The organism is Arthrobacter sp. EpRS71 (assembly GCF_001512285.1).
Classification (GTDB): Bacteria; Actinomycetota; Actinomycetes; order Actinomycetales; family Micrococcaceae; genus Arthrobacter.
The window spans coordinates 285,764-343,152 of the sequence record NZ_LNUV01000004.1; the positions used below are offsets into that span (position 1 = coordinate 285,764).

Here is a 57,389-nt window from a genome sequence, read left to right on the forward strand (position 1 = left end):
CGGGGAGGTGCCACGGAGCTCCAGATAGCTGATGGGGCTCAGTAGGCAAGAAATCCGGCTCAGTAGGGAAGAATAAGAGCATGGAAGCAGTAAACACCCACATTTCTGATGTGGATTCCGTCGAAGAGGACGAAACAGCGGACGCCAGTGGTGATCCCACGCTCGGCCAGGTGTTGCTGGCTGTCGAGGAATTATGGCCGGAGTCACTGGCTGAAGACTGGGATGAGGTGGGTCTTGTTGTGGGCCGCCCCAATGTTCCCGTCACCAAAGTTCTCTTTGCCGTGGATCCCACGCTGGCCGTGATCGATGAGGCCGTGGAGTGGGGAGCGGACCTGCTGATCACCCATCACCCGCTGCTTCTCAAAGGGGTTAACTCCGTGGCAGCCACGTCAGCGAAGGGCCTTGCTGTGCACCGGCTGATTGAGGCCGGGACAGGGTTGTTGACCGTGCATACCAATGGAGATTCAGCCGTTGGCGGAGTTTCGGATGTCCTGGCCGATGCTTTCGGCTTGGAGAACGTCACACCCTTGACGCCGGCAAGCAACGGCTTGCCCGAGGAAGGTATTGGCAGGGTAGGGGACCTTCCGGATCTTGAGACGCTCGGTGATTTCGCTGCCAGGGTCTTTGAAATGCTGCCCGCCGTCGCAGGGGGAGTCCGGGTAGCTGGAGACAAAGACGGTCTCGTCCGGCGCGTTGCCGTTTGCGGTGGAGCCGGGGACAGCTTGTTCGATGCCGTCCGCGCCAGCAACGCTGATGTGTACGTCACGGCAGACATGCGTCACCACCCTGCATCTGAAGCCCGCGAAGGTGCCACCAATGGCAGGCCCTACTTGATTGACGTCTCGCACTTCGCCAGTGAATGGCTATGGCTCCCTGCTGCCGCTGACGCGTTGGGCAATGTGCTCGCGGACCAAGGCTACGACGTCGAGATCCGTGTCAGCGGAACCAACAGCGATCCCTGGGACTTCATACTCACTCCCGGCGGGGACTAGAGTCTAGACAGATACGGGCAGCCCTGACGGATAGCGGCGGTTCGGCCGGACCTGATCCCCAGGCCGGTGGCTAATAGCGGAGGTAAGCGTGGCGAAAGCAGCACCGGCAGAACAATTGAAATTGCTTGAACTGCAGGGACTGGATGCCAAGCTCAAGTCGCTTGCCGGCCGCCGGAAGGTTCTGGAAACGGATCCACGCATCACTGACCTCACGGACGCGCTGAGTGTGGCCAACGGCGAGCTAGGCGCCGCCAAGGTTGCCGTTCATGACGCAGAAGCCGAACTTCGGCGTGCGGAAGCCGATGTGGAGCAGGTAGCCACCCGTATTGAACGCGACGAGACCCGGCTCAACAGTGGCACCGGCCTGTCCAAGGATCTGGTGGCCTTGCAGAGCGACATTGCGTCCCTCAACAAGCGTCGTTCTGACCTGGAAGATGTTGAACTCGAAATTCTTGAACGCTTGGATACTTTGCGCGAGCGTCAGGCCGCCCAGCAGTCGATCGTTGATGACATTCAGGGTTCCTTTGGCAGCATCCGAGCTGAACTGGATGAGGCTATTGCCGAGATTGCGGCAGAAGAAACGGTGGTTCGGGGGCAGCGCGCTTCATTCGCTGAATCCCTGGACGCGGGAATTCTTGCCGTCTACGAGAAGACCATTGCCAAGCGCGGAGTCGGTGCGGCCCGTCTGTTCCACGGCAAGTCCGAAGGTTCCGGCATGATGCTCAGTCCCGGCGACCTCGCCGAAGTCAAAGCCGCAGCGGAGGACGACATTGTCTTTTGCCCGGATTCAGGTGTCATCCTGGTTCGTTCGGCGGAGTGGAACTGACGCAGGCCGCTTTCGCCTGCGACTGGTAAGTCAGCTCGACAGGATGATGTTGAGTGCGTGCGGCTTGCGGGCCGTACCCTCAACGAGTTCCGCCCTCCAGATCTCGAGTGCAGCCTGCAACAGCTGCCCCGGGGTTGCAGGCGCCTTCCCTCTCCGGGTCAGCAGGTGCCGCGCCAGTTCGCCGCGGGTGTGCTTGGCGAAGTGACTGACCACCGTGCGCTTGCCGTTCGTTTCGTTGAAGACGTTCACATTGACTGTCTGCGACGCCGGGGGAGCCCAGGCCGCGGCGTAGGTGCTGGAACGGCAGTCCACCAACAGCTCGCCTTCGGCGCGTGAGGCGAGGGCAGCGCTAAGCTGCGGCTTCCAATATGAGGCGAGGCGGCCGACGTCGGGCAGTGCGGTTCCCATGGACAAGCGATAGGCAGGGACGTGGTCGCCAAAGCCGATGACACCCCAGAGCGCGGACACCACCAAGATGGACTCGTTGGCCTTGCGGCGCTGCGTCGACGTCATGCTCTTGTAGCCCAAGGCGTCGTACAGGACCCCGGAATACACTTGGTGCGCGGGCGCCGCTGGCTCGGCGTGCAGCCGCGTATTGCGTTCGACGTCGTCCCTCAGGGAGGCGCCGACCCCCAGCAAAGCGAGAGCGTCCTCGTGCGCACTCACCGTCCCCAGCGCTTCGAGCACCTTGGCCCGGTAGGGGTTCAGTTCAGGAAAGCTGAGCTCATCCCAGTCGATGGAGGGGCCGTTGGCAGCGGGGGTCTTGCCTTCGGAAGGCGGCAGCAGAATCAGCACCAGTCGATATTAGCGGGATTTCACCACGGACCTGGGCACGTCCCGACGCCGGTAGACTGGACAGCGGATGGGTCGACCAGGCGGTCGCGCGTCACGAAAGTGGCTCGAGGAACGTCCGGGCTCCGCAGGGCAGGGTGGTGGGTAACGCCCACTCGGGGTGACCCGCAGGCCAGTGCCACAGAGAACAGACCGCCTGCGCGTTGTGATGTTTTGCATCACAGGGCAGCAGGTAAGGGTGAAACGGTGGTGTAAGAGACCACCAGCTCCCTGGGTGACCGGGGAGGCTAGGTAAACCCCACCCGGAGCAAGGCCAGACAGGACACGTTTGAGGGCTGCCCGCCCGAGTGTCCGGGTAGGCTGCTGGAGGGCGTCGGCAACGGCGTCCGTAGATGGATGGCCGCCACTCCCTTGCCGGTAACAGCAGGGGATGACAGAACCCGGCGTATCGGTCGACCCATCCATTTATGACCCCCTGAAAACCGGGCGTGTGAGTGATTTCACGCCCTGGGGCCGCCTGCAAGCCTTCCGTCCGCCCTAGAATGGTTACTGAACGTAGATGTTCTGCCGCCGGGACTGCGTTCGCAGCCGGCGGATTTTCTTTGCTCTCGTTCAAGGCGCTGTGGGTGGACCGAAGCCCGCTGGCGCATGTGCCGCAGGACTACTCCGGGCGGCCGCTGCCATCTGCATACGAAGACGTATGTGGTTGACCCAAGGAAGGTAGTTCTGTGAGCCAGACGTCAGATTCTTGTCTTGATAAGTGGATGGGCCGGGAGGCTCTCGCCGAGGCCATGATTCCGGTAATCGGCCGGTTGTACCGGGAAAACAATGTGGTCACGAGCATCCACGGCCGGAGCCTGATCAACAAGTCCACCATGAACATCCTCAAGGCCCACCGTTTTGCGCGCCGGATGAGCAACCACGAACTTCTGCTCGAAGAGACCGCGCCGCTGTTGAACGCGCTCTCTGAGTTGGAACTCGGCGCAGCCGCCATTGATATTGCCCGCTTGACCGAGAAGTTCCGGGCCGAAGGCAACGGCGCCTCGCTGGATGAATACCTGCGCGCCGAGCTCGCCGAGATCGTGGGTAAGCGTGGCGCTGACGACCGCACCAGCACCGACGTCGTGCTGTACGGCTTCGGCCGCATCGGCCGTCTCCTGGCCCGTATTCTGATTGAGAAGGCCGGCGGCGGACATGGGCTGCGCCTCCGCGCGATCGTGGTCCGCAAGGGTGCTGACAATGACCTCGTGAAGCGTGCCTCGCTGCTGCGCCGCGACTCCGTCCATGGTTCCTTTGAGGGCACTATCCGAGTGGACGAGGAAGCCAACACCATCACCGCCAACGGTGTGCAGGTCCAGGTCATTTACTCGGACAACCCGGCCACTGTGGACTACACCGCTTATGGCATCAAGGACGCCTTGGTGGTGGACAACACCGGTCGCTGGCGTGACGCCGATGGCCTTTCCCAGCACTTGCAGAGCAAGGGCGTTGCCCGCGTCCTGTTGACGGCACCGGGCAAGGGCGACCTCAAGAACATCGTCCACGGCATCAACCACAAGGACATCTCCGACGACGACAAGATCGTCACCGCGGCATCCTGCACCACCAACGCCATTACGCCGGTGCTGAAGGCCATCAACGACAAATTCGGCATCATTCACGGCCACGTGGAAACGGTTCACTCGTTCACCAACGACCAAAACCTGATCGATAACTTCCACAAGGGTGACCGCCGCGGCCGTTCGGCAGCACTGAACATGGTCATCACGGAGACCGGTGCCGCCAAGGCTGTAGCCAAGGCACTGCCCGAGTTGCAGGGCAAGCTCACGGGCAACGCCATCCGCGTACCCACCCCGGACGTCTCCATGGCCATCCTGAACCTCAACCTTGAGAACGGCACCACTCGGGACGAAGTCAACGACTTCCTCCGCGAAATGTCCTTGCACTCGGACCTCCGCAAGCAGATTGATTACATTGACTCTCCGGATGTTGTCTCCACCGACTTCGTTGGCTCGCGCCGCGCGGGCATTGTTGATGGCCTCGCAACCATCTCCAACGACAAGAACCTCGTTCTTTATGTTTGGTACGACAACGAGTTCGGCTACTCCTGCCAGGTAGTTCGTGTGATGGAGGAAATGGCCGGTGTGAACCCGCCGTCATTCCCCGCGCGTGACGTGATTGCTCCCATCGCTGTGCTCGAAGGGGCAGGAGCCTAGGCGCTCCGAAGTATTCGCGGGTTTCCCGGCTGAGTCACTGGTATCAGCCGGGAAACCTGATCAAAATGGGTTCATGGAAAACGAATCAACGTTGGAACATGAGACCACGCTGGAGCACGCCCTGGACGTAGCGAAGGCCAACCATAAACAAGCTCAGAAACTTCTGGATCAAGCCATCGCAGCCAACGCGGCCGGTGACGTCACGGATCAGCGCGTGGAGCAGTTGCGAAGCCTACTCGTAGTGGCAACCGAGGACCTGCAGCGTGTGATGCGGGAGCAATAGGCCAGCGGAGTCCACCGCTGCCACTCTCCATCCCCACCGTGTGACTTGTCCTCCACACTGTGACTTTGTCCTCATCACTGTGGATATCGGCTCTGACTGTCGGGGCCTTGTCCTACGCTCGTAGGACATTGCTTTCCCTCTGGATGGAGTCTCTTGAGTACCACTTGGTCTGCCTACAAACGCGCCCGCAGAAGGTCACGTCAAGCGTGGGCCATTCTTGGATTGGCCGCTGCAACGGTAGTCGCGGGGCTTTCCTGGTACTTCACTACCGGACAGTTCAATGCCGCAGAACCGTGGGCGGCCGGCCCCAGCGAAGCCCCCGTCTTCAATCCTGACTGGATGAAACCTCTGCGGGGCGCGGCACCGGTTGCCCCTGAGAAGGCAAGCGCCGTTTTGGAGCGGCTCCCGGTCAAGGGACGGGCAGCGAAGTCGGACTACGACAGGGCTGCGTTCGGCCAGGCCTGGGCAGACGCCGACCGCAATGGGTGCGATACCCGAAATGACATTCTGCGCAGGGACCTTTCCGCGGTCGCCTTCACGGAAGGTTCATCCTGCAAGGTCTCCGGCGGTAACTTTCACGAACCCTACACAGGGGCGCAGATAACTTTCCAAAGAGGCCAGGACACCAGTTCTGCCGTTCAGATCGATCACGTGGTGGCCCTCGCCGACGCCTGGCAGAAGGGCGCCCAGCAGCTCACTGTCCAACAGCGGCAAATGTTCGCGAACGACCCCCTGAACCTGATCGCGGCGGACGGCCCCGCCAATGTCAAGAAAGGCGCGGGAGACGCGGCTACCTGGCTGCCGGCCAATAAGAACTTCCGCTGTCACTATGTTGCCCGGCAGGTCTCTGTCAAAGCGGCCTATCAGCTTTGGGTCACGCAGGCCGAAAAGGACGCCATGAAGAGGGTTTTATCGTCCTGTCCTGAACAGCAAACCATTTACAGCGCCAGGTGACCGTGTCCAAGCTGCCAGGTGCCGCCGTCGTCGATCCGCTCCAGGACCACGCGCTGGAGTGAGGTCTCACGTGGGAGCTTATCCAGGTCCTGGAGTCCCCGCTGCCTGAAGGTGAAGTAGACGGCGTCGGTAGGAGCATCAGTGCATCGATCCAGCGTGAAACGTCGGGCGAAAGACGCGATGTTGCTTTCAGGCAGCCGCTGTACCAGATACGGGTCCAGCATCCATGAATCGCAGGTGGCTGTGCGCGCAGGCTTGTCAGGAAAATACTGTGGGAAGAAGGATCCGGCCTCCGCGAAGCTGGCATCCACCAGGTCAGGGGAGAGGCCACCGTCCTCGGGGATATGGACGCCAAGTACCCAGTCCGAGTCCTGCCCTTCGGCAGGCACCAGGTGGAACTGCAGACGGCCCAGCCGGAACAGATTTCCGGCCATATGCAACGTTAGCCAGGCCCAGGTGTCCAGGCCAAACTGACCGTGGACCCGTCTGTTAATCCGGAGCTGTAAACCCAGATCTGCCAAGGAAGCCGCGGACACCGCTGAGTCGATTCCACGATCCAGATGGTATGCGTGAACCGACGGGGCAAACCGGAGGAGTGCCTCGATCCAGACACTCTCCACGCCGCTTGCATCCAGGCCGGCGCCGTCAGCCGGAATGCCGTCTGCTCGAATACTGTCTATCGGAAAGGTACCGAGCCTCTCCCGCATGGCCGACATCGCGCGCAAGACGGGTTCTCCCGGAGGCGTCTCCAAGAGATGCGCACACTCAGCAGCGTCTTCGCCGGTAATGTCCAGGAGCGTGAAAAGCTCCGCATGAGGGTTGGTGGCCACGGTTCAGTGCCCGAAAGGATCGGGATCGACACCGGGCATCCAGGTCAGGCCGGGAACGCCCCAACCGTTCCTCTTGGCCTGCTTGAGCGCCTTTTTCGAGTAGCGGTCCACCAAGCGGTTTACGTACAGCTTGCCGTCCAGGTGGTCGAACTCATGTTGCAGAATTCTGGCGAACCATCCTGTTGCCTCAAAGTCCAGCGGATTGCCGTCACCGTCGAAGCCCTGCACCCGCGTCCATTCGGCGCGCTGCAGTGGATAATATTCGCCTGGGAAGGAGAGGCATCCTTCAACGTGTTCGTCGGGGTCAGGAAGCGCCCCGGAAACCTTGGAAAGCGTCAGTACTGGGTTGACCACCACTCCCTGCTCCGGAACGTCGTCATCGTTGGCGTACTTGTAAACGAAAAGCCTCTTGCCCACGCCGATCTGCGGGGCGGCGAGCCCAACCCCGTTGGCGGCGTCATTGGTCTCGAACATGTCCGCGATCAGGCTGCGGAGCTCGTCGTCGAAATGTTCCACCTCGCTTGCCCGGCGGTGCAACACAGGTTCGCCCCAAATGGTGACTGGCAGGACGGTCATTTCAATAATCCTTCGTCTAGCGCTGTAGTCCCGTGCGCCCGGCCCGGGTTAAAAGCAAAGGCCGCACCGGATAACCGGTGCGGCCTTTGTGGAAACCGGCTCTGGAGCCAATCTCGGTGGGGTGAGCTACGGGGGTTGAACCCGCGACCTCCTGGACCACAACCAGGCGCTCTGCCAACTGAGCTAAGCCCACCATGTGCCTTTTTGGACTGAACCGTTTGACCGGCTTTCCTTCGAGGCAACGACAAATAGCTTACCTGCTGTTTTGGGGTGCAAAGTCCACTTTTGCCGGTTTTGGCGAAAAAACCTCAAAAAATGGTGCAGATCACACCCTTTCGCTGGATCCCAGGGTCTCGGCGGTGGCCATGATGTCCTTGGAAATGCGCTGGGCCGTGGCGGTGTCCGGTCCCGGCGCCGGAACAAAAACTGCTTGGCGGTAGTACCGGAGCTCGTCAATGGAGTCCTTGATGTCGCCCAAGGCGCGGTGACCGCCATGCTTGGCCGGGGACTGGAAGTAGGCCCGCGGGAACCAGCGGCGAGAGAGCTCTTTGATGGTGCTGACATCGATGACGCGGTAGTGAAGGTGTTCCACGATGTTGGGCATGTCCCTGGACAGGAACATCCTGTCCGTTCCCACGGAGTTTCCGCCCAAGGGAGCCTTGCGGGGATCCGGGACCCATTTTTCGATGTACTCGAGGACCTGCGCCTCGGCCTCGGCCATGGTTATTCCGTGCGGGAGCTCGTCCAGAAGTTTGGAGCGGGTGTGCATGTCCCGCACAAAGTCGTTCATTTGCTCCAGCGCGGCGTCGTCGGGCTTGATGACGACATCCACGCCGTCGCCCAGAATGTTGAGCTCGGAATCCGTCACTAACGCGGCAACCTCGATCAAGGCGTCGTTTATGAGGTCCAAGCCGGTCATCTCGCAGTCAATCCAGACGATGCGTTCATTAGTAATAGGCACGCGCCCAGCCTATCCCTCAGTGGCTTCCAAGTGCTCCGATGGTAGGATTTTTGAGCGCGGCAGTGTCGTTTATTCCTGTTGCCGAAAGCCCCCATGACGCAGAATTTTGACCCGAACCCAGCGGGTGAACGATTGGATGACGACCACATGACGGTGCCAGTACCCGCCGCCCAGTTGGCAGGGGCAGCAACGCCGTCAGCCGGCGTTGTAACCGGCGAGGTAGATAACGCACGTTCGCCATTGATCGCCGGCTTCATCGGTTCGATGTTCATGGTGTTCGGCTCGTTGGGCGTTGGCTGGCTCGCGCCGGTCTCTGAACTCCGTCGTCTGCCGCTTTTCATCTGGATGCGCACCGAAGGCGTGGGTGTTGGGCTGTCCATTGTGTTGCTGGCCATCGGTGGCATGCTGCTCGTCCGTGCCTGGCTTCGACTGGGGCAACGCGTCCGTGTGTGGGGATTGGAAGCCCGAAAGGCGACGTTGCAGGCCGTGGCGGCCTGGGGTTTGCCCATGATGTTCACTGTTCCCCTCTTCAGCCGGGACGTGTACGCCTATATCGGTCAAGGCCGGTTGATGGTGGAGGGCATCAATCCTTATGAGAACGGGATTTCGGCCCTGCCCAACTACTTCCAGCTTGGCGCTGACAAGATGTGGACCGAGGCACCGGTTCCCTACGGCCAGTTGTTCCTGTGGATTGAGCAGTTTGTGGTCTGGGTGACCAACGTGCAGCCCGAAGCAAGCATCATGCTGTTCAGGCTTGTTGCTGCAGCGGGTGTGATCCTCTGCATTATCTACGTACCTAAGTTGGCGGAGCTCCACGGTGTGAATCCGCACAGGGCGCTGTGGCTGACAGCAGCAAACCCGCTCTTTCTCACCAACTTTATTGCCAGTGTCCATAACGACGCCCTCATGATCGGGCTGGCACTGGCAGGGCTGTACTACTGCGCAACCCGCCGTGTCATCTGGGGGCTGGTCCTGGTGACGCTCTCCATCTCGATTAAGCCAATAACGGTGGTGTTCCTTCCCTTCATTGGGCTCTTGTGGGCAGGCAAGCATGCCTCGTGGCCGCGCAAATTCCTCTACTGGGTCCTCACAGCGGCTCTGAGCTTCGGGCTTCTCTACGCCTTGAGCTTGGTCAACGGTTTCGGATTCGGTTGGATCAACGGCCTGTCAGCTCCCGGCAGCGTGTGGATCTGGTACGCGCCAGTTGGTCTCATTGGAATGGTTGTGGCCCTGATTTTCAATGCCTTTGGCTTGGACGGCTGGGCTTTGGCGAAGTGGGTTTACGACGCCGGCAAGGTGCTGATGGTTGCAGCCGTGGCCTGGCTGATTTTCCGGGGCGACTACGATCGCCTGATGCGCCGCCTTACCCTGGCCTTTGCTGTTATTGTCCTTCTCGCCCCCATGATCCAGTCCTGGTATGTGGTGTGGTTGATACCGCTTTTTGCTGTGACCGGAATCCGCAACGACTGGCAGGTCAAAGCGCTCTATTTCATCGTTTCGTTCTTCATGGTCTACGCGATCTCGGACCAGTTGGACGTCTTTCCCTATCTTCAAAGCGAAGATTTGGGGCTGGCCCTCATTCTGGCCCGTTACGGCGCAGCCCTCATTGCGCTCTTATTCGCCGTTTACCTGATCTTCGTGGACCCGAAGACAAAGGGCTTGTTCCGTGTGCGGGATGAAGCCGGGTTGCGTCCTATTATTTAGGGCGTTTTGTCCGGGCCCTCATGGTTTTCCGTTGAGCTGGACGGCAACAGCCGCAGTGCCTCGCGGGTGGATAGTGGACTCAGGGCGCCTGCGTTGCTGGAAGCGAATGCCCTGACCCACGCAGGATCCGTTTTGCTGTACTCGCGTAGTGCCCATCCGATCGCCTTACGAATGAAGAACTCGTTGTCGGAGAGATTCGGGGAGATAACTTCTGCCAGGAGGCCGGCGTCAGTCTGTGACTTGGCTCCCAGTTGTGCAGTGATTGCCGCCCGACGAACCCACATGTCATCATCCTTGGACCATTGAAGAAGGACCGGAGTCATGGTGGATCTGTGGGCGAGCAGGAGTCCACAGATCCGGTGCGTGACTCCGTCCACGAGGTCCCACCAAGCGCCCGTCCGGATAATCTCCTCGTAAATGGGCAGCATGCGAAGGTCTTCCTTGACCATTCGCAAGCCCGTCAGGTCGATGGCGGCATACCGCTCTTCACGGGCCTCAGCATGGCGCCACAACTCAAGCACGGCGCTTCGCAGATCATCCGGTGACTTCACGGGGAACTGCTTCGCCGCCGCCTTCACAATTTTGCGTACCTCTGGAACGCGGACACCCAAAGAAGGCATATCGGATTTCATGTACGCCTGGGCTCCGAGTCCCCGCGTGGCGTCGGCGGCTGAATGGAGACTGGACCGGATCGAGCGCACGAGGACATTGTTGGTCATGCCCCAACTCTAGGGTGGGTTTGGGCTGCCAGGACTCCAACGGTGGCCAAGGGCTTGGGGGCCTCGCTCCCGCTGAAGGGCCGCCGTAGAGTGGGGAGATGTCAATGCTGAAATCACCGGACCAGATTGCGATGATGCGTGAAGCCGGGCGCGTTGTGGCCAATGCACTGTCCGCCGTGCGGGAACACGCCGCGGTGGGCATTTCGCTGAAGGAGCTTGACGACATCGCGGCCGCCGTGATCTCCGACGCCGGAGCCAAGCCCGCCTTCCTCGATTACCACCCGCGGTGGGCGGCAGTGCCGTTCCCGGGCGTGATATGCACCAGCGTCAACGACGCCGTGGTTCACGGGATCCCGAATGGTTATGTACTTGAGGACGGCGATCTGCTGAGTGTTGATTGCGGCGCCTTCCTGGAGGGCTGGTGTGGTGATGCGGCTGTCAGCTTTGTTGTGGGCACCGCAGACCAGGAGGACCAGGACTTGGTGGAAGCCACAGAGGCGGCACTCGCGCGCGGTATCGAGGCAGCCCGCGTTGGCAACAAGATGGGTGACCTGGCCTACGCAATCGGCGGTGAAGCGAAACGTGCGGGCTATGGGCTGTTGGCTGATCATGGTGGGCATGGCATCGGCCGGACAATGCATGCCGAACCTCCCGTTCCGAACCTGGGCCGGCCTGGCCGCGGCGTGAAGCTTGAAGACGGGCTGGTCATTGCCATTGAACCCATGTTGATATTGGGTGGCAAGGACGACTACTACCACGACGAGGACGAATGGACTCTTCGTTCAGCAAACGGCCGCCGAGCCGCCCACAGCGAACACACCATAGCTATTACGGCCGAGGGGCCGGTCATTCTGACACTGCCGTAGGCGGCGTTTCCGTTGTGCTGAACCGCAATACTGATCTCCGGGTGCCGGACCTGATGCGAATGCTGACCTCAACAATGCCTTACAGTCACCCGGTGATGAGCTGTTCCAATCTTTGGCGGTAAGGGCGAACCACCGGCACCAGCTCAGGGATGGTTCGCCCTTGGTTCCGAACAATTCCTCAACGGCCGCCCAGGTAGCAGGTGCCGTTTCGATCCTCGAAGGAGCATGGTCGTGTGGCATGGACCCTGAATAGGCCCGCCGCGCAGGGCTGGTCCCGCCGGCCTTCGAGTCTTGGTGCACCGATCAAGCGCCGGCACCCACCAATTCTCCTGTTGTGGTGTTGACTACGAGAGGGCCGGTGCCGTCGGGGTCGTCTACGGTGATTGCGATGGACTCTTCTTCGGGGTGCACGCTCTCCTGGTCGTCGGAGTCCCACTCGTCGTTCCGGTCAGGGGTCCCAGGCGCTTCCACAACAGGCGTCGAGTCGGCAGGGGCTGAGGTGCCATTCATTCGGGTGAAGTTGGCAGAGCCCCACATGAGGTCATGACCTACTGATTCGGCGTCGATTTCGGCAACATGGTAGACGCGGCCCTCATGTTCCCATTGCCGCAGCCGTAGCCTCCCCACCACGAGCACCCGCTGTCCCTTTTTGATGCTGCATCCAACATGCCCGGCGAGGAAGCGGAACGACTGAACGGTGTACCAGTTGGTGTTTCCGTCCACCCAGGTGCTTGTAGCGCGATCAAAGCGGCGCTCCGTGGTTCCAAGGCGGAATGATGCGGTGGCAGTGCCCCGCGTAGTGGTGGAACTCTTGACCTCCGAGGCCACGAAGCCCCGGACGCTGATCATGTCATTCATTGGTGGTCCTTCTCGGTGTAGGGGGTGCCTTTCCGGCACTTTCAGCTTCATCCAGGAAGAACCGGGAGGGGAGGTCCGTAGCCCTCTATGTGAATAACCTTGGTAATACAGCCGTTGTGGAGGAATAGAACGCGGTTGCGTGGTGGTGGCAAGTTGCTGGGCGATCACACTGTAAACTCTTTGTGGCGCCAGCGGCCCACATCGGTCATGGTGCCAGTGCGCCCCAGTAGCTCAGGGGATAGAGCAGCGGCCTTCTAATCCGCCGGTCGGGGGTTCGATTCCCTCCTGGGGCACAAAATACCCCCTTGGACCCAGGTCCAAGGGGGCGTTCATTTTTAAGGCAGAATGACTAGGTGATGAGCAGGAGAAGCGAACAGGCAAACGGCAGGTCGGCAGATGCATTGGTAGTCCGCGTGGCCGGCAGTTTGCTGATCATTGCTGCGGCATTGACCATGACAGCTTGCACGGCAGCGCCGTCTTCGGTCCAGCCAACGGCTTCCCCCTCCCGGCCCGCCAGTACGCAAGCAACAGCCGCGACTGACCCCGCTGTCGCTGCCACCATTTCGGCCGTGGAGTCGACGCTGAAAACCCTGGTCGCCGGTAACCCCAAGCCGGACCGGGAGACATTGAGGGCTGCCTTGGTCTCCGCAGGGATTCCCCATGGCAATGTTGAGGTGTCCGTGAGCCGAACACCTACCGGGCTCGACGTTGACGCCATGGAATCCGCGGCGCGGACGGGCGATAGTTGCATCATGGGGCAAATCCGCGATGGCGCAGTGGTGGTCACTGTGCTGCCCGTGTTGGCCACCGGAAAGTGCTTCGTGGGAGACGCCCGCTAGTTCCACCGCAAGGGTCGAATGTGAGTTATGTACGCCTACCCATTAGATTTAAGGGCATGGCGGAATTCATTTACACGATGACCAAGGCTCGCAAGGCCGTTGGCGACAAACTTATTCTGGACGATGTCAGCATGTCGTTCTTCCCTGGCGCGAAGATTGGTGTCGTGGGCCCGAACGGTGCTGGTAAGTCCACCATCCTGAAGATCATGGCCGGACTGGACACCCCGTCAAACGGCGAGGCCCGCCTGAGCCCCGGCTACACCGTGGGTATCCTCTTGCAGGAACCGCCGCTGAACGAGGAAAAGACCGTTCTGGGCAACGTCCAGGAGGGTGTTGGCGAGATCTATGGCAAGATCCAGCGCTTCAACGAGATCTCCGAAGAAATGGCCAACCCGGACGCCGACTACGAGACACTCCTGGACGAGATGGGCAAGCTTCAGGAAGCCATTGACGCAGCTGATGCTTGGGATATCGACTCCCAGCTTGAGCAGGCCATGGATGCACTGCGCTGCCCGCCGGCTGATTCGGATGTCACCGTTCTTTCAGGTGGTGAGCGTCGCCGCGTAGCGCTGTGCAAGCTTCTCCTGCAGAAGCCTGACCTCCTGCTCCTTGACGAGCCCACCAACCACTTGGACGCCGAGAGCGTGCTTTGGCTCGAGCAGCACCTTGCTCAGTACCCCGGTGCTGTCCTTGCCGTGACCCACGATCGCTACTTCCTCGACCACGTTGCTGAGTGGATCGCTGAAGTGGACCGCGGCCACCTCTACCCCTATGAGGGCAACTACTCCACCTACCTGGAGAAGAAGAAAGCCCGTTTGGAAGTCCAAGGCAAGAAGGACGCGAAGCTGTCCAAGCGCCTCACCGAGGAACTTGAGTGGGTGCGCTCCAACGCCAAGGGCCGCCAGACCAAGTCCAAGGCCCGTTTGGCCCGCTACGAGGAAATGGCTGCAGAAGCCGAGCGGACCCGCAAGCTGGACTTCGAAGAGATCCAGATCCCGCCGGGACCCCGCCTGGGCTCCTTGGTCATTGAGGCCAAGAACCTGAAGAAGGGCTTTGACGACCGTGTCCTGATCGAAGATCTTTCCTTCTCGCTGCCTCGCAACGGCATTGTGGGCGTCATCGGACCCAACGGTGTGGGTAAGTCCACGCTGTTCAAGACGATCGTTGGCATGGAGCCCCTGGATGATGGTGAGCTCAAGATCGGCGAGTCCGTGAAGATCTCCTACGTGGACCAGTCCCGTGGCGGCATCGATCCCAACAAGTCCCTTTGGGAAGTGGTTTCCGAAGGCCATGACTTCATTCAGGTCGGCCAGGTCGAAATGCCTTCGCGGGCCTACGTTTCCGCCTTCGGTTTCAAAGGCCCGGACCAGCAGAAGAAGGCAGGCGTGCTCTCCGGTGGTGAGCGCAACCGCCTCAACCTGGCGTTGACGCTCAAGCAGGGTGGCAACCTCCTCCTCCTTGACGAACCCACCAACGACCTCGACGTCGAGACCCTGAGCAGCCTTGAGAATGCCCTTCTCGAATTCCCGGGCTGCGCTGTGGTGGTTTCGCACGACCGTTGGTTCCTGGACCGGGTAGCTACCCACATCCTCGCTTACGAAGGTGACGACGAGAACCCCTCCAAGTGGTACTGGTTCGAGGGTAACTTCGATTCGTACGAGGAAAACAAGGTGGAGCGACTCGGCCCCGATGCTGCAAAGCCCCACCGCGTGACCCACCGTCGCCTGACCCGCGACTAGTACTAAGCCGTACAGACCAAGAGGCCGGTCCCACCAGGGATCGGCCTCTTGGCTTTAACAAAAGCTACGGCAACGCAAAACGCTACGGAATCCGCACCATGCCTTCCTGAGCCACGGTGGCGACGTGAACGCCGTCGCGATTGAAGATACGTCCCGTGGCAAGTCCGCGGGCGCCTTGGGCGCTGGGGGACTCCTGGACGTAGAGCATCCACTCATCCACCCGCACGGGGCGGTGCCACCACATGGCGTGGTCGAGGCTGGCGACGCTCATTCCCGGTGTCATCCATGCGAGGCCGTGCGCACGGAGGATGGACTCCAACAAGGTGTAATCGCTCGCATACGCAAGCGCTGCCCGGTGGAGGTTGGGGTCATCCGGGAGGGGGCCCATGGTCTTCATCCAGACAGCGTTGGTAGCTACGTGATCGGCGGGCGGGGACACGTACAGGGCGGGGTCGATGTGTCGGACGTCGAAGGGCCGCTCGGAGGACATATGGCGCGCCAGGGGATGGTCGAATTGGGACAGCAACTCAGCGGTGCTGGGCAGGGATTCCGGATCCGGGATGCCTTCGGGCATCTGCGATTGATGGTCCACACCGCTGTCTTCCACCTGGAAGGAAGCGATCATGGAAAGGATCGGCACCCCGTCCTGGTAGGCGTGTACGCGGCGGGCGGAGAAGGACCGGCCGTCCCGAAGCCTCTCCACACCGAAGGTGATGGGCTTGTTGGCATCACCCGGACGCAGGAAGTACCCGTGCATGGAGTGTGCCACCCGGTCCGGCTCCACGGTCCGCATGCCTGCAACCATGGACTGCGCTAGAACCTGTCCGCCAAAAACCCGGTGCCTGGGCTGCTTCTGGGAGGGGCCCAGGAAGATGTCCTCGTTGGTTCGGGCGCCGTCAAAGTCACCGAGGTCCAGCAGGCCGATCAGCACTTCCATGGGGTCTTCTGCGGGTGTCTCCACCTCGAGGCCAGCGTTCGTCTCAGTCATGGTTCGACTTTAGACGCCGCCCCGACCCCTCTCAACCGGGGACATGCCGGTAGAGTCGATGATGTGACAGACGTCCTGACCCAGTCCTTCCGCTTCGCCGATCCCCGTGACCTCGCAGACCTGCGCACCTTTGTCACCAGGGCTAAGAGCATCGACGACGGCGCCATCCGCCTCCAGGCCTCGGGCAACGTCCTGGCCGCATACGTATGCGTCCTGAGGCCACGCATCTTGGGGGAATCGACCCCCACCATCCTGGGGTTGAGGACCATGGCCCTCGCTCAGCCTGCGCAGGCTGATGTGACCGTGACGCTTGCATCCGTTCTGGACCGGCTGGCCCGTTCAGGGGCCGAGGACGTGGAACTGCCCATCCCGCCGTCGACAGTTTCCGAGTCCTGGGCGGGCGTGGGCGCGCCCAGGAACGGGTGGGAACCCCAAGGAACTGTTGCGGACTCAGTGCTGAAGTCAGCGGCGGAGTCCGGGATTGCGGAAGTGGCCGGCGCCGTTCCGGCTCTGGCGGGCGCGCCAGTGGTGAACACCGCCAGAGCGGCAGTGTGGGGCCGGGAGCTTCCCGGTCTGGACGAGCTGCCTGCGGGCGCAGCATTCGCTGCCTTTGCCTTGGGTTTCCTGGGCGATGCCGAGCAGAGGGTGTTCCGCAACGGCCGCTGGTTCCGCCTGAGCGGACCCCGCGGCCATGTGCTGGTCAGGACCGGGGCAGGCCTGGGGCTCGGCTTCCAGGAGCTAGGCGCCCGCTGAAGGACTGTTGATCATGGTGAGGGCTGCCCGCTCCATGTAGTCCCACAAGGTGCCTTCATGCAGCGGCGAGAGCTCCAACGAGTCAACGGCCGCCCGCATGTGGAACAGCCAACGGTCTTTGGCCTCGGGCGTGACCCGGAACGGCATGTGGCGCATGCGCAGGCGTGGGTGCCCGCGTTCCTCGCCGTACGTGGTGGGTCCGCCCCAGTACTGCTCAAGGAACATGAGGAAGCGGCGTTTCGCCGGTCCAAGGTCCTCTTCGGGGTACATGGGTCGCAGCAGCGGATCGGTTGCCACGCCGTCGTAGAAGACGTCGATGAGCTTGACGAACGTCTCATGTCCGCCAACGGCTGCGTAGAAGCTGTCCGTGTAGGCGGGCTGGCTGAACGGATCGTTCTGCATCAGCTGGCGTCGGGGACCCGATTGGGGTGCCGGGGGTTGCCCGTCTGTGGTGCTACTCATTGGACTTCTCCTCGGCTTTGGTGACGCGCGGTGCGCCTGCTGTCACCGGCGCGGCTGCAGCACCGGGTTGATCACTGGCATCCGGCGTTTCCAGTGGCACGTAGTCTCCTTGGGAGCGGTTGCCTACCCTGAGGATTTCGCCGTTCCGCAGGTACCAGATGGCTCCATCTTCCGCGCGGACCCGGGTAATGCGCAGGCCCACGGACTCAACGGTACCAATCACTTCGCTGGTGACGATCACGTCACCGATTCCGTACTGGTCTTCGATGGTGATGAAGATTCCTGCGAGGAAGTCGCGGATCAATTGCTGGGCGCCGAAACCAATGGCGACACCGAGGATTCCGACGCTGGTGAGCAGCGGTGCGACGTCCACGTTCATGTACTTGAGCACGTAAATGATGACGATGACCACCACCACGACGCTCACCAAGCTGGTGAGCAACGAGCCAATGGTCTCGGCGCGCTGCGAGCGACGTTCATGATCCAGTGCGCGGATGGCAGGTTGCACCCACTTGAAGTGCGGTTTCTTGAAGAAGGAGCTTCCTGCGGATACTCGTCGGGTGATGCGAAGAATGATGAAGCGTGCCACGATCCACACAGCCAGGCCCACGCCCACTGTGATGAGGATTGACATGAGATCGATTTTCTCGGGTCCGATGGTGATGGTTTCCGCTAAGGGGATGGAGGTCAAGGTGGAATATCTCCTTGTCGTCGGCCCGTGTTCGCCGGGCGCGGAACACTCTGTCCACGTACAACCCTAGCGCCGTAGCGTGACGGTATGCGCATCCTGGTCCTGGGCGGTACTGCCTTCCTGTCAGCAGAAATCGCCCGGCAGGCCGTTGCTGCCGGACATGATGTCACCTGTTTGGCGCGGGGTACTGCAGCGAACCCGCCCGACGGCGTCACATGGGTCAAGGGCGACCGCGCCCTGGGTGCCGCAGCCTTCGCCGACCTCAAGGGACACTGGGACTCGGTGGTAGAGGTGTCCCGCGATCCGGTCCAGGCCCGTGCGGCCCTCGACGCGTTGGGTGCAGGAACAGGGCATTGGACGTTCGTCTCCAGCTGCTCGGTCTATGCAGACCACTCCGTTCCTGGTGCCGATGAGAGTGCTGCATTGCTCGAACCCCTGCCGGCGGGCCAGTCAGGCACACCGGAAACCTATGGAGAGTCCAAGTCGGCCATCGAGCACATGACGCTCGCCGCCGTGGGGGAGAAAGCACACATCGTTCGCGCCGGATTGATAGGCGGGCCAGGGGACGGTACCGACAGATACGGCTATTGGCCGGCTCGGTTTGCAGCGAACACTGACCCGGTCCTGGTCCCGGATATCCCGGACGACGCCACACAGATCATTGATGTCCGGGACCTCGCGGCATGGATCCTGCAGTCTGCCGACCAAGGGCTGACGGGGACCTACAACGCCCTGGGAGACGTGGTGCGGTTCGAGGACTATCTCACCGAGTCACAGAGGGCGGCGGGCAATCCGGAAGCGGTTGTTATCCGGCCCGCTGAGGAATGGTTGGTGGAACACGGCGTGGACTACTGGGCAGGGCCGGACTCACTGCCCCTCTGGTTGCCGAAGGGCCATGACGGCTTTCAAGCGCGGAGCAACCGCGCCGCACGTGAGCGTGGCATGGCCCTGCGTCCATGGCAGGAGACCCTGGCGTCCACCCTCCAGGATGAACGTGGGCGAGGCTTGGACAGAGACCGTAAAGCCGGCCTGAGCCGGGACACCGAACGAAAACTTGTGGCACTGTGGCGGCGCGAACAGCCCTAGGCTGCGGCCGCCGTCGTCATTGGTTCGTGGAGGACCGGGAAGTTGACGCTACGGGCGATGAAACAAACTTTGTTGGCCTCATGATGCAGCTGCGGGACCAATTCCGCGTGGGCGGGATCGGCAATGGTGACGTGCGGCTTCAGCGTGACACTTTCGAACTGCCCGCTGCCGTCCCGGTTGAGCTTCATGAGCCCTTCAGCATTGTCCTCATAGCCGGTCACCACCACACCGTGCTTGACGGCCACATGAAGGAAAGACAGCATGTGGCATTGCGAGAGGGCTGCGAGCAGCAGCTGTTCCGGGTTGTAGCGGGTCCGGTCCCCATGGAAGGTGGGATCTGCTGAACCCTTGAGTGTCGGAAGGCCACTGATCTCAACGTCATGATCCCGGGAATACGTCCGGTACCCGGCAGTGCCTTCACCGAGGTTGCCGGTCCAGCGGACGGTCAGCGCGTAATGGTGTTCGTGGAGGCCCATGCGGACAGTTTAGCCATGGAGGGCCGACTGTCCGCACGGGCCTCATAAGAGGCGGGGTTTAGACGTCCGCAGCCCTTGCCCGCAGTGCCCGGGCTACGCCGTCGCGGTTTTCCACCATCATGCGGCGCAGGGCTGCGCTTTCTGTGGGAAGTCCAGCCAGAAACGTGTCGGTGCGGTCAACCGTGGCTTGCGTTGTGAGCTGCGCCGGGTAGAGACCCACCACAATCTGCTGGGCCAGGGCATGCGTGCGTTCCTCGACGATTCCGGGCACGGCCGCGAAGTACAGTTCCGAGAAAGGCTCCAATAGGGCCGTGTCAGTGACACGCATGAAACCTGCCACTGCCGAGGCCTGCAGAGCGTTGGACAGTTCTCCCTTGACCACGATTGAGTTCCATGCTGCTGCCTTGGCTTCAGGGGTGGGAATGGCTGCTTTGGCCAGTGCCGCAGCATTGTGGCCGTTGGAGGTGTTGTCGCGTGCAAGCTCCTCATCAATGCGGGCTTGGTCCTGCCGTCCACCGGCAACCAGCGCGGTGAGCAACTCCCACCGCATGTCCTGATCAATGCTGAGGCCTTCGAGTGTCTCCGCGCCGTCCAGGAGGGCCTGAAGGCGGTCGAACTGCGCTCCGCTGCGTGCCAGCTGGGCGTAGGACTTGGCGAACTGCAGCTGGGCATCCGATCCCGCCACAGCGGCGGATGCCAGGTCCCACAGCTTGTCTGCGGCAGCGATGGTCGTTTCCACCTTGTACTCGGCTGCCACGTAGTAGCTCAGGGTGGTGGCGAGCTGACGCAGCTGGACCAGGATGACGGAGGAGTCTGTTTCAGAGGCGATGTTCGCAAGGATCAGGTCCACGTAGCCGCGGGCGGGAGTTTCGCCGTCGCGGGCTGCATCCCATGCCGAACCCCAGACCAAGGTGCGCGGCAGGCTGGCTGCGAAGTCTTTCAGGTGGGCTTTGGCGGTGGCGAGGGAGTGTTCGTCCAGGCGGACCTTGGCGTAGGCGAGGTCGTCGTCGTTGAGCAGGATCAAGTCCGGCCGGGCCTTGCCCACCAACGCGGGTACTTCGGTGCGGGGGCCATCGACGTCGAGTTCCTCGCGATGGGTCCGCTCCAGCTTGCCGTCGCCGGAGAGCGAGTAGAAGCCGACGGCGAGTCGGTGCGGGCGGAGGGTGGGCTGTTCCTCGATGGCGGTCTGGAGGATCGCGAAGCCGGTGAGGGTGCCATCGGCGTCAACGGTCAGCTCGGGGGCGAGGGTGTTCACGCCGGCCGTTTCGAGCCACAGTTTGCCCCAGGCGTCCAGGTCCCGGCCACTGGCGGCCTCGAGCTCCACCATGAGGTGGGCGAGTTCGGTGTTCTTCCAGGCATGCTTGGCGAAGTACGTGCGGACGCCGGCCATGAACTGTTCCGGACCCACCCAGGCCACCAACTGCCGCAGCACCGAGGCGCCTTTGGCGTAGGTGATGCCGTCGAAGTTCACCTCCACGTCTTCGAGGTTGTTGATTTCGGCGAAGATCGGGTGGGTGGTGGGCAGCTGGTCCTGCTTGTAGGCCCAGGACTTTTCCACCGAAGCGAATGTTGTCCAAGCCTTGTCGAATTCAGTGTTTTCCACGGCGGCCAGGTGCGACATGTATTCGGCGAAGGATTCGTTGAGCCAGAGGTCGTTCCACCAACGCATGGTCACCAGGTCCCCGAACCACATGTGCGCCAGTTCATGCAGGACCGTGATGGCGCGTCGTTCGATTTGGGCGCCGGTGACCTTTCCGCGGAAGACGTAGCCTTCCAGGATGGTCACAGCGCCGGCGTTTTCCATGGCTCCGGCGTTGAACTCGGGGACGAAGAGTTGATCGTATTTCTCGAAGGGGTACGGGAACCCGAACTGTGCCTCGAAGAACTCGAAGCCTTGGCGGGTCAATTCGAAGATGTTGTCCGCGTCCAGGTATTGCATGAGTGATTTCCGGGCAAAGACTCCCAGGGGAATGACCCGGCCGTCGGAGCTTGTGACCTCGGAGCGGACTGACTGGTACGGTCCGGCAATCAAGGCTGTGACGTAGGAGGAAAGGCGCGGTGTAGGGGCGAAGTTCCACACGGAACGCGCCGTGCCATCCTCGGCAGCAGGGGCTTCAACGGGAACCGGGGTGGGGGAGTTGGAGATGACGTCCCAGTACGACGGCGCTGTGACGGTGAACGTGAAGCTTGCCTTCAGATCGGGCTGCTCAAAGACGGCGAACATGCGCCGGGAGTCAGGAACTTCGAACTGAGTGTAGAGGTAAACCTCGCCGTCAACAGGGTCAACGAAGCGGTGGAGCCCTTCGCCGGTGTTCATGTAGGGAGCATCGGCCACCACCACGAGCTCGTTATCCGCTGCGAGGTCAGGTAGCTGAATGCGGACACCGTCCGAGACCTCCGCCGGGTCCAGTTCAACGCCATTGAGCCTCACGCTGTGGACTGCTGCAGTGATGGCATCGATGAACGTGGAGGAAGCCGGCTTCGCGGAAAACCTGACCACGGTGGTGGAGCCGAAAGTCTCCGTACCCTGGGTCAGGTCCAAAGTGACGTTGTACGACTCGACGTTGAGCAGTTCGGCGCGTTTCGAGGCTTCGTCGCGCGTGAGGTTCAGGCCTGGCAAGTGGTGCCTCCGGAGATTTTTGAAGGGCCGGCCGGTCATGGCCGGACGCTGGTGTGAAGCCATTCTTTCACTCCGCGCCGGTATGGCAAGGAGCTGGAACCACAGTGTCGCTCAACGGAGTAGCGTTGGATCATGGCATCGTTCCGGGAAACCCTCGATTTCCGCGCGCTGAGGTTTGCGGTGGTTTTTCCGCTGCTGCTCGCCGTCGGGTTTGTGGTGTGCGCCCAAATGCTGCGGAACAACCTCCCCAGCCCTGTTGCGGTGATGTGGAACGCCGACGGCGGAAGCTCGTTCGCGCCGTTCAGCGCCTATGTGGGCGGCGGTGCTGCCCTGATTGCCTTCTGTGGCTGGGCCGTTTTCCTCCAGGCAGTGTCCATCACCAGGCCTGTGGTCATGCGACGCGTCATGATGGGCCTCGGCCTGATGGTGAGCCTTTTCATCACCACAGTGGTGGCGGCAGGACTGGTGGGCCAATCAGGTGTGCCGGACGCGCGCGAGTCCCACGTTGACGGGATCGTGCTGGCCATGGGCAGCGGAGCCGCGCTGGCTTTGGGCATTGTGATGATGTTCGCTTTCAAACCAGACCCGCGCTGGACCAGGGAGGATGACGTGGCGCTCCAAGAAGAGCTGCGGCTTCTTGAAGACCCCGATCTCGCACGCGACACGCTTCGGCTTTGGGTGCACGCCCGGAGTTCCGTTTTCATCATGATCGTCGTCTCGGCGCTGTTTCCCGCCGCGCTGATAGCAGTCGCTGTCCCATGGCTCGGCGCACTGGTTGCAGTGGCTGCGTTGGTTGGCGCAGGTTTCCTCTTTGCGAGGGTACGGGCCGATAGGGGAGGGCTGCAGGTATTCGCCGGTGGCATTGTGCGGGTCCTGACCGTTCCCGCCGTCGACATCGCCGCTGCCGCTCCAGCGGTTGTGAAGGCCGCAGATTATGGCGGGTGGGGCTGGCGGCACCACGATGACGCCACCGCGATGCTCGTAGGAAGCGGCCCGGCCGTCGTCGTAAGGAAACTTAACGGGGGCCGGGTGGCGCTCAGCGCCGGCACCCAGGCTTCAGCCGACAAACTGGCAGGGGTTCTCAACCGGGCGGCGTATCGGGCCCACGGCGATGGGCAGGCCCAACAACCCGGGTAGCGGTACCCTAGGTAGCGCATCCCTCATCGCCGCGTCAGGCCACATGCCACACCCGCGCGCCAGAAAGAACGGACTTCCTGTGACTACACCCCGCGTCCACATCGCTACGGACCACGCCGGCATGGAACTGAGTGCCCACTTGGTCAACCACCTCACTGCCAAAGGCTACGAAGTGGTGGATCACGGGCCCAAGGAATACGACGCCTTGGACGACTACCCATCCTTCTGCATCAACGCCGGCGTTGCCGTGGTGGCAGACCAGGAAGCCGGCGTGCACGCACTTGGCATCGTGCTGGGCGGCTCGGGCAATGGCGAGCAAATCGCCGCCAACAAGGTCAAAGGCGTCCGGGCTGCGCTTGCTTGGAACCTCTCCACAGCCAAGCTGGCCCGGGAGCACAACGACGCCAATGTGGTGGCTGTAGGAGGCCGTCAGCACAGCGTTGAGGAAGCCACGGAGCTGATCGAAGCCTTCCTGCAGGAGCCGTTCAGCAACGACGAGCGGCACGTGCGCCGTATCGGGAAGATCGCCGTGTACGAGACCACCGGCGAGATCGTCGAGTAGTGCCGGAGGGGCATTCGGTCCACAGGCTGGCCCGCCAATTTCAGGATGTTTTTGGCGGCCGGCGCTTGGACGTCTCCAGCCCGCAAGGACGCTTTGCGTCCGGCGCACAGCTGCTGACCGGGCACACCATGGTGGACGCCATGGCCCATGGGAAGCAGTTCTTCCTCAGGTTTGATCACGAGTTGTTCCTCCACGTCCACCTGGGCCTTTATGGAGCGTGGAGCTTTGGCGGAGACAGTTCCTTCACCGGTGCGTCCAGCATCGGTGCGCCGCGCCGCATCGGCGAACGGGAAAGCGGGTCGGCTTCCGAGGATGGCGGGTACGCTGGCCCGCCCCCGCCGATCGGCGCGGTGCGCGTCCGATTGGTATCGGACCACGGTTGGGCCGATCTGCGGGGTGCCACAACCTGCTCGGCTATTACCGCTGCCGAGGCTGCGGCCGTGCTGGCGCGCCTCGGCCCGGACCCGCTGCACAACCGTCCTGGCGACCGGGACGAGTTCATTCGACGCCTGCGTCGCCGCAAGACTGCGGTAGCGCTGCTGATGATGGACCAGTCGGTGTTGGCCGGCGTGGGGAACATCTACCGGGCCGAAGTGTTGTTCCGGCAGGCAGTAGACCCGTGGACGCCGGGAAGCAGCCTTGACACGGAAACCGCCGCCCGTCTGTGGGATGACACGGTGGACACCATGTCCGACGGCGTTCGCGACGGACGGATTGTTACGACGCCCCCGACGCTTTGGTCAGGGGACGGCAGAACAGCGCCCGACGCCGATGCCCACTTTGTTTACAAGCGCGACGGCATGCCCTGCCGGGCCTGCGGGACGCTGGTGGGCATGACGGAAATAGGCGCACGCAAGCTCTATTGGTGTCCCGGCTGCCAGGTCTGACGCAGTTCCGGCAGGCAAATCCAACGCGGTTCCGGAAAACCAAAAGAGCCCCGATCCGAGGATCGGGGCTCTTTTTCTGAGAGGGGACGACGGGAATCGAACCCGCGTAATCAGTTTGGAAGACTGAGGCTTTACCATTAAGCTACGTCCCCAGAACGGATGTCCTTGTTTCGGACAACTTCCCGGTGGCTGTTCAAGCCGGGTACAACTAAACCTAATTCCGGCCGCAGTGTCAAATGTGCATTCTTGGCGCACTTGCCCGTAGACTGTCCTGTGCCTTCGGGGTGTAGCTCAGCTTGGCTAGAGCACCTGCTTTGGGAGCAGGAAGTCGCAGGTTCAAATCCTGTCACCCCGACTCTGTGTTTGTGTCTGTTCAGGGGCACAACAGAAACCCATACCCACGAAATCAGGAGTACTTAGACTGTGAAGAGCGCTGTCGAGAACCTCACCGCAACGCGGGTCAAGCTCAACGTTGAGGTTCCCTTTGAGGAACTGAAGCCGAGCATCGATGCCGCGTACAAGACCGTTGCTTCGCAGATCCAGGTTCCCGGATTCCGCAAGGGCAAAGTTCCCTCCAAGCTGATCGACCAGCGCGTTGGCCGCGGCTACGTTCTGGAGACCGCCATCAATGATGGCCTCAACGGCTGGTACCAGGCTGCTGTTCAGGAAACGGGCGTTCGCCCCCTGAGCCGTCCCGAAGTTGAAATCACCGAAGTTCCGGACCCGTCCGCAACCGATGGCGAGCTCAAGTTCCAGGTGGAGATCGATGTCCGCCCCGAGATCGAGCTGCCGGACTACGCCGGCATCAAGGTTGAGGTAGCTGCTGCCGAGTCCTCCGAAGCTGACGTCGACAAGGCCCTGGATGAACTGCGCGGCCGCTTCGGCACGCTGAAGTCCGTTGAGCGTCCTGCCAAGAACGACGACTTCCTGACCATCGACATCACCGCCACGATTGACGGCGAAGACATCGATTCCGCTTCCGGCCTTTCGTACCAGGTTGGTGCCGGCACCATGCTTGAAGGCCTCGACGAAGCCGTCACCGGCCTGTCCGCCGACGAAGAAGCAATTTTCGAGACCACACTGGTTGGTGGCGACCACGCCGGCGAAGCCGCTCAGGTGAAGGTTGTTGTCAAGGCCGTCAAGGAGCGCGAGCTCCCCGAGGCAAATGACGACTTCGCTCAGCTCGCCTCCGAGTTCGACACCCTCGCCGAACTCCGTGAGGACCTCGCCAAGCAGGCTGCCGACTCCAAGGTAGTGGAACAGGGCGTCGAAGCACGTGACAAGGTCCTGGACAAGCTCGTTGAGCTCGTTGAGGTCCCCGTTCCGGACTCCGTCGTTGAAGAGCAGATTGAAGCTCACTTCAACCCGGAGAACGCACACGGTGAAGGTGACCACGACACCGAGGAGCACCGCGCCGAGGTCAAGGCCAACACCGAGCGCGCCTTCCAGAACGAGGTCATCCTCGACGCCATTGCTGACAAGGAAGAAGTGGACGTCAGCCAGAACGAGCTGATCGACTACATCGTCACCACAGCAAGCCAGTACGGCATGGACCCCAACCAGTTCGCCCAGATCATTGATCAGAGCGGCCAGGTTCCCATGATGGTTTCCGAGGTTCGCCGTCGCAAGGCTCTGGCAGTTGTGCTGGGCCAGGCCGAGGTAGTGGACTCCGAAGGCAACAAGGTTGACCTCACCGACTTCGTTCGCCCTGCAGGCGAAGCAGCCGCACCGGTCGAAGCAACAGAAGAAGCAGAGGTTGACGCCAGCGACGACCCCGCAGCAGTGAAGTTCTAGTCGACGACTCCAACCGGCCCCGGATCACATGATCCGGGGCCGGTTTGCTTTAAGGCTGAACACAGGTGCTGTACGCGGACGTGCGCCGTCAGCGAACAGTGCGATTTCGGCGAACAAATCGCCCGTGAAAACGGTTAGTGTCCAAGTAGTGAAGTTCAGTGAGGTCACTGGCACCAGCGAGAGGTAAGTACTTATGTCACAGCAATCAGAGGCTCCCCGGATGGCAACTGTCGATCCCGCAGCCCAGGACAACTACATCTACAACCGCCTGCTGAAAGAGCGCATTATCTGGCTCGGCTCTGAAGTCCGTGACGAGAACGCCAACGCCATTTGCTCTCAGCTCCTCCTCCTCTCGGCTGAAGACCCGGAGAAGGACATCTACCTGTACATCAACTCCCCGGGTGGTTCGGTGACGGCCGGCATGGCCATCTACGACACGATGCAGTTCATCCCGAACGACGTCGTAACCGTGGCAACGGGCTTGGCAGCGTCCATGGGCCAGTTCCTCCTGTCCTCCGGCACCAAGGGTAAGCGCTACGCCACGCCCAACGCGCGCATCCTGATGCACCAGCCGTCGGGCGGCATCGGTGGTACGGCCTCGGACATCAAGATCCAGGCCGAACTGATCCTGCACATGAAGAAGGTCATGGCTGAACTGACTGCAGAGCAGACCGGGCAGTCCGTTGAAACAATCCTCAAGGACAACGATCGCGACAAATGGTTCACAGCGGCTGAGGCCCTCGAGTACGGCTTCTTCGACAAGATCTCGGCGCACGCCGGTTCTGTTGCCGGTGGCGGCGGAACGGCCAACCAATCGAACTCCGAAAACTAACCGGCACAAAGAACCACTGAAACCCCAGGAGTAAAGAACATGAACTACAACTTCGGATGGTCTGCCGGTAATCTCCCGTCCAGCCGTTACGTCCTGCCCCAGTTCGAGGAGCGCACGCCTTACGGTTTCAAGCGCCAGGACCCCTACACCAAACTGTTCGAGGACCGCATCATCTTCCTCGGCGTCCAGGTGGACGATGCTTCCGCTGACGACATCATGGCCCAGTTGCTGGTCCTTGAATCGACTGATCCGGACCGCGACATCACCCTGTACATCAACTCGCCGGGTGGCTCGTTCACTGCCATGACGGCCATCTACGACACCATGCAGTACATCCGTCCGGAGATCCAGACCGTATGCCTGGGACAGGCGGCCAGCGCGGCTGCGGTCCTGCTTGCTGCCGGTACACCCGGTAAGCGGCTGGCCCTGCCCAACGCCCGTGTTTTGATCCACCAGCCTGCGCTTTCCGGCGGTCAGGGCGGACAGGCTTCCGACCTCGAAATTCAGGCGGCGGAAGTCATGCGCATGCGTACCTGGCTTGAAGACACGTTGGCGCACCACTCGGGCCGTACGTCAGAGCAGGTCAACAACGACATCGAGCGAGACAAGATTCTCACCGCTGCGGATGCCCTGAGCTACGGTCTGATTGACCAGGTTTTGGATTCCCGGAAGATCAAGCCCCAGGCAATCACCCGGTAGTGCACAGATTTGAACGCCGGTGCGGTTCACGAAATATGGACCGCACCGGCGTTCTGTTTCCACCCAAGCAGCCCATTGTGACCTAGAGTGGATGTTGTCACGGTGGTGCCATCCGCGGCCCAGTCGCACACTAGAGTACGGCGCGGAGCCGCATCACCCGCATGCAACGAAGGGATTCACACATGGCTCGGATTGGCGAGAGCACGGATCTGCTGAAGTGTTCTTTCTGCGGAAAGAGCCAAAAGCAGGTACGGAAGCTGATTGCCGGGCCCGGTGTCTACATCTGCGATGAGTGCATCGAGCTTTGCAACGAGATCATCGAGGAAGAACTCGCTGAAGTTTCCGATCTCGGTAGTTTCGAACTGCCCAAGCCCCGTGAGATCTTCGACTTCCTGCAGGAATACGTGATCGGCCAAGAACCGGCCAAACGTTCGCTGGCGGTAGCTGTCTATAACCACTACAAGCGCATTCAGGCCGGCCACGCACCCAAGGCCGGCAGCCTCGGCGAGGGATCGCATCACGAGGATGTGGAGATCGCCAAGTCCAATATCCTTCTGATAGGCCCTACAGGCTGCGGAAAGACCTACCTCGCCCAGACCTTGGCCCGCCGGCTTAACGTGCCGTTCGCCGTAGCCGACGCCACTGCTCTGACGGAAGCCGGATACGTTGGCGAGGACGTCGAGAACATCCTGCTCAAGCTCATCCAGGCTGCTGACTATGATGTCAAGAAGGCCGAGCAAGGCATCATCTACATCGACGAAATCGATAAAATCTCGCGTAAGAGCGAGAACCCGTCCATTACCCGCGATGTATCCGGTGAAGGCGTCCAGCAGGCCCTCCTGAAGATCCTTGAAGGCACTGTCGCCTCAGTTCCACCCCAGGGCGGCAGGAAGCACCCGCATCAGGAATTCATCCAGATCGACACCACCAACGTTCTGTTCATTGTGGCCGGTGCCTTCGCGGGGCTGGAAGACATCATCGGTTCGCGATCCGGGCGGAAAGGTATCGGTTTCGGTGCGCCGCTTAACGAGGCGCGGGACAACGTGGATACTTACGGTGAAGTCATGCCGGAGGACCTGCTCAAGTTTGGCCTCATTCCGGAATTCATTGGACGGCTCCCAGTGATCACCACAGTCTCCAGCTTGGACCGGCCGGCATTGATCCAGATTCTTTCAACGCCAAAGAACGCGTTGGTGAAGCAGTACCAGAAGATGTTCCAGCTCGATGGCGTTGAGCTGCAGTTCGAAGACGACGCCTTGGACGCCATAGCGGACCAGGCCCTCGAGCGTGGAACCGGCGCACGTGGCCTCAGGGCCATCATGGAAGATGTGTTGCTGCCAGTCATGTTCGATCTCCCCAGCAGGGACGACATCGCAACCGTGGTGATCACCGCTGACGTCGTGGCCAAGACGGCACAGCCCACCATGATCGCCCACGACGTTGTGGCCAAGCGTCGGAATAAGTCGGCTTAGCCTCCTGTTGGCCTCAACAAGGCGTGGTCTCCATGGGACCACTGTCATGTCGCTTTCACACCCTTCAGAGGAGTTACCTGTGCCTGAACAGATCGTGTCCGAAGAGAACGTGTCCGAAGAGAACGTCAACAAGGCTGATTTCTGGTTCGACCCCGTCTGCCCCTTCGCATGGATCACCTCGCGGTGGATCGGCGAAGTGGAGCAGGTTAGGGGCATTGAGACCACCTGGCACGTCATGAGCCTCTCGGTGCTCAATGAGGGCCGGGATCTCCCCGAGGACTACAGGGCCATGATGGATGACAGCTGGGGACCCGTGCGGGTGATTATCGCGGCACAGGAACTCCACGGCAGCAGCTACGTGAAGCCGCTGTATGACGCCATGGGTGAGCAGATCCACCACGAGGGCAACAAGGATCGCGCTTCCGTAATTCAGAAAGCCCTGGCCGAGACAGGCCTTCCCGCTGATCTGGCACGCTTCGCAGACTCAGACGAATACGATGCTCATTTGCGGGCCAGCCACGAGGCCGGTATTTCATTGGTCGGCCAGGACGTGGGAACCCCCGTGGTAGCGGTCAACGGAACGGCGTTCTTCGGCCCGGTGCTCACGCGTATTCCCCGGGGTGAAGAGGCAGGTAAGATCTGGGACGCCACGGTGACTTTGGCCGGCTATCCCCACTTCTTCGAGCTGAAGCGCAGCCGTACTGAGAGCCCGGAATTCAGCTAGAGGCCAGCGTCTATTTCAGGAAACGTGAGGTACGCCGGTCGGCCAGGATCTTCCCATGGGTCTGGCATGTGGCGCAGTACTGAAGTGAGGTGTCCGCGAAGGACACTTCACGGACGGTATCTCCACACACCGGGCAGGGCTGACCGGTCCTGGCGTGCACCCTGAAGTTGCTGCGCTTGGTGTCTTTGAGTTCGCTGGACGGTTTGCCGGCTGCTGCGTTGACGGCACCCACCAGGACCTCCTGCATGGCTTCGTAGAGCCGGGCGACTGTAACCGCGTCCAAGGACTTGGCCGTGGCAAAGGGGGAGATCTTGGCCGCGTGGAGAATCTCATCGCTGTAAGCGTTGCCGATTCCGGCGATCACGCTTTGGCTTCGGAGCAGTCCCTTGATCTGCTGTGAGCTTGACCCCAGAATGCCCGCCAGAGCATCAACGTCAAAATCGGGGCTGAGGGGTTCCGGTCCGAGGGTGGCTATTCCCGGAACATCGTGCGGATCCTTCACCACGTAGATGGCGAGGCTCTTCTTGGTTCCTGCTTCGGTCAGGTCCAGGCCTATGTGGGCGTCGTCGGCTGGCCGGTGGAGCAGGAGCCGCGCCGAGATGTTGCTTTTGCCCATGCGCAGTCCGGCAGAGGAGGGGTGTTCGGTGTATCTGACCCAGCCGGCCTTTGCCAGGTGAAACACAAAGAACAGGCCGTCTGCGTCGAGGCACACAAACTTGCCGATGCGCTGTGCACCAAGGATGGTCCGGCCTTCAAGGCTGGTAAAGGGAGGATCCGCCGTCTTGAGTGCAGAGAAGGAGTTGATGCGGACCTCGGTCAGCACGGCTCCATGGAGTTGGGTGTCCAAGTACATGCACAGGCCGTGCACTTCGGGGAGTTCCGGCATGGTCAATACTCTGCCACAGCTGGCTTATCAACGGCAGGGATAACTACAGGTTTGTAGTTCTTTCGAAGGCCTTGTGCATCGTCGTTAACGGGACAACAATGGTTCTTACCCACTTCGAAAGAAGAGGGACACGGAAACCAAAGATTCAGTGATTGCAACCAACGCAGCCTTCGGCAAAGTTGGAAGTAACCTACCAGTGATGAGGTAGGAAGACCTGAAATTCCAAGGATTCCGCCAGACTGTCAAGACATCACCAGACAGCCGAAAAGTCGAAGCCCCACCAACGGCAAAACGCTGATGGGGCTTCCCCTTTGCCCGAAAACGGGCGGCCCATGAACCAACGGGCTTTGGCTGTGTACTAGGACGCAGGCGTTTCCTCGGCGGGAGCCAGGACAACGTTGCTGACGGTCAGTTCACCCTCGCCGGATTGGAGCGTGATTTCCTGAGCGTTCGCGGCTGCCTTCAAGTCACCAAGACCGGCCTTCAGCTGGGCTACCAGTACCTCGGATGCCGTGATTGCAGCTGAGAGAACCTCGGTCCGCTGCTTAACTTTGGCCTCGGACTTGGCCTTGCGGATACCGCTGAGTGCTACACCCACGGTGCCGAGCATGGTGGTATCGCCATCGGTGATCTCCAAGGCTGCCGGCCACTCTGCGCGGTGAACTGATCCTGAGCGCCACCAGCCCCAGACCTCTTCAGTTGCGAAGGGCAGGAACGGAGCAAAGAGGCGCAGCAGGGAGTCAAGCGTTGTGGCCAAGGCGGCCAGGACCGATGCCTGCTCGGTGTCGCCTGCGGCACCGTAGGCGCGGTCCTTGATGAGCTCCACGTAGTCGTCCGTGAACTGCCAGAAGAAGGACTCGGTGATCTGGAGTGCACGGGCGTAGTCGTAGTTCTCGAATGCCTTGGTGGACTGGGCAACGACATCGGACAGTTGCGCGAGCAGCGCACGGTCCAACGGGTTGGTCAGCACCGAGAGGTCGCTGGACACCACAGAGTTCTCAGTAGCGCCGAGGTTCAGTACGAACTTCGATGCGTTCAGCAGCTTGATGGCCAGGCGGCGCCCGATCTTCATCTGGGCGATTTCGTAGGCCGTGTCGGCACCGAGCTTGGCCGAAGCCGCCCAATAGCGGACGGCATCCGAGCCGTACTCATTCAGCACATCAGTGGGCACCACAACGTTGCCCTTGGATTTGGACATCTTCTTGCGGTCCGGGTCAAGGATCCAACCGGAGATTGCTGCGTGCTTCCACGGGGCGCTCTTCTGCAGGGCATCGGCACGTACGGCCGAGGAGAACAGCCAGGTACGGATGATGTCGTGACCCTGTGGGCGGAGGTCGAAGGGGTAGACCTTGGCGAACAGGTCCTCGTCGCGGCTCCAGCCACCCACAATCTGCGGGGTCAGGGAGGACGTTGCCCACGTGTCCAACACGTCGGCGTCGCCGGTGAAGCCGTTGGCCTGATCGCGCTGCGACTCCTCAAAGCCGGGAGCAGCGTCCGCGGCGGGGTCCACCGGCAGCATCTTGTCTGACGGAAGAATCGGGTTGTCGTAGTCCGGGTTTCCCTGGGCATCCAAGGGATACCAGACGGGAATCGGCACACCGAAGAAGCGCTGGCGGGATACGAGCCAGTCACCGTTAAGGCCCGCGATCCAGTTTTCGTAGCGGGAACGCATGAAGGCCGGGTGGAAAGTGATCTCTTGGCCTCGGCCGATGAGGCGTTCGCGGCGTTCCTCGTCGCGGCCACCGTTGCGGATGTACCACTGACGGGACGTGACAACCTCAAGGGGCTTGTCGCCCTTTTCGAAGAAGTTCACCGGGTGGGTGATCTTCTTCGGTTCACCGTCCAGCAGCTCGGCTGCCTTGAGCAGTTCAACCACGGCTTCCTTGGCGGAGAAAGCAGTCTTGCCGGCGATCGCTGCGTAGGCTTCCTTGCCGGCCTCGGTGGTGATCCACTCGGGGGCTTCGGCAATGATGCGGCCGTCGCGGCCCATAATGGCGCGGGTAGGCAGCTGCAGTTCACGCCACCAGGTGACGTCGGTCAGGTCACCGAACGTACACACCATGGCGATGCCCGAGCCCTTGTCCGCCTTGGCGAGCGGGTGGGCCTTGACCTCGAGCTCCACATCGAACAGGGGGGACTTGACGGTCTTGCCGAACAGCGGCTGGTATCGCTCGTCGTCGGGGTTTGCCACCAGAGCCGCGCACGCCGCGAGCAGTTCCGGGCGGGTGGTTTCGATGAAGATCTTTTCGCCGTCTTCGGTGAAGAACGGGTAGCGGTAGTAGGCGCCTGCAACTTCGCGGTCCTCAAGCTCGGCCTGCGCCACCGCGGTGCGGAACGTCACATCCCACAGTGTGGGGGCTTCGGCCATGTAGGCGTCACCGGCGGACAGGTTGGCCAGGAAGGCGCGCTGGGACACGGCACGGGAGGTGTCGTCAATGGTGCGGTATGTCAGATCCCAGTCCACCGAAAGGCCGAGGGTCTGGAACAGGTTCTCGAAGACTTTCTCGTCCTCAACGGCGAGTTCCTCGCACAGTTCGATGAAGTTCTGGCGCGATACGACGTCGAAATCGCGTTGGTTCTTGGCCGGCTGTGCCGGGGGCGTGTAGTCAGCTTTGTAAGGAATGGCGGGATCGCAACGGACGCCGTAGTAGTTCTGGACGCGGCGCTCGGTAGGCAAACCGTTGTCGTCCCAACCCATGGGGTAGAAGACGTTCTTGCCGGTCATACGCATGTAGCGCGCCTGGACGTCCGTCTGGGTGAAGGAGAACATGTGGCCCACGTGGAGCGAGCCGGATGCCGTGGGCGGGGGAGTGTCGATCGAGTAGACCTGCTCCCGGGTGGTGTCCGGGTTGAACTTGTAGGTTCCTTCTTCAAGCCAGCGCTGCGTCAAGGCAGCCTCAAGGCCTTCAAGGGCCGGCTTGTCGGGAACATTAATGGGGGCGGTGGCGGGCGTGTCTGTACCCTGCGTTGATTCAGCCATGGACCAATTGTTTCATGGCCTGGCGTTACAGCCTGCCGCGGTAGGGACAGGCACCCCGGATATGGTGGTGGCATGACTTTGGCAGCGCACAGCACCCCTTCAGGACAGAATTCAGGACAGAACAAGACGGCCGTTGTGACCGGGGCCAGCACAGGCATCGGCGAGGCCACCGTCAGGGCTTTGGTCTCCGCCGGATGGAAAGTTTTCGCCGTAGCGCGCCGGGCTGACAGGCTGGGGGCCCTGGGCGCCGAAACCGGCGCAGTGCCGTTCCCCGCGGACATCACCAACGACGACGACGTTGCCGCCTTGCTCGCGGCCGTCACCAAAGCCGGAGGTGCTGACACCCTCATCAACATCGCTGGCGGTGCTCGGGGCGCAGACACCATCGGGAATGCCGACACGGAGGACTGGGACTGGATGTACCAGGTGAACGTTCTGGGCACCATGAAGATCACCCGTGCCTTCCTGCCCATGCTCCGGGAGAACGGTGAAGGCACCGTCCTGAACCTCACGTCGACGGCCGGACTGTCTGCCTACGAGGGAGGTGCCGGCTACAACGCAGCAAAGTTTGCCCAGCACGCCATGACCAATGCCTTGCGCCTGGAAGAGGTGGGGAACAACGTCCGGGTGATCGAGGTGGCTCCGGGCTTGGTTTATACCGAGGAATTCGCCCTGAACCGCTTGGGTGACAAGGAAGCAGCCGCCAAGGTCTACGCCGGTGTTGAGAAGCCCCTGACCGCCGGGGATGTGGCAGACGTGGTCAAGTACGCCGTGTCACTGCCGCATCACGTCAACCTCGACCAGATTGTTGTCCGCCCGGTTGCGCAGGCCGCCAATCACAAGCTGGTCCGCAAAGAAGGCTAAAGCTGTTGCCACGCCGCTAAACCGTTGCTGGCCAGCCACGGTTTAGCGGCGTGCCGACGCGTTAACCGGCGGGAACGAGCAGCCGGGCCATGATGGCCGCATGATCGCTGCCGGGAATCCGGTGGACCGAGTAGTCGCTGTTGCCGATCAGTGGGGATGTCACCATGTGGTCAATCACGATCCCGGGCAGCGGCAGACCCTCCATGGGCCATGTGGGGGAGAACCGTCCACTGGAGGCCGTCCCCACATCCACGAGCTTCCTGCCTTCCTGACCTGCCGGGGCCGCATCCAGCACTTCCCTGAACTCGGAGTGATCGTACGTGGCGTTGTAATCACCCATCAGCAACTGACTCCCAGGGCGGGATGCTTGGCGGGCCACTTTCTCCAAGTCGCTGCGCCACTGACCGATCCGCTCATCCACGGGCGGGAGGGCATGGACATTGGTGAGGTTCAAGGTGGCCGTTGAACCGGCCCCCGCATCCGTGATGAGTACCCGCGTCACATCCATCCGGAAAGGGGTGTCAGGCAGAAGTCCCACGGCCTCCAGCGGGAACACCGAATACACGGCGCCACCGGACGCGTCGTCGCTGGGCTCGCTGAGCCGGTTGGGCAGCAACTGACCCAAGCCCGCAGACTCCAGGCGATCCTCAAGTCCCTGGGTATGTTCCTGAATGGCCAAGAGCTGTATTCCGTTGGCCCGGACCAACGTCACCACCGCTGCGGCGTCCGCTTCCCCGTATTCAGAGTTCAGGCTCATCACTTTCACGGGGACGGATGCAGTCCCTGCGGGCAGCTCCTGCTCCTTTCCGGCGTCCAGCGGAAAAAGCCAAAACAATTGAAGAGCCAGCAGGGCAGCGGCCGTGATGATGACCCACAGGCGGCGTCCCGCGACGGCGAGGACCAACGCGACGAGTGCGGGAAGCACCAGCCAAGGTGTGAAGGACAACAGTTGCACCACGATCAGGGGCCATTCCACAGGGATCCCCCGGAACATTGATACCCCCGCCACAGGCAGCGCAATCAGCAAAGCCACCACAGACCATGCCACGGAAGGAGTGCGTCGGGCCGGGCCGGTGCTCGAAAGGGTGGCGGAGGGTTGCGTCATGGCCTCGAGTCTATGCACCGCCGCACGCACCGCACTCCATCTACGGGATGAACCTCGGGTAGAGCAGGCGTCCCACTGCCGCTAGACTTGTAGGACCAGCTTTGACCCGGCCATCACCGGTGAGCTTCCGGAAGAACAGCACCAACCATCAGCAAGGTGGCAGGGGCCCAGTAGAACCGGACGGGTAAGCCCGTCACAGCAGTAATGAGAGGCCGGGATCCCGTATCCCGGTAAGTGAGGTGGTACCGCGGTACCTGCGCAGCCGACAGGCAGCACAGAAGCCGTCCTCGCATCCTGACAGTCAACCAGCTATCACAGGATATGAGATGACCCACTACCCCAAGGCCTCAGCGTCTTCTTCCGGCACGCACGGCGTGTCCGCTTCCGTGAAGTTCCCGGAAATCGAAGAGCGCATCCTCAAATACTGGGATGAAGACGGCACCTTCCAAGCCAGCATCGACCAACGTGATGCGGGCAAGGACGGCAGCAACGAGTTCGTCTTTTACGATGGCCCTCCCTTCGCCAACGGCCTCCCGCACTACGGCCACCTGTTGACCGGCTACGCCAAGGACCTCGTGGGCCGCTACCAGACCCAACGTGGCAAGCGGGTGGAGCGACGCTTCGGCTGGGACACTCATGGACTGCCGGCGGAACTCGAAGCCATGAAGCAGCTGGGGATGACCGACAAAACCCAGATCGAAGCCATGGGCATCGACAAATTCAATGACGCCTGCCGCGCCTCCGTGATGAAGTACGCCAACGAGTGGAAGGCCTACGTCACCCGCCAGGCCCGCTGGGTTGACTTCGAGAACGACTACAAGACCCTCAACGTCGAGTACATGGAATCGGTGCTCTGGGCCTTCAAGCAGCTGCATGAGAAGGGCCTGACCTACAACGGCTACCGTGTCCTTCCGTATTGCTGGAAGGACGAGACGCCGCTGTCCAACCACGAACTCCGCATGGACGACGACGTCTACAAGAACCGCCAGGACCAGACAGTCACGGTCACGTTCCCCATCAAGGCGGGAGACTCCGAACTCTCCACATCGCTGGAAGGCGTGCAGGCGCTCGCCTGGACCACCACGCCGTGGACGTTGCCCACCAACCTGGCGCTCGCCGTCGGGCCTGAGATCTCCTATGCCGTCCTGCCCGCAGGACCCAGCGGCGTTAAGGCTGCGTCCGCTGAGGCGCCGGTAACGGGCAGCTTCCTGCTCGCGGCTGACCTGGTGGGGTCCTACGCCAAGGATTTGGGGTACGACGACGCCGCTGCCGCAGCTGCCGCTGTGGTGTCCACCCACACGGGTGCCGAGCTGGCCGGCTTGGAGTACGAACCGCTGTGGACTGACTTTGCCGATGCCGAGAAATACGGCACTGAAAATGCCTGGCGAGTCCTGGTGGCCGATTACGTCACCACCACTGACGGCACCGGAATCGTTCACCAGGCCCCGGCCTACGGTGAGGATGACCAGAAGGTCTGTGAAGAAGCGGGCATCCCCGTGGTCCTCTCCGTGGATGAGGGCGCCAAGTTCCTGCCCTTGTTTGCGAATGGTGAACTGGCCTCGATCGTGGGCCTTCAGGTCTTCGACGCCAACAAGCCCATCACCCAGGTGCTCCGCGCCGATGGCCGGTTGGTCCGCCAGGCCAGCTACGAGCACAGCTACCCGCACTGCTGGCGCTGCCGGAACCCGCTGATCTACCGTGCGGTGTCCTCCTGGTACGTGGAGGTCACCAAGTTCAAGGACCGCATGTCTGAGCTCAACCAGGAGATCAACTGGATCCCGGGCAACGTCAAGGACGGCCAGTTCGGCAAGTGGCTGGACAACGCCCGCGACTGGTCCATCAGCCGTAACCGCTACTGGGGTTCGCCCATCCCGGTGTGGCAGTCGGACGACCCCGAGTACCCGCGCACGGATGTTTACGGGTCGCTGGCCGAGATGGAAGCCGACTTTGGCCGCCTGCCCGTCAACAACGAAGGACAGGTGGACCTGCACCGCCCGTTCATCGATGAGCTGACGCGTCCCAACCCGGACGACCCCACAGGCAAGTCCACCATGCGCCGTGTGGAAGATGTGTTGGATGTCTGGTTCGACTCCGGTTCCATGCCCTACGGACAGGTCCACTACCCGTTCCAGAACGAAGAGTGGTTCGACACCCATAACCCCGCGGACTTCATCGTGGAGTACATCGGCCAGACCCGTGGCTGGTTCTACATGCTCCACATCCTGTCCACTGCGCTGTTTGACCGGCCGGCGTTCCGCAACGTGATCAGCCACGGCATCGTGCTGGGCTCCGATGGGCAGAAGATGTCCAAGAGCCTGCGTAACTACCCGGACGTGTCCGAGGTCCTGGACCGCGACGGTTCCGATGCCATGCGCTGGTTCCTCATGTCCAGCCCCATCCTCCGCGGCGGCAATCTGGTGGTCACGGAGCAAGGCATCCGCGACGGCGTCCGTCAGGTCATCCTGCCGCTGTGGAATGTGTACAGCTTCTTCACGCTCTACACCAACGCCGCTAACGCAGTGGACGGGACAGCTTCCGGCTACGAGGCAAAGCTGCGCTATGACGGCTACGCGGACACCCTGGACCAGTACCTCCTGGCCAACACCGGGGACTTGGTCCGCGACGTCACTACCAGCTTGGACAGCTACGACATCTCCGGCGCCTGCGATGAGCTGCGCAGCTACTTGGACATGCTGACCAACTGGTACGTCCGCCGCAGCCGCCAGCGCTTCTTCGACGAAAACGTTGACGCCTTCGATGCCCTGTACACAGCCCTCGAAGCGGTGTGCCGTGTCTCTGCTTCCTTGCTGCCTTTGGTCACGGAAGAGATCTGGCGCGGACTGACGGGTGGCCGTTCCGTGCACCTGGCGGACTGGCCGGACGCTTCGTTGTTCCCGTCGAACCCTGAACTGGTTGAGGCGATGGACCGGGTCCAGCAGATCTGCTCCACTGGTTCCAGCCTGCGCAAGGCCGCGAACCTGCGCGTTCGCCTGCCGCTGCAGGAACTTACTGTGGTGGCACCCGGTGCAGATGCGCTGGAAGGCTTTGCCGCCGTCGTCGCTGATGAGCTGAACCTTCGCTCGGTCCGTTTGCTCGACGCTGCTACTGCTTCGCCGGAGGAGTTCGGCATCGAGCAGAAGCTTGTGGTGAACGCCCGTGCCGCTGGACCGCGCCTTGGGAAGAACGTGCAGCAGGCCATCAAGGGCTCAAAGTCCGGCGACTGGTCCGTCAGTGATGCTGGGGTGGTGGTGGCCGGTGGCCTGGAACTGGAGCCACAGGAATACACGCTGGAGACGGTGGTGGCAGAAGCGGCCGACGGCGGTGCTGCCGCCAAGAAGGCGGTCGCCGTGCTCCCTGGAGGCGGATTCGTGGTCCTGAACACTGAGGTCACTCCGGAACTGGCTGCCGAGGGATTGGCCCGCGATATGGTCCGCGCCATCCAGCAAGCACGCAAGGACGCTGGCCTGAACGTCAGCGACCGCATCCGTACCACGGTGGAGGCTGCGCAGGACGTCGTCGACGCCCTGGAAGCCAACGCCGAGCTCGTGAAGACCGAAACACTGACGTTGGAACTTGAGGCCACAGTGGCTGCCGTCGACGAACCGAAGGTCACTGTCACGAAGGCAGGGGCCTGAACCATGACTGACGAATTCTCAGTGGAAAGTGTCTACGCGGAACTCCTGGGCCGCGCTCCGGAAAACAAGATGGAACCGCGCCTTGCTCCGCTGTTCCGCGCCATGGACGTCCTGGGGGAGCCCAACAAGGCATACCCGATCATCCACATCACGGGCACCAATGGAAAGACGTCCACGGCCCGCATGGTCGAAGCCGGGCTGCGGGCCCACGGGCTCAGTACGGGCCGGTACACCAGCCCGCACCTGTCCAAGGTCACCGAGCGCATCAGCATTGACGGTGAGCCGGTTCCTGACGCCACCTTTGTGCGTATCTGGGACGAAATCCGCCCCTACCTGGAAATCGTGGACAGCGAGCTGGTTGCCGACAACCAGCCACGCTTGACCTACTTTGAGTGCCTGACCATCCTGGGCTTCGCGGTGTTCGCGGACCAGCCCGTTGATGTTGCTGTGATGGAAGTTGGCTTGGGTGGCATCACGGACGCCACGAACGTCGGCGACGGACAGGTCTCTGTCATCACGCCGATTTCGCTGGACCACACGGATCTTCTGGGCGACACCACCGAGGACATCGCTTATGAGAAGGCCGGCATCATCAAGCCGGGCGGCTTCCTGGTAAGTGCTGCCCAGCCGTTGGATGCTGCGCAGGTCCTGTTGGAGAAGGCCCGCGAAGTAGACGTACCCTTCCGCTTTGAGGGCGTTGAATTCGGTGTGGAGTCCCGCAGCGTCGCCGTTGGCGGACAGGTTCTGACCATCCAGGGTTTGGCTGGGCGCTACGAAGACCTGCTGCTGCCACTGCATGGCGCCCACCAGGCCGAAAACGCAGCGGTTGCGGTGGCGGCTTTGGAGGCATTCTTCGGCGGGGGAGAGAAGGAACTCGACGCTGAGGTGCTGAAGGAGGCCTTCGGCACCGTGACCTCGCCCGGCCGGTTGGAAGTCGTGCGCACTGCCCCCACCGTGGTGGTGGATGCTGCCCACAACCCGGACGGCATCCGCGTATCCGCCGAAGCGATCCAGGAAGCTTTCAGCTTCAGCAAGCTCGTGGTGGTGGTGGGTGTCCTGCGGGAGAAGGACGCCGAGGAAATCCTGAAAACCCTCAAGGAGTCGCTGGGCGGCCTCGCCGGGGAATTCTGTTTCACCCAATCCAACTCCGCCCGTGCCGTTCCCGCAGCGGAACTGGCTGAACTCGCCGTCGACCTCGGCTTTGGCGAGGACAACGTTCACATCGCGGAAAAGCTTGATGATGCCCTTGAATGGGCCGTGGAGCGCGCGGAATCCAACGACGACCTCGCAGGAGGCGTGCTGGTGACCGGCTCCATCACGGTGGTGGCCGAGGCCCGTATCCTGCTCGGAAAGGCGAGTGCCTAGTATGGCGAAAATGACCAAGGCGCAGCGCGAATGGCGGCCCGGCATGCCCAAGAAGCGCCGGTCCACGAAGGTGATGTTCGCATCCACCGTGCTCTTGCTCGAAGCGTTCGTCGCCTTCTTCGGCACGCTGGCCGTCTTCGGCCTGAGGCGCGGGGAAGTTGATCCCGGCATCATCCTGGGGGTGGGTATCGCTCTGACGGTGGTGCTGGTTCTGGCCTGTGCCGTGCTGTCCAAGCCATGGGGCATCGCCCTTGGATGGGGGCTGCAGCTGGTGCTGATCCTCACAGGCTTCGCCGAGCCCACCATGTTCATCGTCGGGATTCTGTTTGCCATTTGCTGGTGGTACGGGATCAGGGCGGGCATGAGGATTGACCGTGAGGTGGCACAGCGGGACCGCGAGCAGGCCGAATGGAACGCGGCCCACGGTGACGAAGCTGGCACTCAAACCCCGTAAACTGGCTGGGAAAACCACCGAACGTAAGTCACTGAACACATCACATTGGAGCATCTGTGAGCATTGAACGGACCCTTGTCCTGGTCAAGCCTGACGGCGTCGCCCGCAACCTGGGCGGAACCATCCTCGCCCGGATCGAAGCCAAGGGCTACACCCTGGCGGAGCTGAAGAAGGTCAACGCGACCCGCGAGCTGCTGGAGCAGCACTACGAGGAACACGTGGGCAAGCCGTTTTACGAGCCGTTGGTTGAGTTCATGCTCAGCGGACCGGTCATTGCTGCGGTCTTTGAAGGCCACCGCGTGATCGAAGGCTTCCGTTCGCTGGCCGGAACCACGGATCCGACGACGGCGGCTCCGGGCACCATCCGCGGCGACTTTGGCCGTGACTGGGGTTTGGCAGTTCAGCAGAACCTTGTTCACGGCTCTGACTCGGTTGATTCCGCGGAACGTGAAATCAAGATCTGGTTCGAGGGCTAAACAGCCCTACCGAGATAACAGTTAAGGCCAATGTTCTTCATGAACATTGGCCTTAACTTTTATACCGTGAGCCCTGGATCTACGCTGACGACGCTACGAACAGGTGGATGAAGGAGAAGAAGATCGTGGCGATCACGGCCACATACAGCAGGGCGACGATGATCCAGCCATACCCTGACAACACTTTGACCACTGCGGGTGGCGCCTTGATGACCCCGGTGGTGACGTTCCGGATAGTCACCCAGACGAACAGCGGGATCATGGCAGCCCACACCACCATGCAGAACGGGCACAGCACGTGGATGACGTAAAGGGCTTGCGACCATAGCCACACTACAAAGGCAAAGCCAAGGGTTACGCCGGCTTGGAGACCCAGCCAGTAACCCCGTGAAAACTTCGCTCCGGCCAGAATGCCCATGGCCGTAGTGATGATCACGGCGAAGGCGACGATGCCAATGAACATGTTGGGGAACCCGAACACCGAGCTCTGAGGTGTCTGCATCACGGCACCGCAGGAGACAAAGGGATTCACATCGCACACGGTCACATGGTTGGGGTCCTTGAGTACCTCAAGTTTTTCCAGTACCAGGGCGCCGGACGCCAGCCAGCCGATGACTCCGGTGATCAGCAGCAGTAAGGCAAAAGGCCTGTCACGGGCCGTCGCGGGGAGAGAATCCTGATGGACGGACAAGTCCTCCACTGGGGGTGCGGCTTGATGGGCCAGGTTTTCCCTGGCGGTGCTTGGCATCGCGGATGTGATCCTTTTCGACGAATATCCCGGCAAGCCGGGAAGGGCTCTTGGGAGGATTGTAACTCCGAATACTGGGCGTCGGCCCCAGCTTGAGGGCGGAGCTCCACGACACAGCGGCCTTCGCCGCGAATGTGCAGGGGTGTGAGAGAATGAACATGGCCGGACGTCGATCCACATTCGACATCCGGTCCGGTGACTTTGTTCCCAAGACCGCCAGTATGAGCTGGGCATGCCCGGATCGTGTGATCCTCGGTAGGCCCGCCATGTCAATGGACGGCACCTGGTTGTGGCAGCAGAACAACGGGTTTCAGAATAAAGCCATCGGCCTTCCAGGGCTGCCGCACCCCAATGCTGGTGCGAACCGGAAGGAATACTGCCGACTTCTGTCAACGCCTGCGGGTTTTGACAATATTTGCTCCACTGGGCGCCGGATGTGGCGGTGTCGCTGGGGCAGGAGTGTTGCCACATATGGATAATGACCAGGTTGTAGCCGTTAATGACGAGGCAGCTCCCGCGGAAACTGCGGAAGCGCCCAAGAAAACCACCAGGACCCGGCGCAAGGCTGCGCCCAAGGTGGTTGCTGACGTTGAGGCACCAGCTGCCGAGGCGTCCACCCCGGAAGTATCCGCCGAGGCCCCCAAGGCGCCGGTGCGCCGCACCCGCTCCCGCAAGAAGGCAGAACCAGCAGAGCCTTTGCCCGGGTTGGGGGACGACGCAACTGCCGAGCCCGAGCCCGCCGCGGAGGCGCCCGAAGCGTCTGCTGAGCCTGCTCCCGAAAAGCCGGTCCGCCGTCGTCGTACCACCAAGCCCAAAGCTGACGCAGTCGAAGCGCCCGCAGTTGCGGCAACTGAGGAAAGCACGACGCCGGAAAAGGCCGCCGAGCCGGAGGCCCCGGCCGCTGAGGCAGCCGGCGCTGAGGTAGCTGCCGAAGAGCCCGCGTCCGAGGAACCCGCGTCCGAAGAGACACCTGCCGAAGACGCCGCCCCTGCAGCCTCCACCTCCCTGTTCATGGAGCCGGTGTCCATCACCTCCATGATTTTCCAGGCACCTGACCTCACCACGGTTCCCCGCGTGGCCGCGGTGGAAGAGAAAGCCGAAGAGCCCGAAGAAGAAGCCGAAGCCAGTGCTGAGGGCGAGCTCGAAGACGCCGGGAGTCGTCGTCGCCGCAGGAGCCGTGGCCGCCGAGGTCGCCGCGGAACCGAACGCGACGAGAATGACGAGAATGAGGCTGAAGACGGCGCCGGGTCGGAGGACGAGGAAGCGCCGGCAGCTGAGGCTCTTGAAGAAGGCGTGACGTCGCGTCGTCGTCGCCGCCGTCGTCGTGGAGATCAGGATCTTGAACTGACCGGAGGCTCGGATGACGATCCCCCCAACACGGTCACCCGCGTTCGCGCACCCCGCCCCATCACCGAGGCAGCTCCGTCCAACCGCGTGACGGGCGTCAAGGGTTCCACCAGGTTGGAGGCCAAGAAGCAGCGGCGCCGCGAGTCCCGGGAAACCGGACGCCGCCGCCAGGTCATCACCGAGGCCGAGTTCCTTGCCCGGCGCGAGTCGGTGGACCGCCAAATGATCGTCCGCCAGCGCGACGATAGAATCCAGATCGGTGTTTTGGAAGACGGTGTGCTCGCTGAGCACTTCGTGTCCAAGACCCAGCAGGACTCCCTGATCGGCAATGTGTACTTGGGCAAGGTCCAGAACGTGCTGCCGTCCATGGAAGCTGCTTTCGTGGACATCGGACGTGGCCGCAACGCCGTCCTGTACGCCGGTGAAGTCAACTGGGACGCGGTCAACCTTGAAGGCCAGCCGCGCCGGATCGAGAACGCCCTGAAGTCCGGAGACTCTGTCCTTGTTCAGGTCACCAAGGACCCCGTGGGTCACAAGGGTGCCCGCCTCACCAGCCAGATCTCCCTGCCGGGCCGCTACTTGGTCTACGTTCCCGGTGGTTCCATGACCGGAATCTCCCGCAAGCTGCCCGACGTCGAACGCAACCGCCTCAAGCGCATCCTGAAGGACCGCTTGCCGGAAAACGCCGGTGTCATTGTCCGCACAGCTGCTGAGGGTGCGTCCGAGGAAGAACTGACGCACGACATCAACCGTCTGCGCGCACAATGGGAAGGCATTGAAGGGCAGGCCTCGTCCACTAAGGTCCTGGCTCCCGAACTCCTGTACGGAGAGCCCGATCTCACCATCAAGGTGGTTCGCGATGTCTTCAACGAGGACTTCTCCAAGCTGATCGTCTCCGGCGACGACGCCTGGGACACCATCGAGGCTTATGTCACCTACGTTGCACCGGACCTCGTGGGCCGCCTTGAAAAATGGACCAAGGACCAGGACATCTTTGCTGCGTGGCGCATCGACGAGCAGATCCACAAGGCCCTGGAACGGAAGGTCTTCCTGCCGTCCGGTGGTTCGTTGGTCATCGACCGCACTGAGGCCATGACCGTGGTGGACGTCAACACCGGCAAGTTCACCGGCAGTGGTGGAAACCTTGAAGAAACGGTCACCAAAAACAACCTCGAAGCGGCCGAAGAAGTGGTTCGCCAGCTCCGCCTGCGCGACATCGGCGGCATCATCGTCATCGACTTCATTGACATGGTCTTGGAATCCAACCGTGACCTCGTCCTGCGACGCATGGTTGAATGCCTTGGCCGCGACCGCACCAAGCACCAGGTGGCCGAAGTGACGTCCCTGGGCTTGGTCCAGATGACACGAAAGCGCATGGGCACCGGCCTTCTTGAGGTCTTCGGCGAGCAGTGCGAGCACTGTGCCGGACGCGGCGTGGTCACGCACGACGAACCCGTTGAGCACCGCCGCGCCAATGTGGTGGCTGCAGAACAGCACCGCCCACACACCGAGGTGCAGCAGCCCACTGCACGGACCGAACGCAAGCGCCGCCGCGGTAAGGGTGGGGGACAGGCCGTTGCCGAGACCCCCGCGCAGGTCCATCCGACGACGTCAGCCCCGGTTGCCCCTGCAACCCCGGCTGAACCTCAGGATCCTGCCCGTCAAGCCAAGGCCGAGGCCACCAGGGCTGCCCTGGCCACCATCGCAGCCGCAGCACACGCCGCACACCTGCACGACGACGAAGTTCACCGTGCGGAAGAGCAGGCGCGCGTTGCCGGCCAGCACCAGGCAGACAGTCCCGTATCCGGAACTGCAGTCACCGACGAAGCGGCAGCGACTGCCCGCGAAGCGGCTGTCCAAGAGGCACGGTCCACTCCAGTCCTGCGCTTCGGCGGGGAAGAAGTTGCCTTGCCCTTCGTGGAACACCACGAGGAACCGCAGGCTGCTAAACCGGCCATGAGTCTCGATCTCCTGGCGGAAGCGTTCTCGCACCTTGGCGCTGCTCCGGCTCCTGAGGAAGAAGCCGTGGCGTCTGCGCAGACCAGTGCTCCGGCACGGGCTGCAGAAGAGGACCCCGAGGCTGCTGCAGCTTCGCGGGGTCGTCGTGGCCGTCGGAACCGGAGTGCCAGCAGGGCCCAGGGCGCGGCCAACGAAACCAGCGTCGAGCACCATGAGGTGACGGCGTCGGCCGCCCGCGGCACGGCCCATGAGGCCAAGGCGCCCGTTGAGCCAGTCAAGAAGGTTTCGGCGGACGAGCCCATCATCCTTGGCGTCGGCGTCCCGGCGTCGGAGCTCTAATAAGGGACAAGCCGCTCTCATCCCCGTCAACAGCGGTTGAAAGGGCCCTGTACTCATTGCCTGTGGCGGATGAGGACAGGGCCCTTTTGTGTCCCTTCACTTCACGGCACGGGCCAGTCCAGGGTCATATCCGGGCTCTGACGTGGTCCGGTTCCCGCGCTCCTTGCTTCCCGGTTAGGCTTGGGGACTGACACGGGGTGCCGGGCGTTGGGCCAGGCTGAGATCCAGACCCGTTGAACCTGTCCGGTTAGCACCGGCGAAGGGATGTCCTCATGACTGCATCACCATACTCATCTGTGTACCCCCTGAACGCATCCGCTGGTCAGGCCACAGCACGGCCCATCCCACGGGTTTTGAGCATTGCCGGCTCAGATCCGTCAGGCGGTGCCGGAATTCAGGCGGACCTCAAGAGCATTGCAGCGCTGGGCGGGTACGGCATGGCTGCCATCACTGCTCTCACCGCGCAAAACACTGTGGGAGTCAGCGCCGTCCACGTCCCTCCAGCGCACTTCCTGCGTCAGCAACTGGAGGCCATCAGCGGTGACATCACCGTTGATGCCGTCAAGATCGGAATGCTTGGCGATGCTGCAGTCATTGAGCAGGTCAGGGCCTGGCTCGAAGAGGTGCGCCCCGCCGTCGTGGTCCTTGATCCGGTGATGGTGGCCACGAGTGGTGACCGCCTGCTCCGGGAGTCTGCAGAGAATGCCCTGCGTTCGTTGCTTCCTCTGGCTGACCTCATTACCCCCAACATTCCGGAGCTCGCCATGTTGCTGGGGGAGCCGGAGGCCGCTGACTGGGCTTCGGCGCTGGAGCAAGGCAAACGGCTCGCGGCGGAGTACGGAAACACTGTGCTGGTCAAAGGCGGCCATTTGCCGGGCCCGGAATGCCCGGATGCCTTGGTGAACACCACCGGGCTGCTGTCGCGCGACGTGGTTGAGGTGGCCGGTCCCCGCGTCGCTACGCTCAACAGCCACGGGACCGGTTGCTCCTTGTCTTCCGCCTTGGCCACGGTCCAAGCCCGCACGGGTAACTGGGAGGCTTCACTGCGGGAAGTAAAACCCTGGCTGCTGGGGGCTCTGACAACCTCAGGGGACCTTCAGGTCGGGGAGGGGAACGGACCGGTGAATCACTTCCACGGGCTCCTGCCGGCATCAGCGCCAGGCGCCTTTGCGGCGACGCTGTGGAACGCGGCCGTTCCTGAACTCGAATCCATCTACGGGCTCGCATTCATTCAACAGCTCCAATCCGGCGACCTTCCTGAACGTGATTTCAATTACTACCTCGCCCAGGATGCGATCTACCTCAACGGCTACTCCAGGGTCCTGGCACGTGCCGGCGCCCTTGCCCCCACGGAAGAAGAGCAGCTCTTCTGGGCCAAGGCATCACAGCAGTGCCTCGAGGTTGAATCGGAGTTGCACAGGAACTGGCTCAGCACCCGCGAGGCGCCCACGGGAACCGGGCCTGTCACCAAGTCCTACGTGGATCATTTGCTGGCAACGTCCGCTTCCGGCAGTTACGCCGTGGTCCTCGCCGCGATCCTGCCTTGCTACTGGTTGTACGCGGAAGTGGGTCAGCAGCTCCATGCTGCCTATGTTGATGCCGGAGCCCCCGCGGATCATTCCTACGCGGACTGGCTGAAGACCTATGCCGACGAGGACTTCGCTGCGGCAACGCGGAAAGCGATCAATCTCACTGATGCTGCGGCGATCGCGGCTTCCGGCACGGAGAGGGCGGCCATGATGGAGGCCTTCACCCAGTCCTGCCGCTACGAGACCGCGTTCTTCGATGCGCCCAGGCTGTTTGCTTGAGCTTTCCCAGGGCCTGCGTCAGCAGGTCTCCCAGGGCCCCTGGAGGTTAATTGCATGGAGACGTCCGCGCGTCGCTGGCCGAATCGCGTTAATCCTGCCTGAACCCTGTAGGCTGTATGGGCACGGTGCCGGGAGAGTCCGTTACACATGGTGACGTAAGTCACGAGGTAGCCTCCGGACCCGGCCTCATTTGCAGCTGAAGGTCAAACTAGCGTAATCTTGATCTTCGGTGCTTACGCCAACACTTGGGTTATGCCCCTTGGAATTGTTCATGGGATGACTCGCGGACTTCGATCAGAAGTCCACGGCGTTGAGGCACAGCGCGAACCAGGCCTGATTCCGGTCCAAGGTTCCGCACGCAAATTTTGTAATAAACGTCGAGAGAAGTGAGTACCCAAGTGGTGTACGCGATTGTCCGCGCAGGCGGCCGCCAAGAAAAAGTTTCCGTTGGAGACTACGTAACGCTGAACCGCGTCCCCGGTGGAGCCGGTAGCACGCTTGAGCTGCCCGCATTGCTCCTGGTTGATGGCGAGAAGGTCACCTCCGCAGCTGCGGAACTGGCCAACGTCAAGGTTACGGCTGAGATCCTCGAGGACCTCCGTGGTCCGAAGATCGTCATCCAGAAGTTCAAGAACAAGACCGGCTACCGGAAGCGTCAGGGTCACCGTCAGGAACTGACCAAGATCAAGATCACCAGCATCGCGTAACTTCCGTTACCCGCTGTTCAGGTTTTTCAGTTTCCCCAGAAATTTAGAGGCAGGCATTTCACATGGCACACAAAAAAGGCGCGAGTTCCACTCGCAACGGTCGTGACTCCAACGCTCAGTACCTGGGCGTCAAGCGTTTCGGTGGTCAGGTAGTTTCCGCTGGCGAGATCATCGTTCGCCAGCGTGGAACCCACTTCCACCCCGGCGCAGGCGTCGGTCGCGGTGGCGACGACACCCTGTTCGCACTGCAGGCCGGTGCGGTTGAGTTTGGTACTCGCCGCGGCCGTCGCGTAGTGAACATTGTTGCTGCTGCAGCTGCAGAGTAACAACAAGTTCTGAACCGGTGGAGCGGGCCAAACGGCCCGCTCCACCGTTCTTTTAACCGCATTACAATCGACTAGGGCGCTGTAGCGCACTGGTTTTTGCAACAGCGCTGGCAACAGCAACAAACGCTGTAAGACAGCAACTGAGGAGATCCACGTGGCGAGCTTTGTAGACCGGGTAGTCCTGCACGTATCCGGCGGAACCGGCGGCCACGGCTGTGTCTCTGTCAAGCGGGAAAAGTTCAAGCCGCTCGGTGGCCCTGACGGCGGCAACGGTGGCAATGGCGGCGATGTCATTCTTCGCGTGTCTGCCCAGACCACAACTTTGCTCGATTACCATCACGCTCCCCACCGCCACGCTACCAACGGCGGCCCCGGCATGGGTGACTGGCGAGGCGGCAAAAACGGTGAAACCCTGATTCTTCCTGTGCCTGATGGCACCGTGGTCAAGACCAAGGACGGCGAAGTCCTGGCTGACCTCGTTGGCGAGGGCACTGAGTACATTGCAGCCGCCGGCGGCCAGGGCGGCCTCGGCAACGCCTCCCTGTCATCGCAAAAGCGCCGGGCACCGGGATTTGCGCTGCTGGGCATCGAAGGTGAATCCAGTGACGTCGTCCTGGAACTGAAGTCCATCGCAGATATCGCCTTGGTTGGTTTCCCCTCTGCCGGTAAGTCGAGCCTGATTGCAGCCATGTCTGCTGCCCGGCCAAAGATTGCCGACTACCCCTTCACCACGCTCATTCCCAACCTTGGCGTGGTGCAGGCAGGCGAGGTCCGCTTCACCATCGCGGATGTTCCCGGCCTGATTGAAGGTGCCAGTGAAGGTAAGGGCCTGGGCCATAACTTCCTGCGGCACGTGGAGCGTTGCGCCGCGCTGGTGCACGTCCTCGATTGCGGAACCCTTGAATCGGACCGCGATCCTCTCTCCGACCTCGCCATCATTGAGGCCGAACTTGAGAAGTACGCAGTGGACATGAGCTACGCCGGCGTTGACGGCGAAGTGGTGCCCCTTAACGAGCGTCCCAAGCTGGTGGTTCTCAACAAGGTGGACCTCCCCGATGGCAAGGACATGGCCGAGTTCGTCCGCCCGGACCTCGAAGCCCGCGGATACCGCGTTTTCGAAGTATCGGCAACAAGCCACGAAGGTTTGCGCCAGCTCGGCTTTGCCATGGCTGAAATCGTCAAGGCAGCACGTGATGCCGTTCAGACTGCCCCGCCCAAGGTGGCTCCTCCGGTCCTGCGTCCGCGCGCTGTCAACGAGTCCGGCTTCAAGATCCGCCGCGAAGAGAAGAACCTCGAGCCGCTGTTCCGCGTCCTGGGCGAGAAGCCTGTGCGCTGGGTCAAGCAGACTGACTTCACCAACGAGGAAGCCATTGGTTACCTGGCCGACCGCCTTGCCAAGCTTGGTGTGGAAACTGAGCTCTTTAAGGTTGGCGCCAAGCCCGGCGACACCGTGGTCATTGGTGAGGACGACGGCGTGGTGTTCGATTGGGAGCCCACCATGATGGCCGGGGCAGAACTGCTGGCAACGCCCCGCGGTACCGACATTCGTGTTGCGGACATCGGCGACCGCCCCACACGTTCGCAGAAGCGCGATGAGCAGATCGAGCGCCGCGAAGCCAAGGCTGCTGCGAGGGCCGAGCTTGAAGCTGAGCGCAAGGCAGGTATTTGGACTGAGTCTGTCAGTGGCCGCCGCGCCCAGGCAGTGAAGGAAAGCCACCTGGATTCCGGTGATGACGACTAGGACTGTCGACGCTCCGGACACTGTTGACGGCCTGGAACGCCGGGCCCTTGCCACCGCAAAGCGGATTGTTGTCAAAGTGGGGTCTTCCTCACTGACCAGCATCAAGGGAGGCATCTCCGAAAAGTCCCTTACCGGACTGGTCAATGCCCTCGCTGAAAAGCGCAACGCAGGTACTGAAATCATTCTGGTTTCCTCCGGTGCCATCGCCGCCGGCCTTGCGCCCTTGGGCCTGGCCAAGCGGCCCAAAGACCTGGCCACGCAGCAGGCTGCAGCGAGTGTTGGGCAAGGACTGCTGATGGCGCGGTACACGCAGGCCTTCAACGCCCACGGTGTAACAGTGAGCCAGGTTCTGCTGACCGCCGATGACCTCATGCGCCGAACGCAACACACGAATGCTTTCAGGGCTCTGGACAGATTGTTGAACCTCGGCGTGGTGCCCGTAGTCAATGAGAACGACACCGTGGCCACGCATGAAATCCGCTTTGGTGACAACGATCGCCTCGCAGCCTTGGTGGCGCACTTGGTTCGCGCTGATGCGCTGGTGCTTCTCTCCGACGTCGACGCCCTGTACGACGGACCCCCTGCCCAGGGGGCCCAACGGATTCCGCTGGTCCGGGGTCCGCAGGACCTCGAGGACGTGACCATTGGCAAGGCGGGCAAAGCCGGTGTAGGAACCGGAGGCATGATGACCAAAGTGGAAGCAGCGTCCATTGCTGCCGGCTCGGGCATCCATGCACTTGTCACGTCCACGGCCAACGCCGCAGCAGCCTTGGCAGGCGAGGACGTGGGAACCTGGTTTGCCGTGAACGGCAACCGCAAACCCGTCCGCCTCCTGTGGCTGGCGCACCTGGCGACCGTGCACGGGCGGCTGATGCTCGACGACGGCGCAGTGAAAGCCGTGCGGGACAGGCATCGGTCACTTCTTCCCGCAGGCATTTCGGATATTAGTGGTGACTTTGAAGCCGGAGATCCTGTCGAGATGGTTGCCCATGACGGGACGGTGTTGGCACGTGGCTTGGTGAACTACTCTTCGGAAGAACTCCCGCGCATGTTGGGACGCACCACCCAGGAACTCGGTCAGGCCATGGGCCGTGGTTATGACCGCGAAGTTGTTCATGTTGATGATCTGGTGCTCCTGAGGGCCTCACGCTCATCTAAACTTGGAGCATGACTGAAGCGCTGACCCCCGACGCCCCTGTGATCTCCGACGTTTCCGGTACTCCCGGCCAGACGCCTGAGAACCCCGCGGCAGGCGGCGTGCCGTTGTCACCCGAAGATGTCCAGGCTGCCGTCCACGCCATCGCCGACCGCTCCCGTAAGGCCGCCCGCCGCATGGGACAAGCCAACCGAGCATGGAAGGATCGTGCGCTGCGGGCCATCGGAAGTGCCTTGTTGGAAAACCGGAAGCATGTGCTGGAAGCCAACTCCAAGGACGTGGCACTGGGCCGCGCCAACGGGACTTCAGCTGCGCTCTTGGACCGCTTGACCTTGACCCCCGCCCGAATTGACGGTTTGGTGGCTGCCCTGGAGAACCTGGCCGGGTTGCCCGACCCCGTGGGCAATGTGGTCCGGGGCCAGACACTTCCCAACGGACTTCGCTTGCGCCAGGTAAACGTCCCCATGGGTGTTGTAGCCGCAATTTATGAAGCCCGGCCCAACGTCACGGTGGACATTGCCGGCCTGGCACTGAAGAGCGGCAATGCAGTCATCCTTCGGGGAGGTTCCGCCGCAGCCAACACCAATGAGGCACTGGTTCGGATCCTTCGCGAAGCCTTGGATTCCGTAGGTCTCCCCGCAGACGCTGTACAGACAGTTGACCAGTACGGCCGCGAAGGGGCCAATGTGCTGATGCGTGCGCGTGGCCGGGTGGATGTCCTCATTCCCCGTGGCGGGCGCGATCTCATCCAGACTGTGGTGACCAATTCGGCCGTGCCGGTTATTGAAACCGGCGAAGGCAACGTCCACATCTTCATTGACGAGTCCGCGAACGAAGACATGGCCGTTGAGATCCTCCTCAACGCGAAGACGCAGCGTCCCAGCGTCTGCAACACCGTGGAAACCCTGCTGGTGCATTCACGTTCCACGGTGCTGCCCGCCGTTGCCAAAGCGCTGCGTTCCGCTGGCGTCACCCTTCACGTGGACGAGCGGATTGCTGCTGCCTTGGGCAGGGACATTGAGACCGTTCCCGCTGACGATGACGACTGGGCCACCGAGTACATGGACCTCGATCTCGCCGTAGCCATGGTGGACAGCCTGGACGAAGCCGTCAACCACATCCGTAGCTGGACCACCGGCCACACGGAAGCCATCCTCACGAACAACTTGGCCAACGCCGAGAAGTTCATAGCGGACATAGATTCAGCGGCTGTGATCGTCAATGCCTCCACCCGCTTCACTGACGGCGGCGAGCTTGGCCTCGGAGCCGAAGTGGGCATTTCCACCCAAAAGTTGCACGCCCGGGGTCCCATGGGCCTCACGGAGTTGACCACCACCAAGTGGATCGTGCAGGGCGAGGGCCAGATCCGCGCCTAGCAACGCGGTAACATAGAACAGAAGTCCGGAACGGTGGGGAGTCCCGCCGTCGAAAATCCTTTGAGAACCAACTAGGGGAGAAGATGCTGTTTCAGCAGATCACCACGTCCATTGCCGCCCAAACTGTAGGCGGCCACGAGGAACTCGCCCCACTGTGGGCCGAGCCGTGGGTCTTCGGCGTCGTGATGTTCGCCCTGATGATGGTTCTCTTGTTCGTCACCCTTTCCTACACCAACCTTGGCAACCGCCATGAGGCTGTGGAAGAGCACGCCGATCCGCACCGCCAGCACCCGAACAAGCACACCCACGGCCAAGGCCACTAACATTATCGCCGCAACACCGCGTGGGGAGGCGGGGCGCAGGCTCCGGCTGGGCGTGATGGGTGGAACGTTTGATCCCATTCATCATGGCCACCTTGTTGCTGCCAGTGAAGTGGCAGCAAAGTTCGGCCTGGACGAAGTGGTCTTCGTTCCCACAGGCCAGCCATGGCAAAAGTCGCACAAGCTTGTCAGCAGGCCTGAGCACCGCTACCTCATGACGGTCATCGCCACAGCTTCCAACCCCAGGTTTACAGTAAGCCGGGTGGATGTTGATCGTCCGGGTCCCACCTTTACTATTGACACCCTGCGCGACCTCCGTGCAGAGCGGCCTGACGCCGACCTTTTCTTCATCACAGGCGCAGACGCTTTGGCTCAGATCCTTTCGTGGAAAGACGTTGACGAGTTGTGGTCCTTGGCCCACTTCGTTGGCGTTACCCGACCCGGGCATGAATTGCACGACATGGGCAGGGATGACGTGAGCCTGTTGGAAGTTCCTGCCATGGCGATCTCCTCCACGGATTGCAGGACCCGCGTGGGCGCGGGAAATCCGGTCTGGTACCTCGTGCCTGACGGAGTGGTGCAGTACATCGCAAAGTATGGACTGTATGCGGCGCCCGGCAATGCAGCGGATCTGACACCCGCACTGTCCGGATCAGACGACCAAGCACGTACTGAATGAGTTTTGAATGAGCAGCCAGGACCAGCGACCCATCCGCAGCAGGCGTGAGCTTCGGCGTGCCCGGGAAGAGCACCCCGAGGCACAGCCCGTGGACTCTCCCGCGGCTGCGGAAGCAGAGAACCCTCCTCACAGCGAGCGTCCCAACGGCCGCAATCGCCGTGCGGCCGATACTCCGGTGGACGCAGTGGGACCGGCAGCTCAGGAACGGTCCTCCCAAATCCGCGCCCGCGATCGTGCAGCTCTGCGCACCATCAAGGAACTCGCCGATAAAGAGGAACAGCTCTCCGGCGGGGGACCACCCACACGTCGCCAGCTGCGCCTCCAGCAACTTCAGGCTGAAGTCGCTACCTCCATGAATCCCATTGTTCCTGGGCCCACCCCTGCACAGGACGCGCCTTCAGAGGAAGCCCCTGCACAGGACGCGTCCGTAAAGGACGCAGCACAGCCTGAGAATGCTCACAAGATTTCCACGTCTGCGCCCGCCAAAAAGACTTCCAAGGATCATGCGGGTAGCCTCAGCGCCCCCGCGGAGTCCGAAATGTCCGTGGAGCAGGCTCTTGCAGTTCGGCAATTGATCGCCGCCCAGGTGGAGAATCAGACGGCCAAGCTGGAACATATCGCTGAGCAGGATCCTTTGGCTGTGGATCCTGAAGTTCTTGCTCAGCAGATTGCCCTTGCGGAGCGTGCTGCGGTCCTGAACAAGCGTGCTGCCGCCAAGCAGAGGCTTGCCGAGAAGACGCAGGCAGATTCTGCAAAGGGCACGTCGGATGCCGGTAAGAACGCCCCGGTTTCCGACGCGAACGGGAAGTCGCCGGCGGCGGATGCCGGTCCTTCCACAGCCAATAACCTCGCGATGGTGACTCCGTTGGAGTTCGTCAAGATGCCGGGTATTGACCGTCCTGTCATGAAGCGTCCCAGCACGACGTTTGTCCCGCTGATCACCTCAGCCGGGCCTCAGGTGGACGCCGGTCAAGCTCAGGCGAAAAAGTCGGGGTCACGTGGCAGGGCCGGCGTTCTTGCCCGTGCAGAAGCGGTAGCGAAGTCGGCCCGGAAACGTCCTGAACCGGTGGGGGAGGCGTCCGAAGAATCGCAGCGCCCACCTGTTTCGGCCAGCGCCGCGTATGGCCTTGACCCTTTGGATGCCAACACTGCGGGCCTGGCCCGCGCGCAACGCAACAGGTTGCTGCAGTTCGGCGTCCTGGCGTTGGGCATCGTTGCCCTCGTTGTCGGCATCATGATGATCACCAGCGGCTAATTTCGCTGAACCCCGAATTGCGTTGCAAAAAATGGCTCACGCCAAACATAGGCCCAGCCAAACATAGGCCACTGGCCACAACAAGGAGTACCCCGTGTCTGCACATGAACAATCCATCACCCTCGCCCGTCACGCCGCGCGTGCCGCGGCAGAGAAGCTTGCCGAGGACATTGTCGCCCTGGACGTCAGCGAACGTTTGGCGCTCACTGACGTCTTCCTGATCGCATCGGCTCCCACCGAGCGCCAGGTCAACGCCATTGTTGACGGTATTGAAGAAGAACTGCTGAAGCAGGACCTTCGTCCTGTACGCCGTGAGGGCCGCTCGGAAGGCCGCTGGGTTCTTCTGGACTATGCGGACATCGTGATCCATGTCCAGCACTCGGAGGATCGCGTGTTCTACGCCCTGGAGCGGCTCTGGAAGGATTGCCCTGTAGTGGATCTCGAACTGGGCGATGACGCTTCTGCCAAGGCTGTTTCCGTGGAGGATTCCGAGCACTAGGAACAGCAGCCAGCAGAAGTATGTCCGATTTGGAATTTTCGGAAATGCTGTTCTAAGATATTTGAGTTGCTTCGGCGCGGATAGCTGAAAAGCTGAGCGTGAAGCAGCAAGAATATGGGGCTGTGGCGCAGCTGGTAGCGCACCTGCATGGCATGCAGGGGGTCAGGGGTTCGAGTCCCCTCAGCTCCACCAACAGGGTCCTGTCTTCTTCATGAATTGCATGGAGAGGACAGGGCCTTTTTCGTGCCGGATAATCTCTCGGGGGGATTCCGCCTAGCTGCCTGGCATGGGGCGCAAAGCAGGCAGCATGAACTCCCACATCTGTTCGATCCTTAGCAGGACGTCTTCACGGGATGTGAGGACTTCGGAAACCATCTGAACTCCGGTGAAGGAGGAAACGAGGTACCGGGCAAATGCTGCGGCATCCAGATCGGCACGAACGAAGCCATCCGTGGCTGCCTGCCGCAGTAGCTGCTCTGCAGTATGGATCCAGTCCTGGTAGGGGCCTGAGACGTCAGCGTCGAAGGCGGAGGCTTCAAAAGTGAGCCGTATACCTCCTTGGACTACCGGTTCGTCCAGGAGCTGGTGACCGAACATCCTGCACAGGCCTATGAGCTTGTCCAGGGCGGGAGCATCTGAGGCTGCGATGTCAGATCCCGCTGCCACGACGATTGCGTGCTGCTGCTCTATGACAGCCAACGCAAGCTCCCGTTTTGAGCTGAAGTGGAAGTAGAGCGCCCCCTTCGTCACGCCTGCACGTTTGGTGATGTCGGTCAGGCTGGCATTACCGTAGCCGATTTCTGCGAATACCCGGGCGGCTCCTTCGATGACGGAAAGCCGGGTGTCTTTCGCACGTTGTTGCATCGGTAGTGGGTGGCCTCTCAGGTGGGTCAGGAGACGGACGGGCGGGCCGCCGTCGAGACTCCACAACGCTATCATCGGTGGGCTGGGTGGGTGCAGCGTGTTAAACCGACTGAACGGTTTGGTTTTGATCCTGAGTAATTCTAGACTTTAGGGAGAGTCGCG

Annotated in this window: 51 protein-coding genes, 5 tRNA genes, 1 other RNA gene and 1 riboswitch; of the genes, 39 read left to right on the forward strand and 18 right to left on the reverse strand. The window is 61.7% G+C overall.

Features of this window, described 5'->3' with window-relative positions; translation table 11 throughout:
• Nucleotides 1-80 precede the first annotated feature (80 nt).
• Both AR689_RS08785 and AR689_RS08790 read left to right on the forward strand, forming a co-directional pair.
• Nucleotides 81-992, forward strand: a complete 912-nt coding sequence (locus AR689_RS08785; RefSeq protein ID WP_062069173.1) for a Nif3-like dinuclear metal center hexameric protein — start codon at nt 81-83, stop codon at nt 990-992.
• An 88-nt stretch (nt 993-1,080) separates the two neighbouring features.
• A complete protein-coding gene (locus tag AR689_RS08790; RefSeq protein WP_062069175.1) occupies nt 1,081-1,818 on the forward strand; it encodes a zinc ribbon domain-containing protein in 738 nt (245 codons plus the stop codon).
• Between the two features lie 30 nt (nt 1,819-1,848).
• Here AR689_RS08790 and AR689_RS08795 read toward each other — a convergent pair whose 3' ends face one another.
• Nucleotides 1,849-2,613, reverse strand: coding sequence for a YaaA family protein (locus AR689_RS08795; protein ID WP_062069177.1), 765 nt, complete (start codon nt 2,611-2,613; stop codon nt 1,849-1,851).
• Nucleotides 2,614-2,681: 68 nt separating this feature from the next.
• Here AR689_RS08795 and rnpB point away from each other — a divergent pair.
• From rnpB to AR689_RS08815, 4 genes are all read left to right on the forward strand, one after another.
• Nucleotides 2,682-3,074: RNase P RNA component class A (gene rnpB / locus AR689_RS08800), an RNA gene on the forward strand.
• 264 nt (nt 3,075-3,338) lie between these two features.
• Nucleotides 3,339-4,826 carry a glyceraldehyde-3-phosphate dehydrogenase gene (locus tag AR689_RS08805; protein WP_082697858.1) on the forward strand — a complete coding sequence of 496 codons (1,488 nt, stop codon included), beginning with the start codon at nt 3,339-3,341 and terminating at the stop codon, nt 4,824-4,826.
• Between the two features lie 73 nt (nt 4,827-4,899).
• A complete protein-coding gene (locus AR689_RS08810) occupies nt 4,900-5,109 on the forward strand; it encodes a hypothetical protein (RefSeq protein WP_062069182.1) in 210 nt (69 codons plus the stop codon).
• Between the two features lie 153 nt (nt 5,110-5,262).
• Nucleotides 5,263-6,063 carry an HNH endonuclease family protein gene (locus AR689_RS08815; protein WP_062069185.1) on the forward strand — a complete coding sequence of 267 codons (801 nt, stop codon included), beginning with the start codon at nt 5,263-5,265 and terminating at the stop codon, nt 6,061-6,063.
• Here the strand turns inward: AR689_RS08815 and AR689_RS08820 are convergent.
• From AR689_RS08820 to orn, 4 genes are all read right to left on the reverse strand, one after another.
• Nucleotides 6,048-6,893, reverse strand: coding sequence for an acyltransferase domain-containing protein (locus AR689_RS08820; RefSeq protein WP_062069188.1), 846 nt, complete (start codon nt 6,891-6,893; stop codon nt 6,048-6,050). The genes AR689_RS08815 and AR689_RS08820 overlap by 16 nt on opposite strands.
• 3 nt (nt 6,894-6,896) lie before the next feature.
• Complete coding sequence (gene def / locus AR689_RS08825) at nt 6,897-7,469, reverse strand: peptide deformylase (RefSeq protein WP_062069191.1); 573 nt, start codon at nt 7,467-7,469, stop codon at nt 6,897-6,899.
• Nucleotides 7,470-7,586: 117 nt separating this feature from the next.
• Nucleotides 7,587-7,662, reverse strand: a tRNA-His gene (locus AR689_RS08830).
• A 132-nt stretch (nt 7,663-7,794) separates the two neighbouring features.
• A complete protein-coding gene (gene orn / locus AR689_RS08835) occupies nt 7,795-8,430 on the reverse strand; it encodes an oligoribonuclease (RefSeq protein WP_082697859.1) in 636 nt (211 codons plus the stop codon).
• Nucleotides 8,431-8,577: 147 nt separating this feature from the next.
• Between orn and mptB the strand changes: the two genes are divergently transcribed.
• Nucleotides 8,578-10,134, forward strand: coding sequence for a polyprenol phosphomannose-dependent alpha 1,6 mannosyltransferase MptB (gene mptB / locus AR689_RS08840; RefSeq protein ID WP_062069195.1), 1,557 nt, complete (start codon nt 8,578-8,580; stop codon nt 10,132-10,134).
• On the opposite strand, the gene AR689_RS08845 is transcribed toward mptB, so the two are convergent.
• On the reverse strand, nt 10,131-10,853 hold the full coding sequence (locus AR689_RS08845; RefSeq protein WP_062069197.1) for a DNA alkylation repair protein: 723 nt from the start codon (nt 10,851-10,853) through the stop codon (nt 10,131-10,133). The two genes, mptB and AR689_RS08845, sit on opposite strands and share 4 nt — an antisense overlap.
• Nucleotides 10,854-10,951: 98 nt before the next feature.
• On the opposite strand from AR689_RS08845, the gene map reads away from it, so the two are divergent.
• Nucleotides 10,952-11,719, forward strand: coding sequence for a type I methionyl aminopeptidase (gene map / locus AR689_RS08850; protein WP_062069199.1), 768 nt, complete (start codon nt 10,952-10,954; stop codon nt 11,717-11,719).
• Nucleotides 11,720-12,022: 303 nt separating this feature from the next.
• Here the strand turns inward: map and AR689_RS08855 are convergent, their stop codons facing one another.
• Complete coding sequence (locus AR689_RS08855) at nt 12,023-12,577, reverse strand: single-stranded DNA-binding protein (RefSeq protein ID WP_062069201.1); 555 nt, start codon at nt 12,575-12,577, stop codon at nt 12,023-12,025.
• A gap of 220 nt (nt 12,578-12,797) precedes the next feature.
• Between AR689_RS08855 and AR689_RS08860 the strand changes: the two genes are divergently transcribed.
• The 3 genes from AR689_RS08860 (at nt 12,798) to ettA (ending at nt 15,155) form a co-directional block, all read left to right on the forward strand.
• Nucleotides 12,798-12,870: transfer RNA gene (locus AR689_RS08860), tRNA-Arg, on the forward strand.
• A gap of 63 nt (nt 12,871-12,933) precedes the next feature.
• A complete protein-coding gene (locus AR689_RS23520) occupies nt 12,934-13,416 on the forward strand; it encodes a DUF6993 domain-containing protein (RefSeq protein ID WP_231745476.1) in 483 nt (160 codons plus the stop codon).
• A 56-nt stretch (nt 13,417-13,472) separates the two neighbouring features.
• On the forward strand, nt 13,473-15,155 hold the full coding sequence (ettA, locus tag AR689_RS08870; protein ID WP_011775070.1) for an energy-dependent translational throttle protein EttA: 1,683 nt from the start codon (nt 13,473-13,475) through the stop codon (nt 15,153-15,155).
• Between the two features lie 82 nt (nt 15,156-15,237).
• On the opposite strand, the gene AR689_RS08875 is transcribed toward ettA, so the two are convergent.
• Nucleotides 15,238-16,143, reverse strand: coding sequence for an acyl-CoA thioesterase (locus AR689_RS08875; RefSeq protein WP_062069204.1), 906 nt, complete (start codon nt 16,141-16,143; stop codon nt 15,238-15,240).
• Between the two features lie 63 nt (nt 16,144-16,206).
• Here AR689_RS08875 and AR689_RS08880 point away from each other — a divergent pair, with 63 nt between their 5' ends.
• Nucleotides 16,207-16,896, forward strand: a complete 690-nt coding sequence (locus AR689_RS08880) for a DUF8185 domain-containing protein (protein ID WP_062069206.1) — start codon at nt 16,207-16,209, stop codon at nt 16,894-16,896.
• Here AR689_RS08880 and AR689_RS08885 read toward each other — a convergent pair.
• Together AR689_RS08885 and AR689_RS08890 are read right to left on the reverse strand one after the other, a co-directional pair.
• Nucleotides 16,882-17,358 carry a globin gene (locus AR689_RS08885; protein WP_062069209.1) on the reverse strand — a complete coding sequence of 159 codons (477 nt, stop codon included), beginning with the start codon at nt 17,356-17,358 and terminating at the stop codon, nt 16,882-16,884. The two genes, AR689_RS08880 and AR689_RS08885, sit on opposite strands and share 15 nt — an antisense overlap.
• Nucleotides 17,351-18,049, reverse strand: a complete 699-nt coding sequence (locus AR689_RS08890) for a mechanosensitive ion channel family protein (protein WP_062069212.1) — start codon at nt 18,047-18,049, stop codon at nt 17,351-17,353. Before AR689_RS08890 ends, AR689_RS08885 begins: the two co-directional genes overlap by 8 nt.
• An 87-nt stretch (nt 18,050-18,136) precedes the next feature.
• On the opposite strand from AR689_RS08890, the gene AR689_RS08895 reads away from it, so the two are divergent.
• Nucleotides 18,137-19,135 (forward strand): NAD-dependent epimerase/dehydratase family protein, encoded by a 999-nt coding sequence (locus AR689_RS08895; protein WP_062069215.1) that lies wholly within the window; start codon nt 18,137-18,139, stop codon nt 19,133-19,135.
• On the opposite strand, the gene AR689_RS08900 is transcribed toward AR689_RS08895, so the two are convergent.
• Both AR689_RS08900 and pepN read right to left on the reverse strand, forming a co-directional pair.
• On the reverse strand, nt 19,132-19,611 hold the full coding sequence (locus tag AR689_RS08900; RefSeq protein WP_062069218.1) for an OsmC family protein: 480 nt from the start codon (nt 19,609-19,611) through the stop codon (nt 19,132-19,134). The genes AR689_RS08895 and AR689_RS08900 overlap by 4 nt on opposite strands.
• A gap of 58 nt (nt 19,612-19,669) precedes the next feature.
• Entirely contained in the window at nt 19,670-22,270 is a 2,601-nt protein-coding gene (gene pepN / locus AR689_RS08905; protein ID WP_082697875.1) for an aminopeptidase N, read from the reverse strand.
• 93 nt (nt 22,271-22,363) lie between these two features.
• Between pepN and AR689_RS08910 the strand changes: the two genes are divergently transcribed.
• The 3 genes from AR689_RS08910 to AR689_RS08920 are packed head-to-tail and all read left to right on the forward strand — an operon-like array spanning nt 22,364 to nt 24,817.
• The gene (locus AR689_RS08910) at nt 22,364-23,368 is read left to right on the forward strand and encodes a hypothetical protein (RefSeq protein WP_062069221.1); all 1,005 of its coding nucleotides are present in this window, start codon (nt 22,364-22,366) and stop codon (nt 23,366-23,368) included.
• Between the two features lie 43 nt (nt 23,369-23,411).
• The gene (locus AR689_RS08915; protein ID WP_156424561.1) at nt 23,412-23,930 is read left to right on the forward strand and encodes a ribose-5-phosphate isomerase; all 519 of its coding nucleotides are present in this window, start codon (nt 23,412-23,414) and stop codon (nt 23,928-23,930) included.
• Nucleotides 23,930-24,817, forward strand: a complete 888-nt coding sequence (locus tag AR689_RS08920; RefSeq protein ID WP_062069237.1) for an Fpg/Nei family DNA glycosylase — start codon at nt 23,930-23,932, stop codon at nt 24,815-24,817. Before AR689_RS08915 ends, AR689_RS08920 begins: the two co-directional genes overlap by 1 nt.
• Nucleotides 24,818-24,898: 81 nt before the next feature.
• Here the strand turns inward: AR689_RS08920 and AR689_RS08925 are convergent.
• Nucleotides 24,899-24,969: transfer RNA gene (locus AR689_RS08925), tRNA-Gly, on the reverse strand.
• A gap of 128 nt (nt 24,970-25,097) precedes the next feature.
• Between AR689_RS08925 and AR689_RS08930 the strand changes: the two genes are divergently transcribed.
• The 6 genes from AR689_RS08930 to AR689_RS08955 all read left to right on the forward strand — a co-directional run bounded on the left by AR689_RS08930 (nt 25,098) and on the right by AR689_RS08955 (nt 30,338).
• A tRNA-Pro gene (locus AR689_RS08930) sits at nt 25,098-25,172 on the forward strand.
• A gap of 68 nt (nt 25,173-25,240) precedes the next feature.
• Nucleotides 25,241-26,611 (forward strand): trigger factor, encoded by a 1,371-nt coding sequence (gene tig, locus AR689_RS08935; RefSeq protein ID WP_062069251.1) that lies wholly within the window; start codon nt 25,241-25,243, stop codon nt 26,609-26,611.
• Between the two features lie 220 nt (nt 26,612-26,831).
• The gene (locus AR689_RS08940) at nt 26,832-27,443 is read left to right on the forward strand and encodes an ATP-dependent Clp protease proteolytic subunit (protein WP_017200592.1); all 612 of its coding nucleotides are present in this window, start codon (nt 26,832-26,834) and stop codon (nt 27,441-27,443) included.
• 39 nt (nt 27,444-27,482) lie between these two features.
• Complete coding sequence (locus AR689_RS08945; RefSeq protein WP_024816918.1) at nt 27,483-28,142, forward strand: ATP-dependent Clp protease proteolytic subunit; 660 nt, start codon at nt 27,483-27,485, stop codon at nt 28,140-28,142.
• A gap of 182 nt (nt 28,143-28,324) precedes the next feature.
• The gene (clpX, locus tag AR689_RS08950) at nt 28,325-29,614 is read left to right on the forward strand and encodes an ATP-dependent Clp protease ATP-binding subunit ClpX (protein WP_062069254.1); all 1,290 of its coding nucleotides are present in this window, start codon (nt 28,325-28,327) and stop codon (nt 29,612-29,614) included.
• Between the two features lie 46 nt (nt 29,615-29,660).
• A complete protein-coding gene (locus tag AR689_RS08955) occupies nt 29,661-30,338 on the forward strand; it encodes a mycothiol-dependent nitroreductase Rv2466c family protein (protein WP_502686011.1) in 678 nt (225 codons plus the stop codon).
• 10 nt (nt 30,339-30,348) lie between these two features.
• Here AR689_RS08955 and AR689_RS08960 read toward each other — a convergent pair whose 3' ends face one another.
• Entirely contained in the window at nt 30,349-31,224 is an 876-nt protein-coding gene (locus AR689_RS08960) for an Fpg/Nei family DNA glycosylase (RefSeq protein WP_062069260.1), read from the reverse strand.
• Nucleotides 31,225-31,582: 358 nt separating this feature from the next.
• On the reverse strand, nt 31,583-34,204 hold the full coding sequence (valS, locus tag AR689_RS08965) for a valine--tRNA ligase (protein ID WP_062069263.1): 2,622 nt from the start codon (nt 34,202-34,204) through the stop codon (nt 31,583-31,585).
• A gap of 72 nt (nt 34,205-34,276) precedes the next feature.
• Here valS and AR689_RS08970 point away from each other — a divergent pair, with 72 nt between their 5' ends.
• Nucleotides 34,277-35,068, forward strand: coding sequence for an SDR family oxidoreductase (locus tag AR689_RS08970; RefSeq protein WP_062069266.1), 792 nt, complete (start codon nt 34,277-34,279; stop codon nt 35,066-35,068).
• A gap of 61 nt (nt 35,069-35,129) precedes the next feature.
• On the opposite strand, the gene AR689_RS08975 is transcribed toward AR689_RS08970, so the two are convergent.
• On the reverse strand, nt 35,130-36,173 hold the full coding sequence (locus AR689_RS08975) for an endonuclease/exonuclease/phosphatase family protein (protein ID WP_062069269.1): 1,044 nt from the start codon (nt 36,171-36,173) through the stop codon (nt 35,130-35,132).
• A 326-nt stretch (nt 36,174-36,499) separates the two neighbouring features.
• On the opposite strand from AR689_RS08975, the gene ileS reads away from it, so the two are divergent.
• From ileS to ndk, 4 genes are read left to right on the forward strand one after another with little or no spacing between them, the layout of a single operon-like run.
• A complete protein-coding gene (ileS, locus tag AR689_RS08980; RefSeq protein ID WP_062069272.1) occupies nt 36,500-39,808 on the forward strand; it encodes an isoleucine--tRNA ligase in 3,309 nt (1,102 codons plus the stop codon).
• Between the two features lie 3 nt (nt 39,809-39,811).
• Nucleotides 39,812-41,173, forward strand: a complete 1,362-nt coding sequence (locus tag AR689_RS08985) for a bifunctional folylpolyglutamate synthase/dihydrofolate synthase (RefSeq protein ID WP_062069275.1) — start codon at nt 39,812-39,814, stop codon at nt 41,171-41,173.
• 1 nt (nt 41,174) lies between these two features.
• Nucleotides 41,175-41,627: a DUF4233 domain-containing protein gene (locus tag AR689_RS08990; RefSeq protein WP_062069278.1), complete on the forward strand. Its 453-nt coding sequence runs from the start codon at nt 41,175-41,177 to the stop codon at nt 41,625-41,627.
• Nucleotides 41,628-41,683: 56 nt separating this feature from the next.
• The gene (gene ndk / locus AR689_RS08995; RefSeq protein ID WP_062069281.1) at nt 41,684-42,103 is read left to right on the forward strand and encodes a nucleoside-diphosphate kinase; all 420 of its coding nucleotides are present in this window, start codon (nt 41,684-41,686) and stop codon (nt 42,101-42,103) included.
• 79 nt (nt 42,104-42,182) lie between these two features.
• Here the strand turns inward: ndk and AR689_RS09000 are convergent, their stop codons facing one another.
• Complete coding sequence (locus AR689_RS09000; protein ID WP_062069284.1) at nt 42,183-42,851, reverse strand: vitamin K epoxide reductase family protein; 669 nt, start codon at nt 42,849-42,851, stop codon at nt 42,183-42,185.
• Nucleotides 42,852-43,322: 471 nt separating this feature from the next.
• Between AR689_RS09000 and AR689_RS09005 the strand changes: the two genes are divergently transcribed.
• From AR689_RS09005 to AR689_RS09060, 12 genes are all read left to right on the forward strand, one after another.
• Complete coding sequence (locus tag AR689_RS09005; protein ID WP_062069288.1) at nt 43,323-46,496, forward strand: Rne/Rng family ribonuclease; 3,174 nt, start codon at nt 43,323-43,325, stop codon at nt 46,494-46,496.
• A 183-nt stretch (nt 46,497-46,679) separates the two neighbouring features.
• A riboswitch (TPP riboswitch) is annotated at nt 46,680-46,778 on the forward strand.
• Complete coding sequence (gene thiD / locus AR689_RS09010) at nt 46,769-48,304, forward strand: bifunctional hydroxymethylpyrimidine kinase/phosphomethylpyrimidine kinase (RefSeq protein WP_062069291.1); 1,536 nt, start codon at nt 46,769-46,771, stop codon at nt 48,302-48,304. Its footprint overlaps the riboswitch before it by 10 nt.
• A gap of 398 nt (nt 48,305-48,702) precedes the next feature.
• Entirely contained in the window at nt 48,703-49,011 is a 309-nt protein-coding gene (gene rplU, locus AR689_RS09015) for a 50S ribosomal protein L21 (protein ID WP_024816904.1), read from the forward strand.
• Between the two features lie 62 nt (nt 49,012-49,073).
• Complete coding sequence (gene rpmA, locus AR689_RS09020; RefSeq protein WP_003803426.1) at nt 49,074-49,337, forward strand: 50S ribosomal protein L27; 264 nt, start codon at nt 49,074-49,076, stop codon at nt 49,335-49,337.
• A 154-nt stretch (nt 49,338-49,491) separates the two neighbouring features.
• Nucleotides 49,492-51,078 (forward strand): GTPase ObgE, encoded by a 1,587-nt coding sequence (obgE, locus tag AR689_RS09025; RefSeq protein ID WP_062069293.1) that lies wholly within the window; start codon nt 49,492-49,494, stop codon nt 51,076-51,078.
• The gene (gene proB, locus AR689_RS09030; RefSeq protein ID WP_062069296.1) at nt 51,068-52,249 is read left to right on the forward strand and encodes a glutamate 5-kinase; all 1,182 of its coding nucleotides are present in this window, start codon (nt 51,068-51,070) and stop codon (nt 52,247-52,249) included. Before obgE ends, proB begins: the two co-directional genes overlap by 11 nt.
• The gene (locus AR689_RS09035) at nt 52,246-53,610 is read left to right on the forward strand and encodes a glutamate-5-semialdehyde dehydrogenase (protein WP_062069298.1); all 1,365 of its coding nucleotides are present in this window, start codon (nt 52,246-52,248) and stop codon (nt 53,608-53,610) included. The genes proB and AR689_RS09035 overlap by 4 nt, the downstream gene beginning before the upstream one ends.
• Before the next feature lie 83 nt (nt 53,611-53,693).
• On the forward strand, nt 53,694-53,933 hold the full coding sequence (locus AR689_RS09040; RefSeq protein ID WP_062069300.1) for a hypothetical protein: 240 nt from the start codon (nt 53,694-53,696) through the stop codon (nt 53,931-53,933).
• A gap of 55 nt (nt 53,934-53,988) precedes the next feature.
• Nucleotides 53,989-54,609, forward strand: a complete 621-nt coding sequence (gene nadD, locus AR689_RS09045; RefSeq protein WP_062069302.1) for a nicotinate-nucleotide adenylyltransferase — start codon at nt 53,989-53,991, stop codon at nt 54,607-54,609.
• Nucleotides 54,610-54,616: 7 nt separating this feature from the next.
• Nucleotides 54,617-55,864 (forward strand): hypothetical protein, encoded by a 1,248-nt coding sequence (locus AR689_RS09050; RefSeq protein ID WP_062069304.1) that lies wholly within the window; start codon nt 54,617-54,619, stop codon nt 55,862-55,864.
• Between the two features lie 94 nt (nt 55,865-55,958).
• Nucleotides 55,959-56,363, forward strand: coding sequence for a ribosome silencing factor (gene rsfS / locus AR689_RS09055; protein WP_062069306.1), 405 nt, complete (start codon nt 55,959-55,961; stop codon nt 56,361-56,363).
• Between the two features lie 116 nt (nt 56,364-56,479).
• A tRNA-Ala gene (locus tag AR689_RS09060) sits at nt 56,480-56,555 on the forward strand.
• An 81-nt stretch (nt 56,556-56,636) separates the two neighbouring features.
• Here the strand turns inward: AR689_RS09060 and AR689_RS09065 are convergent.
• The gene (locus AR689_RS09065) at nt 56,637-57,227 is read right to left on the reverse strand and encodes a ScbR family autoregulator-binding transcription factor (protein ID WP_062069308.1); all 591 of its coding nucleotides are present in this window, start codon (nt 57,225-57,227) and stop codon (nt 56,637-56,639) included.
• Between the last annotated feature and the right edge of the window lie 162 nt (nt 57,228-57,389).

Coding starts and splice junctions, on each gene's coding strand:
- AR689_RS09040 (WP_062069300.1), top strand. CDS start 53,694: ATGCTGTTTCAGCAGATCACCACGTCCATTGCCGCCCAAACTGTAGGC.
- clpX (WP_062069254.1), top strand. CDS start 28,325: ATGGCTCGGATTGGCGAGAGCACGGATCTGCTGAAGTGTTCTTTCTGC.
- AR689_RS09000 (WP_062069284.1), bottom strand. CDS start 42,851: ATGCCAAGCACCGCCAGGGAAAACCTGGCCCATCAAGCCGCACCCCCA.
- AR689_RS08940 (WP_017200592.1), top strand. CDS start 26,832: ATGGCAACTGTCGATCCCGCAGCCCAGGACAACTACATCTACAACCGC.
- def (WP_062069191.1), bottom strand. CDS start 7,469: ATGACCGTCCTGCCAGTCACCATTTGGGGCGAACCTGTGTTGCACCGC.
- AR689_RS08845 (WP_062069197.1), bottom strand. CDS start 10,853: ATGACCAACAATGTCCTCGTGCGCTCGATCCGGTCCAGTCTCCATTCA.
- AR689_RS08910 (WP_062069221.1), top strand. CDS start 22,364: ATGGCATCGTTCCGGGAAACCCTCGATTTCCGCGCGCTGAGGTTTGCG.
- rpmA (WP_003803426.1), top strand. CDS start 49,074: ATGGCACACAAAAAAGGCGCGAGTTCCACTCGCAACGGTCGTGACTCC.
- AR689_RS08955 (WP_502686011.1), top strand. CDS start 29,661: ATGTCGCTTTCACACCCTTCAGAGGAGTTACCTGTGCCTGAACAGATC.
- AR689_RS08810 (WP_062069182.1), top strand. CDS start 4,900: ATGGAAAACGAATCAACGTTGGAACATGAGACCACGCTGGAGCACGCC.
- AR689_RS08985 (WP_062069275.1), top strand. CDS start 39,812: ATGACTGACGAATTCTCAGTGGAAAGTGTCTACGCGGAACTCCTGGGC.
- nadD (WP_062069302.1), top strand. CDS start 53,989: ATGGGTGGAACGTTTGATCCCATTCATCATGGCCACCTTGTTGCTGCC.
- AR689_RS08990 (WP_062069278.1), top strand. CDS start 41,175: ATGGCGAAAATGACCAAGGCGCAGCGCGAATGGCGGCCCGGCATGCCC.
- pepN (WP_082697875.1), bottom strand. CDS start 22,270: ATGACCGGCCGGCCCTTCAAAAATCTCCGGAGGCACCACTTGCCAGGC.
- AR689_RS09050 (WP_062069304.1), top strand. CDS start 54,617: ATGAGCAGCCAGGACCAGCGACCCATCCGCAGCAGGCGTGAGCTTCGG.
- AR689_RS09065 (WP_062069308.1), bottom strand. CDS start 57,227: ATGCAACAACGTGCGAAAGACACCCGGCTTTCCGTCATCGAAGGAGCC.
- AR689_RS08895 (WP_062069215.1), top strand. CDS start 18,137: ATGCGCATCCTGGTCCTGGGCGGTACTGCCTTCCTGTCAGCAGAAATC.
- AR689_RS08855 (WP_062069201.1), bottom strand. CDS start 12,577: ATGAATGACATGATCAGCGTCCGGGGCTTCGTGGCCTCGGAGGTCAAG.
- ileS (WP_062069272.1), top strand. CDS start 36,500: ATGACCCACTACCCCAAGGCCTCAGCGTCTTCTTCCGGCACGCACGGC.
- proB (WP_062069296.1), top strand. CDS start 51,068: ATGACGACTAGGACTGTCGACGCTCCGGACACTGTTGACGGCCTGGAA.
- AR689_RS08915 (WP_156424561.1), top strand. CDS start 23,412: ATGCCACACCCGCGCGCCAGAAAGAACGGACTTCCTGTGACTACACCC.
- AR689_RS08885 (WP_062069209.1), bottom strand. CDS start 17,358: ATGAGTAGCACCACAGACGGGCAACCCCCGGCACCCCAATCGGGTCCC.
- mptB (WP_062069195.1), top strand. CDS start 8,578: ATGACGGTGCCAGTACCCGCCGCCCAGTTGGCAGGGGCAGCAACGCCG.
- AR689_RS08960 (WP_062069260.1), bottom strand. CDS start 31,224: ATGCCGGAACTCCCCGAAGTGCACGGCCTGTGCATGTACTTGGACACC.
- ettA (WP_011775070.1), top strand. CDS start 13,473: ATGGCGGAATTCATTTACACGATGACCAAGGCTCGCAAGGCCGTTGGC.
- AR689_RS23520 (WP_231745476.1), top strand. CDS start 12,934: ATGAGCAGGAGAAGCGAACAGGCAAACGGCAGGTCGGCAGATGCATTG.
- AR689_RS09035 (WP_062069298.1), top strand. CDS start 52,246: ATGACTGAAGCGCTGACCCCCGACGCCCCTGTGATCTCCGACGTTTCC.
- AR689_RS08970 (WP_062069266.1), top strand. CDS start 34,277: ATGACTTTGGCAGCGCACAGCACCCCTTCAGGACAGAATTCAGGACAG.
- AR689_RS08900 (WP_062069218.1), bottom strand. CDS start 19,611: ATGGGCCTCCACGAACACCATTACGCGCTGACCGTCCGCTGGACCGGC.
- thiD (WP_062069291.1), top strand. CDS start 46,769: ATGACTGCATCACCATACTCATCTGTGTACCCCCTGAACGCATCCGCT.
- AR689_RS08945 (WP_024816918.1), top strand. CDS start 27,483: ATGAACTACAACTTCGGATGGTCTGCCGGTAATCTCCCGTCCAGCCGT.
- AR689_RS08975 (WP_062069269.1), bottom strand. CDS start 36,173: ATGACGCAACCCTCCGCCACCCTTTCGAGCACCGGCCCGGCCCGACGC.
- map (WP_062069199.1), top strand. CDS start 10,952: ATGTCAATGCTGAAATCACCGGACCAGATTGCGATGATGCGTGAAGCC.
- AR689_RS09005 (WP_062069288.1), top strand. CDS start 43,323: ATGGATAATGACCAGGTTGTAGCCGTTAATGACGAGGCAGCTCCCGCG.
- AR689_RS08875 (WP_062069204.1), bottom strand. CDS start 16,143: ATGACTGAGACGAACGCTGGCCTCGAGGTGGAGACACCCGCAGAAGAC.
- valS (WP_062069263.1), bottom strand. CDS start 34,204: ATGGCTGAATCAACGCAGGGTACAGACACGCCCGCCACCGCCCCCATT.
- AR689_RS08785 (WP_062069173.1), top strand. CDS start 81: ATGGAAGCAGTAAACACCCACATTTCTGATGTGGATTCCGTCGAAGAG.